At 65.6% G+C, this 55,745-nt stretch carries 55 protein-coding genes (2 of these 55 cut by a window edge); 27 read left to right on the top strand and 28 right to left on the bottom strand.

The genetic code is table 11. The features are described 5' to 3' along the window. From LE197_RS14275 to ccoN (LE197_RS14215), 13 genes are all read right to left on the bottom strand, one after another. Positions 1-71 carry the 5' end (the start) of a sulfite exporter TauE/SafE family protein gene (locus tag LE197_RS14275; RefSeq protein ID WP_226034077.1) on the bottom strand. It extends 613 nt beyond the left edge of the window, so the window shows 71 of its 684 coding nt (coding positions 1-71); the start codon lies at positions 69-71; its stop codon lies beyond the left edge, outside the window. Continuing rightward, positions 64-273, bottom strand: coding sequence for a cbb3-type cytochrome oxidase assembly protein CcoS (gene ccoS / locus LE197_RS14270; protein WP_003087273.1), 210 nt, complete (start codon positions 271-273; stop codon positions 64-66). The genes LE197_RS14275 and ccoS overlap by 8 nt, the downstream gene beginning before the upstream one ends. After that, positions 252-2,687, bottom strand: coding sequence for a heavy metal translocating P-type ATPase (locus tag LE197_RS14265; protein WP_023109000.1), 2,436 nt, complete (start codon positions 2,685-2,687; stop codon positions 252-254). Before LE197_RS14265 ends, ccoS begins: the two co-directional genes overlap by 22 nt. Then, positions 2,684-3,223, bottom strand: coding sequence for a FixH family protein (locus LE197_RS14260; protein WP_003114667.1), 540 nt, complete (start codon positions 3,221-3,223; stop codon positions 2,684-2,686). Before LE197_RS14260 ends, LE197_RS14265 begins: the two co-directional genes overlap by 4 nt. An 11-nt stretch (positions 3,224-3,234) precedes the next feature. Further along, a complete protein-coding gene (ccoG, locus tag LE197_RS14255) occupies positions 3,235-4,650 on the bottom strand; it encodes a cytochrome c oxidase accessory protein CcoG (RefSeq protein ID WP_003087288.1) in 1,416 nt (471 codons plus the stop codon). 217 nt (positions 4,651-4,867) lie between these two features. Then, on the bottom strand, positions 4,868-5,824 hold the full coding sequence (gene ccoP, locus LE197_RS14250; protein WP_003087292.1) for a cytochrome-c oxidase, cbb3-type subunit III: 957 nt from the start codon (positions 5,822-5,824) through the stop codon (positions 4,868-4,870). Beyond that, on the bottom strand, positions 5,821-6,006 hold the full coding sequence (locus tag LE197_RS14245; protein WP_003087298.1) for a CcoQ/FixQ family Cbb3-type cytochrome c oxidase assembly chaperone: 186 nt from the start codon (positions 6,004-6,006) through the stop codon (positions 5,821-5,823). Before LE197_RS14245 ends, ccoP (LE197_RS14250) begins: the two co-directional genes overlap by 4 nt. A gap of 5 nt (positions 6,007-6,011) precedes the next feature. Further along, on the bottom strand, positions 6,012-6,623 hold the full coding sequence (ccoO, locus tag LE197_RS14240; RefSeq protein ID WP_003087303.1) for a cytochrome-c oxidase, cbb3-type subunit II: 612 nt from the start codon (positions 6,621-6,623) through the stop codon (positions 6,012-6,014). Positions 6,624-6,637: 14 nt separating this feature from the next. Then, positions 6,638-8,065: a cytochrome-c oxidase, cbb3-type subunit I gene (ccoN, locus tag LE197_RS14235; RefSeq protein WP_003087306.1), complete on the bottom strand. Its 1,428-nt coding sequence runs from the start codon at positions 8,063-8,065 to the stop codon at positions 6,638-6,640. 364 nt (positions 8,066-8,429) lie between these two features. After that, positions 8,430-9,356 (bottom strand): cytochrome-c oxidase, cbb3-type subunit III, encoded by a 927-nt coding sequence (gene ccoP, locus LE197_RS14230; RefSeq protein WP_003087308.1) that lies wholly within the window; start codon positions 9,354-9,356, stop codon positions 8,430-8,432. Next, a complete protein-coding gene (locus LE197_RS14225) occupies positions 9,353-9,538 on the bottom strand; it encodes a CcoQ/FixQ family Cbb3-type cytochrome c oxidase assembly chaperone (RefSeq protein WP_003087314.1) in 186 nt (61 codons plus the stop codon). Before LE197_RS14225 ends, ccoP (LE197_RS14230) begins: the two co-directional genes overlap by 4 nt. Before the next feature lie 5 nt (positions 9,539-9,543). Next, on the bottom strand, positions 9,544-10,152 hold the full coding sequence (gene ccoO, locus LE197_RS14220) for a cytochrome-c oxidase, cbb3-type subunit II (RefSeq protein WP_003087318.1): 609 nt from the start codon (positions 10,150-10,152) through the stop codon (positions 9,544-9,546). Between the two features lie 10 nt (positions 10,153-10,162). Then, a complete protein-coding gene (ccoN, locus tag LE197_RS14215) occupies positions 10,163-11,590 on the bottom strand; it encodes a cytochrome-c oxidase, cbb3-type subunit I (RefSeq protein ID WP_003087322.1) in 1,428 nt (475 codons plus the stop codon). A 187-nt stretch (positions 11,591-11,777) separates the two neighbouring features. On the opposite strand from ccoN (LE197_RS14215), the gene LE197_RS14210 reads away from it, so the two are divergent. Both LE197_RS14210 and cprA read left to right on the top strand, forming a co-directional pair. Beyond that, positions 11,778-12,410, top strand: coding sequence for an alpha/beta family hydrolase (locus LE197_RS14210; protein ID WP_003105994.1), 633 nt, complete (start codon positions 11,778-11,780; stop codon positions 12,408-12,410). An 88-nt stretch (positions 12,411-12,498) separates the two neighbouring features. Then, complete coding sequence (gene cprA, locus LE197_RS14205) at positions 12,499-13,656, top strand: cationic peptide resistance protein CprA (protein WP_003087328.1); 1,158 nt, start codon at positions 12,499-12,501, stop codon at positions 13,654-13,656. A 37-nt stretch (positions 13,657-13,693) separates the two neighbouring features. On the opposite strand, the gene LE197_RS14200 is transcribed toward cprA, so the two are convergent. Together LE197_RS14200 and acnA are read right to left on the bottom strand one after the other, a co-directional pair. After that, positions 13,694-15,259: a methyl-accepting chemotaxis protein gene (locus tag LE197_RS14200; RefSeq protein ID WP_023108999.1), complete on the bottom strand. Its 1,566-nt coding sequence runs from the start codon at positions 15,257-15,259 to the stop codon at positions 13,694-13,696. Positions 15,260-15,631: 372 nt separating this feature from the next. Then, entirely contained in the window at positions 15,632-18,364 is a 2,733-nt protein-coding gene (acnA, locus tag LE197_RS14195; protein WP_003105996.1) for an aconitate hydratase AcnA, read from the bottom strand. Between the two features lie 325 nt (positions 18,365-18,689). Here acnA and rlmM point away from each other — a divergent pair, with 325 nt between their 5' ends. Then, positions 18,690-19,748, top strand: coding sequence for a 23S rRNA (cytidine(2498)-2'-O)-methyltransferase RlmM (gene rlmM, locus LE197_RS14190; RefSeq protein ID WP_003087345.1), 1,059 nt, complete (start codon positions 18,690-18,692; stop codon positions 19,746-19,748). Between the two features lie 84 nt (positions 19,749-19,832). Then, entirely contained in the window at positions 19,833-20,072 is a 240-nt protein-coding gene (gene tusA, locus LE197_RS14185; protein ID WP_003105999.1) for a sulfurtransferase TusA, read from the top strand. Positions 20,073-20,103: 31 nt separating this feature from the next. On the opposite strand, the gene LE197_RS14180 is transcribed toward tusA, so the two are convergent. From LE197_RS14180 to LE197_RS14155, 6 genes are all read right to left on the bottom strand, one after another. Next, positions 20,104-21,414 carry an NAD(P)/FAD-dependent oxidoreductase gene (locus tag LE197_RS14180; protein WP_003106000.1) on the bottom strand — a complete coding sequence of 437 codons (1,311 nt, stop codon included), beginning with the start codon at positions 21,412-21,414 and terminating at the stop codon, positions 20,104-20,106. Positions 21,415-21,484: 70 nt separating this feature from the next. Beyond that, positions 21,485-22,849 (bottom strand): glutamine synthetase family protein, encoded by a 1,365-nt coding sequence (locus LE197_RS14175; RefSeq protein WP_009314736.1) that lies wholly within the window; start codon positions 22,847-22,849, stop codon positions 21,485-21,487. Between the two features lie 127 nt (positions 22,850-22,976). After that, positions 22,977-23,165 (bottom strand): hypothetical protein, encoded by a 189-nt coding sequence (locus LE197_RS14170; protein ID WP_011666714.1) that lies wholly within the window; start codon positions 23,163-23,165, stop codon positions 22,977-22,979. 151 nt (positions 23,166-23,316) lie between these two features. After that, positions 23,317-24,714: an FAD-dependent oxidoreductase gene (locus LE197_RS14165; protein ID WP_003114272.1), complete on the bottom strand. Its 1,398-nt coding sequence runs from the start codon at positions 24,712-24,714 to the stop codon at positions 23,317-23,319. Positions 24,715-24,724: 10 nt separating this feature from the next. Continuing rightward, positions 24,725-25,078, bottom strand: a complete 354-nt coding sequence (locus tag LE197_RS14160; RefSeq protein WP_003104412.1) for a RidA family protein — start codon at positions 25,076-25,078, stop codon at positions 24,725-24,727. A 55-nt stretch (positions 25,079-25,133) separates the two neighbouring features. Further along, positions 25,134-26,495, bottom strand: a complete 1,362-nt coding sequence (locus tag LE197_RS14155; protein WP_003144858.1) for an MFS transporter — start codon at positions 26,493-26,495, stop codon at positions 25,134-25,136. 377 nt (positions 26,496-26,872) lie between these two features. Between LE197_RS14155 and LE197_RS14150 the strand changes: the two genes are divergently transcribed. Continuing rightward, positions 26,873-27,754 (top strand): LysR substrate-binding domain-containing protein, encoded by an 882-nt coding sequence (locus LE197_RS14150; RefSeq protein ID WP_003104408.1) that lies wholly within the window; start codon positions 26,873-26,875, stop codon positions 27,752-27,754. A 68-nt stretch (positions 27,755-27,822) separates the two neighbouring features. On the opposite strand, the gene LE197_RS14145 is transcribed toward LE197_RS14150, so the two are convergent. Then, entirely contained in the window at positions 27,823-28,002 is a 180-nt protein-coding gene (locus LE197_RS14145) for a PA1571 family protein (protein ID WP_003104406.1), read from the bottom strand. Positions 28,003-28,211: 209 nt separating this feature from the next. Here LE197_RS14145 and LE197_RS14140 point away from each other — a divergent pair, with 209 nt between their 5' ends. Then, positions 28,212-29,357, top strand: a complete 1,146-nt coding sequence (locus LE197_RS14140; RefSeq protein ID WP_003122902.1) for an ATP-NAD kinase family protein — start codon at positions 28,212-28,214, stop codon at positions 29,355-29,357. Between the two features lie 10 nt (positions 29,358-29,367). Next, positions 29,368-29,964, top strand: a complete 597-nt coding sequence (locus LE197_RS14135) for a DUF1287 domain-containing protein (RefSeq protein WP_003104401.1) — start codon at positions 29,368-29,370, stop codon at positions 29,962-29,964. A gap of 117 nt (positions 29,965-30,081) precedes the next feature. On the opposite strand, the gene LE197_RS14130 is transcribed toward LE197_RS14135, so the two are convergent. Both LE197_RS14130 and LE197_RS14125 read right to left on the bottom strand, forming a co-directional pair. Beyond that, on the bottom strand, positions 30,082-30,363 hold the full coding sequence (locus tag LE197_RS14130; protein WP_003087375.1) for a pyrimidine/purine nucleoside phosphorylase: 282 nt from the start codon (positions 30,361-30,363) through the stop codon (positions 30,082-30,084). Positions 30,364-30,457: 94 nt separating this feature from the next. After that, complete coding sequence (locus LE197_RS14125) at positions 30,458-31,009, bottom strand: exonuclease domain-containing protein (protein WP_003087377.1); 552 nt, start codon at positions 31,007-31,009, stop codon at positions 30,458-30,460. Positions 31,010-31,112: 103 nt separating this feature from the next. Here LE197_RS14125 and LE197_RS14120 point away from each other — a divergent pair, with 103 nt between their 5' ends. Beyond that, positions 31,113-31,979: an NAD(P)-dependent oxidoreductase gene (locus LE197_RS14120; protein WP_023108997.1), complete on the top strand. Its 867-nt coding sequence runs from the start codon at positions 31,113-31,115 to the stop codon at positions 31,977-31,979. Between the two features lie 6 nt (positions 31,980-31,985). On the opposite strand, the gene LE197_RS14115 is transcribed toward LE197_RS14120, so the two are convergent. Continuing rightward, complete coding sequence (locus LE197_RS14115) at positions 31,986-32,327, bottom strand: DMT family protein (RefSeq protein ID WP_003104394.1); 342 nt, start codon at positions 32,325-32,327, stop codon at positions 31,986-31,988. Between the two features lie 115 nt (positions 32,328-32,442). On the opposite strand from LE197_RS14115, the gene LE197_RS14110 reads away from it, so the two are divergent. From LE197_RS14110 to LE197_RS14100, 3 genes are all read left to right on the top strand, one after another. Further along, positions 32,443-33,198 (top strand): hypothetical protein, encoded by a 756-nt coding sequence (locus tag LE197_RS14110; RefSeq protein ID WP_023108996.1) that lies wholly within the window; start codon positions 32,443-32,445, stop codon positions 33,196-33,198. Between the two features lie 103 nt (positions 33,199-33,301). Next, positions 33,302-33,556 carry a YkgJ family cysteine cluster protein gene (locus LE197_RS14105; RefSeq protein ID WP_003087397.1) on the top strand — a complete coding sequence of 85 codons (255 nt, stop codon included), beginning with the start codon at positions 33,302-33,304 and terminating at the stop codon, positions 33,554-33,556. Between the two features lie 133 nt (positions 33,557-33,689). Next, positions 33,690-34,298, top strand: a complete 609-nt coding sequence (locus tag LE197_RS14100) for an START domain-containing protein (protein ID WP_003104390.1) — start codon at positions 33,690-33,692, stop codon at positions 34,296-34,298. Between the two features lie 114 nt (positions 34,299-34,412). Here the strand turns inward: LE197_RS14100 and gltA are convergent, their stop codons facing one another. Continuing rightward, a complete protein-coding gene (gene gltA / locus LE197_RS14095) occupies positions 34,413-35,699 on the bottom strand; it encodes a citrate synthase (protein WP_003087400.1) in 1,287 nt (428 codons plus the stop codon). 348 nt (positions 35,700-36,047) lie between these two features. Between gltA and sdhC the strand changes: the two genes are divergently transcribed. From sdhC to LE197_RS14040, 11 genes are all read left to right on the top strand, one after another. Then, the gene (sdhC, locus tag LE197_RS14090) at positions 36,048-36,434 is read left to right on the top strand and encodes a succinate dehydrogenase, cytochrome b556 subunit (RefSeq protein ID WP_003104388.1); all 387 of its coding nucleotides are present in this window, start codon (positions 36,048-36,050) and stop codon (positions 36,432-36,434) included. After that, positions 36,428-36,796 carry a succinate dehydrogenase, hydrophobic membrane anchor protein gene (gene sdhD, locus LE197_RS14085; RefSeq protein WP_003104386.1) on the top strand — a complete coding sequence of 123 codons (369 nt, stop codon included), beginning with the start codon at positions 36,428-36,430 and terminating at the stop codon, positions 36,794-36,796. The genes sdhC and sdhD overlap by 7 nt, the downstream gene beginning before the upstream one ends. A gap of 3 nt (positions 36,797-36,799) precedes the next feature. After that, positions 36,800-38,572, top strand: a complete 1,773-nt coding sequence (gene sdhA, locus LE197_RS14080) for a succinate dehydrogenase flavoprotein subunit (protein ID WP_003087407.1) — start codon at positions 36,800-36,802, stop codon at positions 38,570-38,572. A gap of 11 nt (positions 38,573-38,583) precedes the next feature. After that, a complete protein-coding gene (locus LE197_RS14075) occupies positions 38,584-39,291 on the top strand; it encodes a succinate dehydrogenase iron-sulfur subunit (protein ID WP_003087410.1) in 708 nt (235 codons plus the stop codon). A 256-nt stretch (positions 39,292-39,547) separates the two neighbouring features. Continuing rightward, positions 39,548-42,379 (top strand): 2-oxoglutarate dehydrogenase E1 component, encoded by a 2,832-nt coding sequence (locus LE197_RS14070; RefSeq protein ID WP_003087413.1) that lies wholly within the window; start codon positions 39,548-39,550, stop codon positions 42,377-42,379. Positions 42,380-42,421: 42 nt separating this feature from the next. Then, positions 42,422-43,651: a 2-oxoglutarate dehydrogenase complex dihydrolipoyllysine-residue succinyltransferase gene (gene odhB / locus LE197_RS14065; RefSeq protein ID WP_003114264.1), complete on the top strand. Its 1,230-nt coding sequence runs from the start codon at positions 42,422-42,424 to the stop codon at positions 43,649-43,651. Between the two features lie 68 nt (positions 43,652-43,719). Next, positions 43,720-45,156, top strand: coding sequence for a dihydrolipoyl dehydrogenase (gene lpdA / locus LE197_RS14060; RefSeq protein ID WP_003087422.1), 1,437 nt, complete (start codon positions 43,720-43,722; stop codon positions 45,154-45,156). 328 nt (positions 45,157-45,484) lie between these two features. After that, the gene (sucC, locus tag LE197_RS14055; RefSeq protein ID WP_003087425.1) at positions 45,485-46,651 is read left to right on the top strand and encodes an ADP-forming succinate--CoA ligase subunit beta; all 1,167 of its coding nucleotides are present in this window, start codon (positions 45,485-45,487) and stop codon (positions 46,649-46,651) included. Further along, entirely contained in the window at positions 46,651-47,538 is an 888-nt protein-coding gene (gene sucD / locus LE197_RS14050) for a succinate--CoA ligase subunit alpha (RefSeq protein WP_003087428.1), read from the top strand. The genes sucC and sucD overlap by 1 nt, the downstream gene beginning before the upstream one ends. 310 nt (positions 47,539-47,848) lie before the next feature. After that, entirely contained in the window at positions 47,849-49,162 is a 1,314-nt protein-coding gene (brnQ, locus tag LE197_RS14045; RefSeq protein WP_003087430.1) for a branched-chain amino acid transport system II carrier protein, read from the top strand. Positions 49,163-49,307: 145 nt separating this feature from the next. Next, entirely contained in the window at positions 49,308-50,072 is a 765-nt protein-coding gene (locus LE197_RS14040) for a DUF599 domain-containing protein (RefSeq protein ID WP_003106486.1), read from the top strand. Positions 50,073-50,130: 58 nt separating this feature from the next. Here the strand turns inward: LE197_RS14040 and LE197_RS14035 are convergent, their stop codons facing one another. Next, the gene (locus LE197_RS14035; RefSeq protein ID WP_003087435.1) at positions 50,131-50,367 is read right to left on the bottom strand and encodes a hypothetical protein; all 237 of its coding nucleotides are present in this window, start codon (positions 50,365-50,367) and stop codon (positions 50,131-50,133) included. Between the two features lie 172 nt (positions 50,368-50,539). On the opposite strand from LE197_RS14035, the gene LE197_RS14030 reads away from it, so the two are divergent. The 5 genes from LE197_RS14030 to LE197_RS14010 all read left to right on the top strand — a co-directional run bounded on the left by LE197_RS14030 (position 50,540) and on the right by LE197_RS14010 (position 55,537). After that, positions 50,540-51,013 carry a PaaI family thioesterase gene (locus tag LE197_RS14030; protein ID WP_003106488.1) on the top strand — a complete coding sequence of 158 codons (474 nt, stop codon included), beginning with the start codon at positions 50,540-50,542 and terminating at the stop codon, positions 51,011-51,013. Continuing rightward, positions 51,010-51,456 carry a PaaI family thioesterase gene (locus tag LE197_RS14025; RefSeq protein WP_003087441.1) on the top strand — a complete coding sequence of 149 codons (447 nt, stop codon included), beginning with the start codon at positions 51,010-51,012 and terminating at the stop codon, positions 51,454-51,456. Before LE197_RS14030 ends, LE197_RS14025 begins: the two co-directional genes overlap by 4 nt. 36 nt (positions 51,457-51,492) lie before the next feature. Further along, complete coding sequence (locus tag LE197_RS14020) at positions 51,493-52,722, top strand: hypothetical protein (protein ID WP_023108995.1); 1,230 nt, start codon at positions 51,493-51,495, stop codon at positions 52,720-52,722. A 117-nt stretch (positions 52,723-52,839) separates the two neighbouring features. Continuing rightward, on the top strand, positions 52,840-54,744 hold the full coding sequence (gene htpG, locus LE197_RS14015) for a molecular chaperone HtpG (protein ID WP_023108994.1): 1,905 nt from the start codon (positions 52,840-52,842) through the stop codon (positions 54,742-54,744). 67 nt (positions 54,745-54,811) lie between these two features. Next, positions 54,812-55,537: a dienelactone hydrolase family protein gene (locus LE197_RS14010; RefSeq protein ID WP_226034076.1), complete on the top strand. Its 726-nt coding sequence runs from the start codon at positions 54,812-54,814 to the stop codon at positions 55,535-55,537. A gap of 10 nt (positions 55,538-55,547) precedes the next feature. Here LE197_RS14010 and panB read toward each other — a convergent pair whose 3' ends face one another. Next, positions 55,548-55,745, bottom strand: the 3' end of a protein-coding gene (gene panB, locus LE197_RS14005) for a 3-methyl-2-oxobutanoate hydroxymethyltransferase (RefSeq protein WP_016561746.1). Its footprint extends 624 nt past the window's final position; 198 of the gene's 822 nt are visible here — the last part of the coding sequence; the start codon falls outside the window, past its right edge — the gene reads right to left on this strand; the stop codon is at positions 55,548-55,550.

Here is a 55,745-nt window from a genome sequence, read left to right as displayed (position 1 = left end):
CCCAGGCAGTGGCCTCCCCCGAGCAGGCCGAGGATCAGCGCGGAAACCAGCAGCGGCGCCAGTTCAGCCACGCGGTCGGTCCTCGGGTTTCGACGGCTTCTCCGCTTCGTCGACGCCGGCCTGGTGCTTCGGGTCTTCGTCGTCGAAGAGAATGCTGTGGGCGGGGCCGTCGAGATCGTCGTACTGGCCGCTGTCCACCGCCCAGAAGAACACGTAGATGGCGATGGCGACGATGACGATCGCGACGGGGATCAGGATGTAGAGCGCGGCCATACGGACCTCGGCGAAGGGATTCGGGTCAGCCGCAGGGCGTTGACCACCACCAGCAGCGAACTGACCGACATGCCGATCGCCGCCCAGCCCGGGGTGATCCAGCCGAGCGCGGCGAAGGGCAGGACCAGGCCATTGTACAGGCTGGCCCAGGCCAGGTTCTCGATGATGATATGGCGGGTGCGGCGCGCCAGCCGGAAAGCCTGCACCAGGCTGTCCAGGCGGTTGGACAGGAGCACCGCGTCGGCGCTGGTCTTGGCCAGGTCGGTGGCGCTGCCCATGGCGACGCTGATGTCGGCACCGGCGAGCACCGGTACGTCGTTGACTCCGTCGCCGAGCATCAGCACCCGGCGGCCCTCGCCGTGCAGGCGTTCGAGCATGGCCAGCTTGTCGTCCGGGGTCAGGCCGCCGCGGGCTTCGTCGATGCCCAGTTCGGCAGCGACGCTGGCGACCATCGGCGAGGCGTCACCGGATAGCAGGAGGGTGCGCCAGCCGCGCGCCTTGCAGGCGGCGAGCAGGGCGGGGGCGTCGCTGCGCAGGCGGTCGTCGAGACCGAACCAGGCCAGCGGTCCCTGCTCGTCGCCGAGCAGCAGCCACTGTCCGGAGTTGCCGGGCATCGCGGGCGTGGCGCTGCCGCCCAGGTAGCTGACGAAGGCGGCCTGGCCGATGCGCAGGCGGCGGCCTTCCACCAGGCCTTCGAGGCCCAGTCCCGGATGGCTTGCGACGCTGTCGGCGGCCTCCGGCGCACGGCCGAAGGCGCGGGCGATGGGGTGTTCGGAACGGTTCTCGAGGGCGGCGGCGAGGGCCAGGCAGCGATCCGCGTCGAGATCGCGCAGGGGTAGCACCTGCTTGAGCGTCAGGCGGCCTTCGGTGAGGGTGCCGGTCTTGTCGAAGATTACCGTGTCGATGTGGTTCAGCCCTTCCAGCACGTGCCCGCGCGTGATCAGCAGGCCGAGCTTGTGCAGGCTGCCGGTGGCCGCGGTGAGCGCGGTGGGCGTGGCCAGCGACAGGGCGCAGGGGCAGGTGGCGACCAGCAGCGACAGCACCACCCAGAAGGCGCGCTGGTGGTCGACCTGCCACCACAGCGCGCCGACCGCTGCGGCGACCAGCAGGACGATGAGCAGGAACCACTGCGCCACCTTGTCGGCCAGTTCCGCCAGGCGCGGCTTGTCCGCCTGGGCGCGTTCCAGCAGGCGGACGATGGCCGACAGGCGGCTGTCGTCGCCAAGGGCGCCGACCTCGACGGTCAGCGGCCCCTCGACGTTCAGGGTACCGCCGGTGACGGCGTCGCCGGCCTGGCGTGGATGGGGCAGGTACTCGCCGGTGAGCAGCGACTCGTCGACGCTGGACTGGCCGTCGAGGATCACTCCGTCGGCCGGCAGCACGGCGCCTGGCGGTACCAGTACGCGGTCGCCGACGCGCAGTTCGCTGAGCAGGATGCGCTCGCCCTGGTTGGCGGCGTCCAGGCGCAGGCAGGACGCCGGCAGCAGGTTGACCAGTTGCGCGGTGGAGGCGGCGGTGCGCTCCCGCGCGCGGCGTTCGAGGTAGCGGCCGGCGAGGAGGAACAGGGCGAACATGCCGACCGCGTCGAAATACAGCTCGCCCTGGCCGGTGATCGTCGACCAGATGCCGGCGACGTAGGCGCCGCCGATCGCCAGCGACACCGAGACGTCCATGGTCAGGTGGCGGGTGCGCAGGTCGCGCAGGGCGCCACGGAAGAACTGGCCGCAGCAGTAGAAGACGATCGGCGTGGTGAGGATCAGGCTGACCCAGCGCAGGATGCGGTCCATGCCGGCGGAAAGATCGAGGTTGAATTCCGGCCAGGTCGCCATTACCGCCATCATCACCTGGATCCACAGCAGCCCGGCGACACCGAGCTGGCGCAGGGCGCGGCGGTTCTCCATGGCCAGGCGCTCGGTGGCGCGGTCGGGTTGGAAGGGATGGCCGGCATAGCCGATCTGGCGCAGTTCGCCGAGCAACTGGCTGAGCGGCAGCTGGCTGTCCTGCCAGCGCACGTGCAGGCGATGGTTGGACAGGTTGAGCCGCGCCTCGGCCACGCCAGGCAACTGGCGCAGGTGCTTCTCGATCAGCCAGCCGCAGGCGGCGCAACTGATGCCTTCGATCATCAGGCTGGTTTCCGCCAGCTCGCCCCCATGGCGGACGAAGCCGCCCTGTACGTCCGGGCGGTCGTAGAGCTGCAACTCTTCGCTGAGCGCCTTGGGCAAGGCTTCGGGATTGGCGGCGTTTTCGCTGCGGTGCCGGTAGTAGCTTTCCAGGCCGCCGGCGACGATGGCCTCGGCCACCGCCTGGCAGCCCGGACAGCACATGGCCCGCGTCTCGCCGAGTACGCGGGCCTCGAAGCGGCTGCCGGCGGGGACCGGCAAGCCGCAGTGGTAGCAGGGCAGGGGGGCGCTCATGGGCGCTTCGCTTCTGCTCCCTGGAGCGGTTCGTCACCCAGCTCCATGACCACGGTCGGCGATACCACCTCTTCCTCGAAAAGACGCCACTGGCCGCTGCCTTCCTGGCCGAGCAGTTCGACGAAGCGACGGCCCTCGACGGCGTCGGTCAGTTGCCCGACGTAGCGCTCGCGGTCGGAGTTGCTGCGCAGCAGCTCCACGCGGCGGTCCTTCTCCGGCTGGGTCGGCGAGATCAGGTTGAGGGTGAGCCGATCCGGACGGCTGTTGCCGGTCAGGCGCACTTCGACTTCGCCGGTCAGGTCGTCGACCTTGACCTTGGCGTGCACCTGCAGGCGTACGGCCAGGTTCTCGCGTTCCAGGGAGCGGTTGATGCCCTTGCCGGCCTCGTAGTAGTTGTCGGTGACCAGGGTGTCCTGGTTGCGCACCGCGATGGTGACCAGGCTCAGCCCGAGCACCACCGAGGTCGCCAGGAGGGCCACGATGAACCAGGCCCAGAAGTGTTTGTACCAGGGTTGAGGGTGGGTCTCGGACTGCATGCTCAAGTTACTCAACGGGTGCGTGGGCCAATGAAGCGACTCTTCGCTTCTTTATGGATGCTCGGGTCGTCGGCCGACTCGATGGTGAAGACGATCTCGTTGGTGGTCGAAGGCAGCTTCTCCGGCTCGATGGACAGTTCCATCGGCAGGTTGAGGATGTCGCCCGCCGCCACCTTCAGCTCGCGCCGGCCTTCCAGGGTCAGGCCTTCGAGACCCTTGGCGCCGAGGATGTAGGTGTGGTCCTGCTGATCCTTGTTCATGATCTTCAGGCTGTACACGTTCTCGATGCGGCCGAGTTCGTTCTCGCGGTAGAGCACGCGGTCCTTGCTGACGTCGAAGCCGACCAGCGGACGCAGGACCACCGCGGTGATCAGGGCGGAGATCATCAGCACCAGGGCGATGGCGTAGCCGATCAGGCGCGGCCGGGCCAGGTGGGTCTTCTGGCCGTTGAGGTTGTGCTCGGTGGTGTAGCTGATCAGCCCTTTCGGGTAGTTCATCTTCTCCATGATGCTGTCGCAGGCGTCGATGCACGCCGCGCAGCCGATGCACTCGATCTGCAGGCCGTCGCGGATGTCGATGCCGGTCGGGCAGACCTGCACGCACATCGTGCAGTCGATGCAGTCGCCCAGGCCCTGGGCCTTGTAGTCGAGGGACTTCTTGCGCGGGCCGCGCTTCTCGCCACGACGCGGATCGTAGGAGACGATCAGGGTGTCCTTGTCGAACATCACGCTCTGGAAGCGCGCGTAGGGGCACATGTAGATGCACACCTGCTCGCGCAGCCAGCCGGCGTTGCCGTAGGTGGCCAGGGTGAAGAAGCCGACCCAGAAGTAGGCCCAGCCGTCGGCCTGGCCGGTGAGCAGCTCGGGAATCAGCTCGCGGATCGGCGAGAAGTAGCCGACGAAGGTCAGGCCGGTGACCAGGCCGATCAGCAGCCACAGGCTGTGCTTGGCGGTCTTGCGCAGCAGCTTGTTGCCGCTCATCGGAGCCTTGTCCAGCTTGATGCGCTGGTTGCGGTCGCCTTCGGTGACCTTCTCGCACCACATGTAGATCCAGGTCCACACGCTCTGCGGGCAGGTATAGCCACACCAGACGCGACCGGCGAACACGGTGATGAAGAACAGGCCGAAGGCGCAGACGATCAGCAGCCAGGAAAGCAGCATGAAGTCCTGCGGCCAGAAGGTGGCGCCGAAGATGTAGAACTTGCGCTCGGGCAGGTCCCACCAGACGGCCTGGCGGCCGCTCCAGTTGAGCCAGACGGTACCGAAGTAGAGGAGGAAGAGCGCCGCACCGCCCACCATGCGCAGTCGGCGGAAGATACCGGTGAAGGCCCGGGTGTAGATCTTCTCGCGCTTGGCGTAGAGATCGTTGTTATTGGTGTCGCCCTTGGCAGGCGGGGTGACGTCTTGAACGGGAATCTGTTTGCTCATCAGTGCGTACCACGGCAGTGGGGGGCGCCCGGCCGGTACATGCCGACAGGGTCAGAAAATAGTTGCACGCCTACTGATTATACGCCTGATCTATCAGGCTTTTTGCGGTAACTGTGCGACTTTTGGTCGCGTATTGTCCCATTCGCGCTTTTCTTTTGCACAAAATAAAACGGCGCCGGGGTTGCCGGCGCCGTCTGGGTCGTGGGGGAGGGAGCGCTTATTCGGCGCTCTTCTCGCCGTGCGACAGGCTGTATACGTAGGCGGCCAGCAGGTGCACCTTGTCGTTGCCCAGGTGTTCCTGTTGCGCCGGCATCACACCCTGGCGACCGTAGCGGATGGTCTGCTGCAGTTGCGCGAAGCTGGAGCCGTAGATGAACGCGCCGGGGTGGGTCAGATCGGGAGCGCCCATCGCCGGGGTGCCCTTGCCTTCCGGACCGTGGCAGGCGACGCAGGTGGTAGCGAAGACCTGCTTGCCGGCCTCGATGTCCGCCTTGGCGCCTTCCGGCAGCTTGCGGCCATCCATCTGGGTGAGGACGAAAGCGGCGACGTTCTTCACGCCTTCCTCGCCGATCACTTCACCCCAGGCCGGCATGGCGGCGTGGCGGCCAGCCATGATGGTGGTCTTGATGGTTTCCGGCTCGCCGCCCCAGCGCCAGTCGGCGTCGGTCAGGTTGGGGAAGCCGTAGGCGCCCTTGGCGTCGGAGCCGTGGCAGATCGAGCAGTTGGAGGCGAACAGGCGACCGCCCATTTTCACCGCCTGCGGATCCTTGGCGACTTCCTCGATGGGCATCGCGGCGAACTTGGCGAAGATCGGGCCGTATTTCTCGTCGGCCTTGGCCATTTCCTTTTCCCACTGGTGGACGCCGGTCCAGCCTTTTTCCTTGTCGGCGAATTCGTCGGCGGACTGGTAGCCCGGCATCAGGCCTTTCCAGGTGCCCAGGCCCGGGTACAGGGCCAGGTAGCCCACGGCGAACACCAGGGTGCCGACGAACAGCATGAACCACCACTTCGGCAGCGGGTTGTCGTACTCCTCGATGCCGTCGTAGGAGTGGCCCACGGTCTCGTCGGTGGTGCTGCTGCGCTGGCCCTTGCGGGTGGCGAAGATCAGCCAGGTCAGCGCCAGCAGGGTGCCGAGGGTGAGAGCTGTAATGTACAGACTCCAGAAGGTCGTCATTCTTTGTTACTCCTAGAAGCTTGCTCGACGTGCTTTTTGGCTTCGGGATCGTCTGCGAAGGGCAGCATCGTCGCTTCGTCGAAGCTTTTCTTGCGCTTGCCGCTGTAGGCCCAGATCACCAGGCCGATGAAGGCGACCATGATCACCACGGTGCCCAGTCCACGCAGAGTCCCGATATCCATCACACTCACCGTTTGCTCTTGATAGAGGTTCCCAGGCCTTGAAGGAACGCCACCAGGGCGTCCATCTCGGTCTTGCCCTTCACGGCTTCACGTGCACCGGCGATGTCCTCGTCGGTGTAAGGCACGCCCAGCTTGCGCAGGACTTCCATCTTGGTGGCGGTGTCCTTGCCATCAAGCTTGTTCTCTACCAGCCACGGGTAGGCAGGCATCTTCGACTCGGGCACCACGTTGCGCGGGTTGTACAGGTGCGCGCGGTGCCAGTCGTCGGAGTAACGGCCGCCGACGCGGGCCAGGTCCGGGCCGGTACGCTTGGAACCCCACAGGAACGGGTGGTCCCAGACGCTTTCACCGGCGACCGAGTAATGGCCGTAGCGTTCGGTCTCGGCACGGAACGGACGGACCATCTGCGAGTGGCAGCCGACGCAGCCTTCGCGGATGTAGATGTCGCGACCTTCCAGTTCCAGGGCGGTACGCGGCTTCATGCCTTCGACCGGGGTATTGGTCACGTCCTGGAAGAACAGCGGAACGATCTGGGTCAGGCCGCCGATGCTGACGGCGATCACCATGAAGATGGCCAGCAGGCCGACGTTCTTCTCGAGTATTTCGTGGTTCTTCATTTACGTCGGGCTCCTCAGGCGATCTGCGCGGCGGCTTCGTATTCGGCCGGCTTGGCAGCACGCACGGTGCGCCAGGTGTTGTAGGCCATCAGCAGCATGCCGGTGAGGAAGAAACCACCGCCGATCATGCGCACGATGAAGCCCGGGTGGCTTGCGACCAGTGCTTCAACGAAGGAGTAGGTCAGGGTGCCGTCCTCGTTGACCGCGCGCCACATCAGGCCCTGGGTGATGCCGTTGACCCACATCGAGGCGATGTACAGCACGGTGCCGATGGTGGCCAGCCAGAAGTGCGCGTTGATCAGGCCGATGCTGTGCATCTGCGGGCGACCGAAGACTTTCGGGATCAGGTGGTAGAGCGAGCCGATGGAGATCATCGCCACCCAGCCGAGGGCGCCGGCGTGCACGTGGCCGATGGTCCAGTCGGTGTAGTGGGAGAGGGCGTTGACGGTCTTGATCGCCATCATCGGGCCTTCGAAGGTGGACATGCCGTAGAAGGCCAGGGACACCACCAGGAAGCGCAGGATCGGGTCGGTGCGCAGCTTATGCCAGGCGCCGGAGAGGGTCATCATGCCGTTGATCATGCCGCCCCAGCTCGGTGCCAGGAGGATCAGCGACATCACCATGCCCAGCGACTGCGCCCAGTCCGGCAGCGCGGTGTAGTGCAGGTGGTGCGGGCCGGCCCAGATGTACAGGGAGATCAGCGCCCAGAAGTGGACGATGGACAGGCGATAGGAATAGACCGGACGCTCGGCCTGCTTGGGCACGAAGTAGTACATCATGCCGAGGAAGCCGGTGGTCAGGAAGAAGCCCACGGCGTTGTGCCCGTACCACCACTGGACCATCGCATCGGTGGCGCCGGAGTAGGCGGAGTAGGACTTGAACCAGCTCACCGGCAGCGACATGTGGTTGACGATATGCAGCATCGCCGTCACCAGGATGAAGGCACCGTAGAACCAGTTGCCCACATAGATGTGCTTGACCTTGCGCTTGACGATGGTGCCGAAGAACACGATCGCGTAGGTGATCCAGACGATCGCCAGGAGGATGGCCAGCGGCCATTCCAGTTCGGCGTATTCCTTGGAGGTGGTGAAACCCTGCGGCAGGGTCAGCACGGCGCCCACGATCACGGCCTGCCAACCCCAGAAGGTGAAGGCCGCCAGCGTGTCTGAAATCAGTCGGGCTTGCGAGGTACGTTGCACCACGTAGTACGAGGTGGCGAAGAGGGCGCACCCACCGAAGGCGAAGATCACCGCGTTGGTGTGCAGGGGGCGAAGGCGGCCGAAGCTCGTCCACGGCAGGTCGAAGTTCAATTCGGGCCATACCAGTTGGGCGGCGATCAGGACACCGAGACCCATTCCAATGACCCCCCAGACCACCGTCATAACGGCGAACTGGCGGACCACCTTATAGTTATAAGCAGTCTGACTGATTGCTGTGCTCATGCTAGGGGTTCCACGGTTAATGGACTTTTTTAGGGACAAAAAATCGGCGGCAAGTATGGAGAAAGCGGGTGGGCATTGCAACGCGCCAGGCCAGGGGCGACGCCAGTTTGATGCCTGCTTCAGAGCGCTTTCCAAGGCGGCCGTATGGCTTTCTGGCGCTATCCGGACGAGTGGGTTCGGCCGGTGAAGTTAGGTGTCCCGTCGCTCTGCCGGAGAGGGACGAATGCAGAGCAGCTTAGACGCGATTGAAAAGGAAGGGTAGGAAAGGCGTCCGCTGGTGCGACACTTCGTCGCGCCGCCTGGGACTAAGGTCTGAGACCGGGGGAAGGACCCGCGCCCGGGAGGGCGCGGGTGGGGGGAGGGGTCAGTTGCTGCCCTGGTTGTGCGACAGGTTGTAGATGTAGGCGGCCAGGATGTGCACCTTTTCCTTGCCCAGGTATGGCTCCTGGGCCGGCATCTGGCCCTGGCGGCCATGGCGGATGGTTTGTTGGAGCTGGGCGTAGCTGGAGCCGTAGATGAACGCGCCGGGGTTGGTCAGGTTCGGCGCGCCGACCAGGGCGGTACCCTTGCCTTCCGGGCCGTGGCAGGCGACGCAGTTGACCGAGAAGATCTGCTTGCCGGCCTCGACGTCGGCCTTGGTGCCTTCCGGCAGCTTCAGCCCGGCGAGTTCGGTGCGGACGTAGGCGGCGACGTTCTTCACCCCGTCTTCGCCGAGGATGTCGCCCCAGGCCGCCATGATCGCGTGGCGACCGCCGAGGATGGTGGTCTCGATGCTCTGCGGGTCACCGCCCCAGCGCCACTCGTTGTCGGCCAGGTTGGGGAAGCCGAGGGCGCCCTTGGCGTCGGAACCGTGGCAGATCGAGCAGTAGGTGGCGAACATGCGGCTGCCCATCTTCATGGCGTGCTCGTCCTTGGCCACTTCCTCGATGGGCATGGCGGCGTACTTGGCGAAGATCGGCCCGTACTTCTCCTGGGCGATGTTCATCTCGCGTTCCCACTGCTTGTCCTGGGTCCAGCCGCCCTCGTAGCCCGGCAGCACGCCTTTCCAGTTACCCAGGCCCGGGTACAGGACCAGGTAGCCGACGGAGAAGACGATGGTGCCGATGTACAGCATGAACCACCACTTCGGCAGCGGGTTGTCGTACTCCTCGATGCCGTCGTAGGAGTGGCCCATGGTCTTTTCGGTAGTACCCTTGGCCTCGCCCTTGCGGGTGGCGAAGACCAGCCAGAGCAGGGCGATCAAGGTACCGACGGTAAGAGCTGTGATGTACAGACTCCAGAAGGTGGTCATTCTTTGTTACTCCTAGAAGCTTGCTCGACGTGCTTTTTGGCTTCGGGATCGTCTGCGAAGGGCAGCATCGTCGCTTCGTCGAAGCTCTTCTTGCGTTTGCCGCTGTAGGCCCAGATCACCAGACCGATGAAGGCGACCATGATCAGCAGCGTGCCGAGTCCTCGCAGCGTCCCGATATCCATTGCCGTCACCGTTTGTTCTTGATCGAGGTGCCGAGCACCTGCAGGTAGGCGACCACGGCGTCCATCTCGGTCTTGCCTTTCAGCGAGTCCTTGGCGCCCTTGATGTCTTCGTCGGTATAGGGCACGCCGAGGGTGCGCATCACTTCGAGCTTCTTCTCGATGTCCTTGCCGTCGAGCTTGTTCTCCACCAGCCATGGGTAGGCCGGCATCTTCGACTCGGGCACCACGTTGCGCGGGTTGAACAGGTGTGCGCGGTGCCAGTCGTCGGAGTAGCGGCTACCGACGCGGGCCAGGTCCGGACCGGTACGCTTGGAACCCCACAGGAAGGGGTGGTCCCAGACGCTCTCGCCGGCCACCGAGTAGTGGCCGTAGCGTTCGGTTTCGGCGCGGAACGGACGGATCATCTGCGAGTGGCAGCCGACGCAGCCTTCGCGGATATAGATGTCGCGGCCTTCCAGTTGCAGCGCGGTATAGGGCTTCATGCCTTCGACCGGGGTGTTGGTCACGTCCTGGAAGAACAGCGGCACGATCTGGGTCAGGCCGCCGATGCTCACGGCCACGGCCATGCATAGCGCCAGCAGGCCGACGTTCTTCTCGAGTATTTCGTGTTTCATGCTCGGCTCCTCAGGCGATCTGTGCGGCGGCTTCGTATTCGGCCGGCTTGGCGGCACTGACGGTGCGCCAGGTGTTGTAGGCCATCAGGAACATGCCGAGCAGGAAGATGAAACCGCCGAGCATGCGCACGATGAAGCCGGGGTGGCCGGCGGCCAGCGCTTCGACGAAGGAGTAGGTCAGGGTGCCGTCCTCGTTGACCGCGCGCCACATCAGGCCCTGGGTGATGCCGTTGACCCACATCGAGGCGATGTAAAGCACGGTACCGATGGTGGCCAGCCAGAAGTGCGCGTTGATCAGGCCCAGGCTGTACATCTTCTCGCGGCCGAAGACCTTCGGGATCAGGTGGTAGAGCGAGCCGATGGAAACCATCGCGACCCAGCCGAGGGCGCCGGCGTGGACGTGGCCGATGGTCCAGTCGGTGTAGTGGGAGAGGGCGTTGACGGTCTTGATCGCCATCATCGGGCCTTCGAAGGTGGACATGCCGTAGAACGCCAGGGACACCACCAGGAAGCGCAGGATCGGGTCGCTGCGCAGCTTATGCCAGGCGCCCGAGAGGGTCATCATGCCGTTGATCATGCCGCCCCAGCTCGGCGCCAGGAGGATCAGCGACATCACCATGCCCAGCGACTGCGCCCAGTCCGGCAGCGCGGTGTAGTGCAGGTGGTGCGGGCCGGCCCAGATGTACACCGCGATCAGCGCCCAGAAGTGGACGATGGACAGGCGGTAGGAGTAGACCGGACGCTCCGCCTGCTTGGGCACGAAGTAGTACATCATGCCGAGGAAGCCGGCGGTGAGGAAGAAGCCCACGGCGTTATGCCCGTACCACCACTGGACCATGGCGTCGGTGGCGCCGGCGTACAGCGAGTAGGACTTGGTGAAGGTCACCGGCAGCTCGAGGTTGTTCACCACGTGGAGCATGGCGACGGTGAGGATGAACCCGCCGAAGAACCAGTTGCCCACATAGATGTGCTTGACCTTGCGCTTGACCAGGGTGCCGAAGAACACCACCGCGTAGGCGACCCAGACCACTGTGATCAGGATGTCGATCGGCCATTCCAGCTCGGCGTACTCCTTGGACGAGGTGTAGCCCAGCGGCAGGCTGATGGCGGCCAGCAGGATCACCAGTTGCCAGCCCCAGAAGGTGAAGGAGGCGAGGGTGTCGGAGAACAGTCGCACCTGGCAGGTGCGCTGCACCGCGTAGTAGCTGGTGGCGAACAGTGCGCAACCGCCGAAGGCGAAGATCACCGCGTTGGTGTGCAGCGGGCGCAGGCGGCCGAAGCTCGTCCACGGCAAGCCGAAGTTCAGGTCGGGCCATACCAGCTGGGCGGCGATCAGGACACCGACGGTCATGCCGACGATGCCCCAGACCACGGTCATGATGGCGAATTGGCGGACCACCTTGTAGTTATAGGCGGACTCTGGGTTAGTGGTGCTCATGCTATGGGCTTCCATCCACGGTTATACGCTATGGCTTTTTCCGGCAGTTGGGATGCCGGGCGTCCCCCCATTGGGGCTGGTCTAATTGGCGTAATTAGCGAGAGGAAGCATGGATAATGGGGCGTTATGAAATATTGATCGGGATCAATTGGCTTCCCGACCCCCACTGCATACGAGGTGTGGCAAGTTGTCGCTGAAATGGAACCGCCCGGCCGGCTCGCTGTCGGCCACCCTGATTCTCGCCCATGGCGCCGGGGCGCCGATGGACAGCCCGTTCATGGAGCGCATCGCCGAACTGCTCGCCGCCCAGGGCATCGCCGTCGCGCGCTTCGAGTTTCCCTACATGGCCCAGCGCCGCGAGGACGGCCGCAAGCGTCCGCCGAATCCGCAGGCGCAGTTGCTCGACTGCTGGCGGCGAGTCCATGCGCAGGTCCGCGAGACCCTGGACGGGCCCTTGGCCCTGGGCGGCAAGTCGATGGGCGGGCGCATGGCCAGCCTGCTGGCCGACGAGCTGGGCGCGGATGCCCTGGTCTGCCTCGGCTACCCGTTCTACGCCGCCGGCAAGCCGGAGAAGCCGCGGGTCGCGCACCTCGCCGGGCTGCGCACGCCGACCCTGATCGTCCAGGGCGAGCGCGACGCCCTGGGCAACCGCGAGGCGGTGGCGGGCTATGCGCTGGCGCCGACGATCCGCCTGCACTGGCTGGCCGCGGCGGACCACGACCTCAAGCCGCTGAAGGCCTCCGGCCTGACCCACGAGCAGCACCTGGCGGCAACGGCGCGGGAGGTGGCCGGCTTCCTTCGCGGGCTCCAGGGCCATTAACGGTTCCTTAAGGCATCCCCTCATAAGCTGCGGCGCAACCACCCTCGCATCGAGGCGTGGGCGACTGACTTCTCTGAGGGGGGAAGACATGAACATGCATGCCGACGGTGAGCAGATCACCGCTATCGATACCCGCGAACGCATCCTGCTGACGGGGGCCACCGGCTTTCTCGGCGGTTCGGTCGCCGCCCAGCTGATCGCCGCCGGGCACGGCGCCAACCTGTCCTTCCTGGTCCGCGCCGAATCCCGCCAGCAGGGGCTCGAACGCCTGCGCGGCAACCTGCTGATGCATGGCGTCGACGAAGCCGACTGCCTGGCACTGCGGGCGGAGCAGATCCTCTGCGGCGATTTCCTCGACACCTCCTGGCTGGCCCGCGAGACGCCGCGCCTGATGCAGGTGGAGCGGGTGATCAATTGCGCCGCCGTGGCGTCGTTCTCGAAGAACCCGACCATCTGGCCGGTCAACGTCGACGGCACTTTCGCCTTCGCCGACGTGCTGAGCCGTTCGAAGCGACTGAAGCGTTTCCTCCACGTCGGTACCGCGATGTGCTGCGGACCGCAGCGAGAGTCGCCGATCAGCGAGTCCTGGGAATTCCCGGCGGCGGAGCAGCAACTGGTGGACTACACCGCGTCCAAGGCGGAAATCGAGCGGCGCATGCGCGAGGAACTGCCGGGCCTGCCCCTGGTGGTGGCGCGGCCATCCATCGTGGTGGGCCACCGTACCCTTGGCTGCCAGGCCTCCGGCAGCATCTTCTGGGTCTTCCGCATGGGCTTCGCCCTGGAAAGCTTCACCTGCGGCCTGGACGAGCAGATCGACGTGATTCCGGTCGACTACTGCGCCGAGGCGCTGATCGGCCTGGCGCTGAAGCCGTGCCTGGGGCACAGCCTCTATCATATCTCCGCCGGCCATCGCGCGGCCTGCACCTTCGGCGAGATCGACGAGGCCTTCGCCCGCGCCAACGGGGCGGCGCCGGTAGGCGAGCGCTACCGCAAGGTGGAGGTGGACGACCTCAAGGAACTGGCGAAGAGCTTCGAGTCGCGCATCGGCCCGGCCAATCCGCGTCTGGTCCTGCGCGCGTTGCGCTTGTACAGCGGCTTTGCCGACCTCAACTACCTGTTCGACAACAGCCGTCTGCTTGAGGAGGGGATCTCCGCGCCGCCGCGCTTCACCGACTACCTCGACGTCTGCGTGCAGTCGTCAAGCGCGGTGAGCATCCCGGCGCAGATGCAATGGGACTTCAAGTGACGGCAGGCGCGGGGAGCTTCCTCCCCGCGGCCTGATCTCAGCGGTTGAAGCGCTCGACCAGGGAATACTGGCTCTGCGCGGTGGTGGTCAGTTCCTCGCTCAGTTTCGCCGTGCGCAGCGCCTCGTCGGAGGTCTGCTCGGCCAGGGCGGCGATGGTGCTGATGTTGCGGTTGATTTCCTCGGCCACCGCGCTCTGTTCCTCCGCGGCGGCGGCGATCTGGGTGGTCATCTCGGTGATGTTGCTGACCGCCTCGCTGATGCCGACCAGCGCGCTGTCGGCTTCCAGCACCCGCTGGACCCCGGCTTCGGCCTGCTGCAGGCCGCTCTCCATGGTATGTACCGCATCGTTGGCGGTGTTCTGCAACTTGGCGATCAGATGGTGGATCTGCTCGGTGGAGGCCGCGGTGCGTTGCGCCAGCGAGCGCACTTCGTCGGCCACCACGGCGAAGCCGCGTCCCTGGTCGCCGGCCCGCGCCGCCTCGATGGCGGCGTTGAGAGCGAGCAGGTTGGTCTGGTCGGCGATGCCCTTGATCACATCGACCACGCCGCCGATCTCGTTGCTGTCCTGGGCCAGGCGACTCACCGCGGCCCCGGTCTCGCCCACCGACTCCGACAGGCGCTGGATGGCGTTGCGCGTCTCCGCGGCGATGTCGCGGCCGCGCGAGGTCAGTTCGTTGGCCTTCTGTGTGGCGTCGGCGGTCAACTGGACATTGTTCGCCACTTCCTGGGTGGTGGCGGCCATCTCGTTGACCGCGGTGGCCACCTGTTCGGTCTCTGCGCGCTGCTGTTCCAGACCGGCGGAGCTGTGGTGGGCCAGGGTGTCGGCCTGGCGCGCCTGTTCGGTGAGGTATTCGGCGGTGTCCTGCAGGCGCGTCAGGCAGGTCTTCAGGCGCGCGTCCTGGCTGAGGATGGCCATTTCCAGGCGCGCCTGGTCGCCGCGGCTGTCGGTGTACATCTGCGCGATCAGCGGGTCGGAGGTGGTCTGTTCGGCGAGCCGCATCAGGCGCTTCAGCCCGCGCTTCTGCCAGCACAGTCCGGCCAGGCCGAGCGGAACGGCGAGCAGGCCGGCGAGGATGAAGCCCCACCAGGAGTTCAGCCAGATACCGATGAGGAAGCCGATCTGGCTGATCAGGATGAACGGCAGCCAGTCGAGCAGTACCGGCAGCCAGCGGTCGCGCCGGGGGATCGCCGGCTTGCCGGCGCCGAGGCGACGGTAGAGGGCCTCGGCGCGCTGGATCTGTTCGGCGGTCGGCTTGACCCGCACCGACTCGTAGCCGACCACCGCGCCCTGGTCGTAGATCGGCGTGACATAGGCGCTGACCCAGTAGTGGTCGCCGTTCTTGCAGCGGTTCTTGACGATCCCCATCCACGGGCGGCCGGCTTTGAGGGTGGTCCACATGTGGGCGAACACCGCCGGCGGGACGTCGGGGTGACGGATCAGGTTGTGCGGCGCGGACATCAGCTCCTCGCGACTGAAGCCGCTGATGTCGATGAAGGCTTCGTTGCAGTAGGTGATGATGCCTTTGAGATTGGTGGTGGTGATCAGGCGTTGTTCCGCCGGATAGACGCGCTCGTGCTGGGTGATGGGCTGATTGTTGCGCATGGGCCTTCCAAAACAAGTGAAGCATTTACCTCTGCATCGGCGAAAACGCCTTTCACATGAGGGATTTGTGAATGCTTTCACGAGGAAAAACAGATAGCTATTGACCCAAAGCATGAGAACCGACCACGTGGTCGGATAGATGGCGGATTCGCTGATGGAGGTCAATGCGTTACGGTTTCGTGTCGTTCCCGGCGGCGCGCATGGGCTGGGGAGGGGCCTGGCGGATAAGCGCGAGGCGGCCATCCGCCGGTCCTGCGGGGTATCGGCGGATGACGCCGGGGCGTCGTTCGCCCTGCGAAGCGCCCGCGGCCCCGGGCGCCGGAATGAAAAAGGGGTGGCCGAAGCCACCCCTCCGCGCGTACCGCCGCTGCCTCAGAGCATGCTGCGCAGCACGTAGTGGAGGATGCCGCCGGCCTTGAAATACTCGACCTCGTTGAGGGTGTCGATGCGGCAGAGGACCTTGAAGCTGTCCTGGCTGCCGTCCTCGCGGGTCACTTCCACGCTGAGCGGCATGTGCGGCTTGAGTTCGCCGCCGAGGCCGCGGATGTTCAGCACCTCCTTGCCGGTCAGCTTCAGGCTCTTGCGGTCCTGGCCGTTCTCGAACTGCAACGGCAGCACGCCCATGCCGACCAGGTTGGAGCGGTGGATGCGCTCGAAGCTCTCCGCGATCACCGCCTTCACGCCCAGCAGGTTGGTACCCTTGGCCGCCCAGTCGCGCGACGAGCCGGTGCCGTATTCCTTGCCGGCGACGATCACCAGCGGGGTGCCGTCCTCCTGGTAACGCATGGCCGCGTCGTAGATCGCCAGTTTCTCGCCGCTGGGCACGTACAGGGTATTGCCGCCTTCCTCGCCGCCGAGCATCTCGTTCTTGATGCGGATGTTGGCGAAGGTGCCGCGCATCATCACCTCATGGTTGCCGCGACGGGAGCCGTAGGAGTTGAAGTCCTTCGGTTCCACGCCGTGCTCGCGCAGGTAGCGGCCGGCCGGGCTGTCGGCCTTGATGTTGCCGGCAGGGGAGATGTGGTCGGTGGTCACCGAGTCGCCCAGCACCGCCAGCACCCGCGCCTGCTCGACGTCGGCGATGGCCGGCGGCGCCTCGGCGATGTGTTCGAAGAAGGGTGGATGCTGGATGTAGGTGGAGTCGGCCTGCCACTCGTAGGTGTCCGACTGCGGCACCTGGATCGCCTGCCATTTCTCGTCGCCGGCGAAGACCTCGGCGTACTCCTTGTGGAACATCTCGGTGTCGACCTTCTGGATCGCCTCGGCGATTTCCTTCTGGCTCGGCCAGATGTCCTTCAGGTAGACCGGCTGGCCGTCCTTGCCGGTGCCCAGCGGTTCCTCGCTGAGGTTGATCCGCACGCTGCCGGCCAGGGCGTAGGCCACCACCAGCGGCGGCGAGGCCAGCCAGTTGGTCTTCACCAACGGGTGCACGCGGCCTTCGAAGTTGCGGTTGCCGGAGAGTACCGAGGCGACGGTCAGGTCGGCCTGCTGGATGGCTTTCTCGATCGGCTCCAGCAGCGGGCCGGAGTTGCCGATGCAGGTGGTGCAGCCGTAGCCGACCAGGTCGAAGCCGAGTTCGTCGAGGTAGCGGGTCAGGCCGGCAGCCTTGAAGTAGTCGGTGACCACCTTGGAGCCCGGCGCCAGCGAACTCTTCACCCAGGGCTTGCGTTGCAGGCCTTTTTCCACCGCCTTCTTCGCCAGCAGGCCGGCGGCCATCATCACGCTGGGGTTGGAGGTGTTGGTGCAGGAGGTGATGGCGGCGATCACCACCGCGCCGTTCTTCAGGCGGTGGGTCTGGCCGTCGTGCTGGTAGTCGATCTCGCCGAAGGCGGCGTTGGCGCCGACCGCGGTGCCGCCGCCGCCCTCGCTGAGCAGGCGGCCTTCTTCGGTGCTGGAGGGATGCAGTTGCAGGCCGAGGAACTCGTTGAAGGCGCTGGCGACGTTCTGCAGGGCCACGCGGTCCTGCGGGCGCTTCGGTCCGGCCAGGCTGGCCTCGACTTCGCCCATGTCCAGGTGCAGGGTGTCGGTGAACACCGGCTCGTGGCCCTTCTCGCGCCACAGGCCCTGTTCCTTGCTGTAGGCCTCGACCAGCTTGACCGTGCTTTCCGGACGTCCGGACAGGCGCAGGTAGCCGAGGGTGATCTCGTCCACCGGGAAGAAGCCGCAGGTGGCGCCGTATTCCGGGGCCATGTTGGCGATGGTGGCGCGGTCCGCCAGGGGCAGGTCGGCCAGGCCGTCGCCGTAGAACTCGACGAATTTCCCCACCACGCCCTTCTTGCGCAGCATCTGCGTGACGGTCAGCACCAGGTCGGTGGCGGTGATGCCCTCGCGCAGCTTGCCGGTGAGCTTGAAGCCGATGACCTCGGGGATCAGCATCGATACCGGCTGGCCGAGCATGGCGGCTTCCGCCTCGATGCCGCCGACGCCCCAGCCGAGCACGCCGAGGCCGTTGATCATGGTGGTGTGGGAGTCGGTGCCGACCAGGGTGTCGGGGAAGGCGTAGGTCCTGCCATCCTCGTCCTTGGTCCAGACCGTGCGGCCCAGGTACTCCAGGTTGACCTGGTGGCAGATGCCGGTGCCCGGCGGTACCACGCTGAAGTTGTCGAAGGCGTTCTGGCCCCAGCGCAGGAAGGCGTAGCGTTCGCCGTTGCGCTGCATCTCGATCTCGACGTTCTGTTCGAAGGCCGATTCGCTGGCGAACTTGTCGACCATCACCGAGTGGTCGATGACCAGGTCCACCGGCGACAGTGGGTTGATCTTCTGCGGGTCGCCGCCGGCCTTGGCCATGGCCGCGCGCATGGCGGCCAGGTCGACCACCGCGGGAACCCCGGTGAAGTCCTGCATCAGGACCCGCGCCGGGCGGTACTGGATCTCGCGGTCGGAACGGCGCTCCCTGAGCCAGCCGGCGAGGGCCTTGAGGTCGTCGCCGGTGACGGTGCTGCCGTCCTCCCAGCGCAGGAGGTTTTCCAGCAGGACCTTCAGCGACATCGGCAGCTTGCCGAGATCGCCCAGGGTCCGGGCGGCTTCCGGGAGGCTGTAGTAGTGGTAGGTCTTGCCGTCCACAGCGAGACTGCGAAGGGTTTTCAGGCTGTCCAAAGCAGGCATTTCTGATTTCCTCACGGCGGGCCCGGGGGCGGCGGGCCTGGCCTCGTCCTGACGCCAGGCCCGTCGTCGAGCCGATAGTGCCTGGCTTCGCCCGGGACCCGCGGCGTCCGCGGACGCCAGGGTGCCGTTACCTCGGTAATGCGCGGTGGCCCGATCCCATCGGTACCGGCCGCTGGCGAGAGTCAGACTTTGGGATAGCGTTGTTCGAAACCTTCAAGCTAGACCGGCTCGAGGGCTCCTGCCATATACACTGGACCGACGAACGGTCGCTGCAGTTCCTTGAGGCATGCCCGGCACTATAGTGCGCGGCCAAGGAGACAACCCCATGAATACCCTGTTGATGCACTGCCGGCCAGGCTTCGAAGGTGAAGTCTGCGCCGAAATCGCCGAGCATGCAGCCACTCTCGAGATTCCCGGCTATGCCAAGAGCAAGCCGGCCAGCGCCCACGTCGAGTTCGTCTGCCAGGACGCCGACGGCGCCGAGCGCCTGATGCGCCGCCTGCGTTTCGCCGACTTGATCTTCCCGCGCCAGTGGGCGCGCGGGCCCGGCTTCATCGAATTGCCGGAAAGCCAGCGCATCGAGGTACTGCTGGCGGAACTGGCGAGTTATCCGGTTTGCGGCAGCCTCTGGCTGGAGGTGCTGGACACCAATGCCGGCAAGGAGGTGTCGACCTTCTGCCGCAAGTTCGAGAAACCGCTGCGCGCGGCGCTGGTGAAGGCCGGGCGCTTGCAGGAGGACCCGGCGCTGCCGCGCCTGCTGCTGACCTTCCGCTCCGGCCGGGAAGTCTTCGTCGGCCTCGCCGAGCCGCGCAACAGCGCGCTCTGGCCGATGGGCATCCCGCGCCTGAAGTTTCCCCGCGAGGCGCCGAGCCGTTCGACGCTGAAGCTGGAGGAAGCCTGGCACCAGTTCATCCCGCGCAGCGAATGGGACAAGCGCCTGGCGCCGGACATGCTCGCCGTGGACCTCGGTGCGGCGCCGGGCGGCTGGACCTGGCAACTGGTTAACCGGGAGATGCGGGTGACCGCCGTGGACAACGGGCCGATGGCGGAGAACCTGATGTATTCCGGGCTGGTCGACCACCAGAAGGTCGACGGCTACCAGTACCGCCCGCGCCAGCGGGTCGACTGGATGGTCTGCGACATCGTCGAGAAGCCGGCACGCACCGGTGCGTTGATCGAGACCTGGATCGGCGAAGGGCTTTGCCGCGAGGCGGTGGTCAACCTCAAGCTGCCGATGAAGCAGCGCTACGCCGAGGTGCGCAAGATCCTCCAGCGCCTGCGTGAGAGCTTCGACGCGCGCGGCCTGAAGGTAGCGATCGGCTGCAAGCAGCTGTATCACGACCGCGAGGAAGTGACCTGCCATCTACGCCGCCTCGAACGCTGAGGGGCGGCGGCATTCCGGCCGGGGACAGGTGACCGGCCGCGCCGCATGCGCGACAATGCGCGGATTCTGTTGCGGAGTTTCCCGATGACCCATTCTGTCGACGCCATTCTCGACGCCACCGGCCTGAACTGTCCCGAGCCGGTGATGATGCTGCACAACAAGGTCCGCGACCTGGCGCCCGGCGGCCTGCTCAAGGTGATCGCCACCGATCCCTCGACCCGCCGCGACATCCCCAAGTTCTGCGTGTTCCTCGGCCACGAGCTGGTCGAGCAGCAGGAAGAGGCGGGCACCTATCTCTACTGGATCCGCAAGAAGGCCGACTAGGCCTTCCGCGGACCCCGCCATCCCTCGCGCTTCAGCGCAGCTTCTCCATGAGCTGGTAGTACCACATCCCGGCGGCCAGCATCGGATTGCCGAAGAGGTCGCCCAGCGGCACCCTGAGGTGCTTGCAACGGGCGAAGGTGTCGAACTGCTCCAGGCTCCCGCTCATCGCCTTGGCCATGATCTCGCCCATGATGTGGCTGGTGGCCACGCCATGCCCCGAGTAGCCCTGGCAGTACCAGACGTTGTCGGAGAGCTTGCCGAGCTGGGGGATCCGGTTCATCACGATGCCCATGGCGCAACTCCACTGGAACTCGATCTCCACGCCCTTCAGGCGCGGGAAGGTGCGCTCGATGCATGGCCGCAGCTCGGCGGCGATGTCCCGCGAGTCGCGGCCCGAGTAATTGGCGCCGCCACCGAACAGCAGGCGGCCGTCGGCGGTGGGGCGGTAGTAATCGAGGACGAAGCGGCAATCGTAGACCGCCAGCCCCTGCGGGTTGATCTCCCGTGCCAGCTCGCCCAGCGGCCGGGTGGTAACGATTCCGCCCATGGCCGGGAAGATCATCCCCTTGAGCTGCCTGCGTTCGAGCTTGTGGTAGACATCGCCGGCAAGCAGGATCTGCTGCGCCTCGATCCTTCCCTCGCGGGTAATCACCGCCGGCCGCGGGCCGTGGACGATATCCAGCACCTCGGAATGTTCGAAGATCAGCGCGCCGAGGCCGGCCGCCGCCCTGGCCTCGCCGATGCACAGGTTGAGCGGGTGCAGGTGCATGTTGCGGGTGTTCTTCAGCGCGCCGCAGTACAGCTCGGTCTCCAGGTGGGCCTGGACGCCGGCCTTGTCCAACAGGACCACCTGGTCGCCCATGCCGCGGCGCACCGCCTCCTCGTAGGAGGCCTGCAGCTCGCCCATGTGGCTGGCCTTCATCGCCGCGTGCAGGTGGCCATGGCGAAGGTCGCAGGCGATGCCGTACTTCTCCACCCGCTGGCGGATGATCTCGTGGCCGCGCCAGCGCAGGTGCCAGATGAAGTCCTCGACCTCGGCGCCCAGCCATTGGCGCATCTGCTTGTGCATCGCCGCGTCGCCGGACAGGCTGCCGGTGACCTGGCCGCCGTTGCGCCCGCTGGCGCCCCAGCCGATGCGATGGGTCTCGACCAGGGCTACCTTGTAGCCACGCTCGGCCAGTTCGACCGCCGTGGCGACGCCGGTGAAGCCGCCGCCGATGATGGCGATGTCGACCGTCACCGCGCCCAGCAGGGTCGGATAGTCGGTTTCCTCGTTGAGCGTGGCGGCGTAGTAGGACGGCGCGCGTTCCGCGGCCGGACGGGGATGGATTGCTGCGTTCATCGGGTATTCCTTGTTCCAGTGCGGCGCGTCCTGCCGGCGCGCCGCCGTATGCGGGCGGGTCCGGGGTGGCTCAGGCCTGGGTCAGGTACCAGCGCCAGTCCTGCTCGCCGACCTCGCCCATGAATTGCCGGTATTCCGCGCGCTTCACCGCCAGGTAGACGCCGAGGAACGGCTCGCCGAAGGCTTCCCGCGCCCACTCGGAGCCTTGCAGGGCGTCGAGGGCGGTCAGCCAGTCGGTGGGCAGGCGCTTGCCGGCCTGGGCGTAGCCATTGCCCTCCACCGGCGCGCCCGGATCGATGCCTTCGCGGATGCCGCGGTGGACCCCGGCGAGAAGCGCCGCGGCGGCCAGGTAGGGGTTGGCGTCGGCGCCGCAGATGCGGTGCTCGATATGCCGACTGGAGGCCGGGCCGCCCGGCACGCGCAGGCTCACGGTGCGGTTGTCGACGCCCCAGGTCTGCGCCAGCGGCGCGTAGCTGTTGGCCTGGAAGCGCCGGTAGGAGTTGGCGTTGGGACAGAACAGCAGGAGCGAGTCGAGCAGGCTGGCGAGCATGCCGCCGACCGCCTGGCGCAGCAACGGCGTGCCGGCGGGGTCGTCGCTGGCGAACAGGTTGTGGCCTTGTTCGTCGGCCAGGCTGACGTGCAGGTGCATGCCGGTGCCGGCCAGGTCGTCGAACGGCTTGGCCATGAAGCAGGCGAGCATTCCGTGCTTGTGCGCGACGCCCTTGACCAGGCGCTTGTAGCGGATCGCCTGGTCCATGGCGACTAGGGCGTCGCCGTGGTCGAGGGTGATTTCCACCTGGCCCGGGGCGTATTCCGAGATCGCCGTGCGTGCCGGCAGGCCCTGCGCCTTGCAGGCGGCATAGAGGTCGGCGAGGAACGGCTCGATCTGCTCCAGTTCGCGCAGGCCGTAGACCTGGGTCGCCCGCGGGCGGCCGCCATCGGCGTCGCGAGCCGGTTGCGGGCGGCCGTTGGCGTCGCGCTCACGGTCGAGCAGGTAGAACTCCAGCTCGGCGGCCATCACCGGGTGATAGCCCTCGCTCTTCAGCGCGTCGATGGTTCGCACCAGGAGGTGCCGCGGATCGGCGACGCTGGCGGGCAGGCCCTCGCTCGGGTGCATGCTGACCTGCACCGCCGCCGTCGGGATCTGTCGCCAGGGCAGGCGCACCAGGCTGCCGGACAGGGGGTAGGCGCGGCAGTCGATGTCGCCGACGTCCCAGACCAGGCCAGAGTCCTCGACGTCCTCGCCGTTCATCGTCAGCCCGAGGATGGTGCTCGGCAGCGGCCGGCCGCTGCGGTAGACGGCCAGCAGCTCGTCGCGGTGCAGCAGCTTGCCGCGCGGCACGCCGTTGGCGTCGAGAATGAACAGTTCGAAGAGTTCGATGTCGGGGTTGGCGGCCAGGAAATCCTGGGCTTCTTGTTCGCAGGCGAAGTTCATGGGGCTCTCTTGTCGGTCTTGTCCGGTAGCGTCGCGACGCTCGCAGCGGCGCTCCGGCGACGGCAGCGTCGCGGAACGGCATGCAAGCGGCAGGCCGGCCCCGCCGTTGCGCGGGGCCGGAGGGATATCAGGCGTGACGAGCGTCCGGCGGACGCGCGTGGCGGCAATGCCAGAGCGCCCAGAAGGCCAGTTCGAGAGGGAGGGCGAGCGGCTCCAGTTCCAGCCAGCGGCTGTGCTTGCGGGGTAGACGCGCGGGCGTTCCGGCCGGGTTGGCGGAAGGCTGGTAGGGCAGGGTGCGCGTCGTCGGTAGGTGCATGAAGGAAAACTGGGCCAGGGGTTGGAACAGCCTCGCACAGGCTGACGGGTGAATTAAATGCGCTTTTTACGACCTTTGCTTGAGCGAAATCGAAACCGAAGGAAAAAGAAGGGCGCCCCCGAATGGGCTGAAGAGACGCCCGGAAAGCGGCTCAACCCTTGTCGGCCTTGCCCGCGGCGGCGGCGAACCTGGCCAGGCGTACGTCGAGATGACGCGGGCGCCGGCCGGCGTCTTCGGCGTGCTCCTTGCGACGGATCGCGTTGCGCACCATCAGCGAACCGACATAGCGGATCGGCTCCGGCGGGAAGCGGCCGAGCGGCCCCTGGGTCAGCGGCGAACGGGTCCAGGGATTGTCCAGGCCGAGCGCCAGCGAAGAAAGGATCTGCCCGCCCATGTGGCATGGACCGACGCCGCTGCCGGAGTAGCCGAAGCCGTAGAACACATTGTCGCGGCCGTCGAGCCGGCCGAAGAACGGCAGGCCGGTCACCGAGCGATCCGACGGACCGTTCCAGCTGGCCTCGATGGCGACCTCGGCGAACTCGGGGAAGAACTCCCGCAAGCTGCCACGCAGTTGTCCGAGATACGGCGAGGGGCGGTCGAACACCGGCAGCATGCGTCCGCCGTAGGCGAAGGTGTTGCCGCCCTTGCCGAGCATCAGCCGGCCGTCCGGGGTGTTGTGGTAGTAATGCACGAAGATCCGTGAGTCGAGCACGCTGACCCCGCTGGTCAGGCCGATCTCCTGCAACAGGTCCGGTCGTGGCTCGGTGATGAGCATGTCGCTGGAGACGATCGCCACGCTGCGTTCGAACTGCGGGAAGGCCCTCGCCATCCAGGCGTTCAGCGCCAGCACCACGCGGCCGGCGACGACCCGCCCGTGGGGGGTGACCACTTCCGCCGGGCGGCCGTGCTCCAGTCCTCGCATCGGCGTGCCTTCGTACAGGCGTACCCCCAGTTGCAGGGCGACCCGGCGCAGGCCGCGAACCAGCTTGCCTGGTTGCACCGTCGCGGCAGCCGGTGAGAACCAGCCCTCCAGGTGCCTGCGCGAGCCGGCCAGGCGCTGCACGTCGGCCAGCGGGCGCTTGGCGAAGGAGTTGATGCCGTGGCGCTCCAGAGCGGCGATCACGCTGTCGGTGCTGCCGACCTGGGCCGGGTTGGTGGCGGTATAGAGGGTGCCGTCCAGCCGGTAGTCGGCCTCGACGTCGTAGCGCTGGCAGAAGGCGCCGATGGCCCGGATGCTGTCCTCGGAGGCCTTGACCAGGCGGATCGCCTCGGTTAGTCCGAACAGCCGTTCCAGGGTGAAGAACTTGGCCGACCAGGACAGCGCGCAGCCGCCGTTGCGGCCGCTGGCGCCGGCGCCGCAGAGGTCGGCCTCGACCAGCACCACATCGAGCCCGGGATCGTGCTCCTTGAGCATGATGGCGGTCCACAGGCCGGTGTAGCCGCCGCCGACGATGCACACGTCGGCGCGGGTATCCCCGGCCAGCGGCGGGCAGGGTGCCGCATGTTCGGAGCGTAGGGCCTGGTCCAGCCAGAAGGGTCGGAAGGTCATGGCTGTGCTCTCACTGCGGGCGGGCGGCGACGACGATCATTTCCACCCGCCAGCGCGGGTCGATCAACTCGGCCAGGCTACAGGCGCGGGTCGGCGCCCGGCCTTCGGGAAACCACTGGTCCCAGACCTGGTTGAGACCGGCGTAGTCCTCCCGGTGGGCTAGCAGTATGCGTACCGAGAGCACCTGGCCGCGGTCGCTGCCAACGCTCTGGAGCAGCCGGTCGATGTTCTCCAGGATCTGGCGGGTCTGGTCCTGGATGTCACCGCTGGGGTCGTCTGCGACCTGGCCGCCGATGTAGACCGTGTTGCCGTGCAGGGCCATCTCGGCCCGACGCTTGACGACTTCGAAACGTTCGATATGCATGAGGGGGTTCCCGGTTCGTGGAGAAGGACGCGGCGGAGGTTCCCGCCGCGGACGGTCAGGAGCGGATGGGACGGAAGTCCGCCAGGCTGGGGATATTCCGCAGGCTTTCCCGTGCGCCGCCGGGCCGGCTGTTCCAGTGCGGGAGGAGCACCGCGGTGGCGATCAGGGCTGCGATGGTGAAGCCGATGAACACCGTGTAGGTGTCGAAATAGCCGGGCAACAGACCGCCGAGGATCGCGCCCACCGAACCGCAGCCATTGACGAAGCCGGAGGCGGTGCCGGCGGCCTCGCTGGTGCCGAAGTCGATGGCGGCGGAGCCGCAGATCATCGAGTCCGGGCCGTACAGGGTCAGTCCCATCATGAACAGCAGGCCGACCACTATCGGAATGCTGCCGGTGGTCATCGCCGGGACGAACAGCGCCAGGCAGACGGTCAGCGCCAGCAGGCTGATCACGCAGGCCGGCATGCGCCGTGCGCCGAACAGCTTGTCCGAGGCGAAGCCGATCAGGATCGGGCCGAGCAGGCCGGCTACCTCGAAGGCGGTGGGAACGATCGCCGCGCCGACCTTGCCGAGCGCCGGCATGCGTTCGTAGACGATCACCGGTCCCCACAGGAGGATCGCGTAGCGCGCCGGCTTGAGCAGGAAGTAGGCCAGGCCGAGGCAGAGCACCGTGCGGTTGCGCACCACCTTGGCGAGCACCTGCAGGCTGCCGCCGTTGCCGCCTTCCGGCCTGAAGCCGGCATAGCGCACGGCTTCGCTCGCGGCCTGCGGTTCGACGGGAGGATGGCCGACGTCTTCCGGGCGGTTGCGCTGCAACAGCAGGAACAGCAGGGCCACGCCGCCGACCACCGCGGCGCTGGAGTAGAACGCCGCGTGCCAGGTACCGAACACGCTGTACGCCCACCAGCCGGCGAACGGCGAGGCGACCAGGCCGCCGAAGGCGTAGCAGGTGCTCCACAGGCCGAGCACCCGACCGCGTTCGTGGGTGGCGAAGAAACTACCGATGTTCTTGCACAGCCCCGACCAGCCGGTGGACTGCGCCAGTCCCTGGACCACCATGCAGGTGGCGAAGATCGGCAGGGTGGCGAAGGTGCCCATGACCAGCGCGGCCAGTGCGGAGATCAGCAGGCCGCCGAACACCACGATGCGCGGGCCGAAGCGGTCGGCCAGCACGCCCCAGGTGAACTGGCCGACGGCATAGGCGGCGAGATAGATAGCGTCGAGATCGGCCATCGCCATCTTGTCCAACTGGAAGTCCGGATCTTCGGCGATGCCGAGCTTGGCGACGGAAAAGGCCTTGCGGGTGAAATAGAAGGCGGCGTAGGCCAGCCAGGTGATCGCGAATATCTGCAGGCGCCAGCGCTGGAAGCTGGACACGGGAGAGGACGGCAGCGCCGTCCCGGGACGTTGATTCATGGATCTGACCTCGATCTTGTTATCGGTGCCGGCAGGTGTGAGGGGAACACGCCTTGTTGTTGTTCTGATGAGCACTTCCGCACCGCCATGTCGCGGTGCCTGGTCAGAGGTATCTGGAGTCGGCTTCACCTCCTGGGTAAGGGTTGCGGCTGCCCTGGCAGGGGCTGGCTGCCGAGGCGCTGGCGCGCTGTGGTGAAGCGATGGAAACAATTCCGGATAAATAAGTGAAATCGATTTATCAAATTTTAAATATAAGTTTTACTTGTTTGTCCGTAAGCCTGGCGCGGCGTGGGTCGAGGAAGTTGACCGAACGGTCATTCCCGTGTGCGCCGCCCATGGCGCGGAACCCCTTGTCCTGCCTGGAATGGTGAAGGTCCATGTCGGTATCCCATGCACAGTTGAAGGCTTTCCATGCGGTCGCCGTGTACGGCAGCTTCACGCGCGCCGCCGAGCGCCTGTTTCTCACCCAGCCGGCGGTTTCCGACCAGGTGCGCAAGCTGGAGGAGCGTTACGGCGTGCTGCTGTTCCACCGTAACAAGCGCTCGGTGCGCCTGAGCGAACTGGGCGAGCGCCTGCTCGCGGTGACCCAGCGGCTGTTCGCGATCGAGGCCGAGGCGGAGGAGCTGTTGTCCGCCTCCAGCGCCCTGCAGACCGGCACCCTGACCCTGGCGGTGGATGCGCCGGTGCACGTATTGCCGCAGATCGCGCGTTTCTGCGAGCGCTATCCGGGCATCGCGGTGCGGGTGGAGACCGGCAATACCGACGAGTCTCTGCAGCGACTGTTCAGCTACCAGGCCGACCTGGCCCTGTTGGGCCGGGACGTCAGCGACGAGCGGTTGCTTTCGCTGACCCTGCGCAACGACCCGATCGTCGCCTTCGTTTCGCTCAGCCATCCGTGGGCCGGGCGCGAGTCGATCCGGCTCGCCGATCTCGACGACATGCCGCTGGTGCTGCGCGAGCAGGGCTCGGTGACCCGCCAGACCCTGGAGGAGGAGATGAGCCGCGCCGGCCTGCGGATCCGTCCGGCGATCCAGGTCGAGGGCCGCGAGGCCTCGCGCGAGGCGGTGGTGGCGGGGATCGGCGTGGGGGTGGTGTCGGCCGCGGAGTTCGGCGCCGACACGCGGGTCCATGCGCTACCCATCGTCGATTGCCAGCGACGCCTGACCGAGACCCTGGTGTGCCTGCGCGAACAGCGTTCGCGGCGGATCGTCGAGACCTTCCTCGACCTGGTCGGCGAGGACCTGCCGGCGCCGAGCTAGGGCGCGGCTTCGCGCAAGCGAAAAAAAGCCCGGCGGATGCCGGGCTTCGAAGTCGTGCTGGCGGGCGCTCAGGCCTGCTTCTGTTCCTGCTCCAGGGACCTGTCCAGTTCGCGGCAGGCGCGCTGGATCATCACCTCGGTGATCGGGATCTCCCGGCCCTGGGCGTCGATGATGGCGCCACCGGTGTGCTGCTGCGTATTGAAGGGGATCACGCGGCGCTTGGCGGTATCGGTGTGTTGCGAATTCATTGCCCGTCTCCTCATCAGGTTTATCGGCAGTCTAGGGAGCGCAGATGAAACCGCCGTGACAAACGGCGGATGTCGTGCCGCTCCAACGCGAAAGCCATGGACCATAGCAATCTTGCAGTCGGCGTGCCAGCTTGCCGGCTACCGCTGGGTTTTTCTGGTTATAGTGGTCCGACCGGTGTGGGCGTCCTGGAGTTCGCCCGAGGATGAGTATGGACATGTTTCGCCTGGGGTTGGTGGTCAATCCCCTGGCCGGGCTTGGTGGCCCGGTCGCCTTGAAGGGTAGCGACGGGGTGGCCGCCGAGGCCCTGGCCAGAGGCGCCGAACCACGTGCGCTGGAGCGCACCCGGGTAGCCCTGGAGTGCCTGTTGCCGCTGGTCGAGAAGATCGAGTTCCTGACCTTTCCCGGGGCCATGGGTGGCGAGTTGCTCGAGCGCATGGGCTTCCGCCATCGCCTGCTCGGCGAGTGGCAGGGAGCGGTCAGCAGCGCGGCGGATACCCGGTTGGCGATCGAGCGCCTGCAGGAGGCCGGTGTCGCCCTGATCCTGTTCGCCGGTGGTGATGGCACAGCACGGGATGTTGCCGGGGTGGTGCGCGAGCAACAGCCGGTGCTCGGCATTCCGGCCGGGGTGAAGATCCACTCCGGGGTCTATGCCATCAGTCCGCGCGCGGCCGGCGAATTGGCCAGGCGCCTGGTCGAGGGCGGCTTGGTGCGCCTGGCCAGCGGCGAGGTGCGCGACCTCGACGAAGAGGCGCTGCGCGCCGGCCGCGTCGCCGCGCGTTGGTACGGCGAGATGACAGTGCCGGAGGAGGGCCACTTCATGCAGCACGTGAAGCAGGCAGGGATGGAGTCCGAGGAGCTGGTGCTGGTGGACCTCGCCGACTGGCTGGCGGAAAACTGGGAAGACGGCGTGCGCTATGTGCTCGGACCGGGCTCGACCTTGCATGGCCTGGCGCGCAATCTCGGCCTGGAAACCACCCTGCTGGGCGTCGACGTGCTGGAGAATGGCGCGGTGATCGCCCGCGACGTCGACGAGGCGCGGCTGTTCGAACTGGTGGACGGTCATCCGGCGTACCTGCTGGTCACCGCCATCGGCGGCCAGGGCCACGTGATCGGTCGCGGCAACCAGCAGATCAGTCCCCGGGTGTTGCGCGCCATCGGCCTGGAGCGCATGCGGGTGGTCGCCACCAAGCGCAAGCTGGGGACCCTCGGGGGCCGCCCGTTGCTGGTCGACAGCGGCGACCCGGTGCTGGACGACAGCTTCCCGGACGCCATCCGGGTCTGGGCCGGCTACAAGGAAGAACTGCTGTATCCGCTGGGATACGCGAAGGACCAGGACGCGCCCGCGGGCGCTTAGGAGGAAAAGGATGGACAAGGACGTATCCGGCGCGCTGCGCCGCCTGTTGCTGCTCGCCATGCTCGGACTGCCGCTGGTGGCGGCCGCTGCGGTCGAACCGCAGCGACTGGTGGATGCGGCGCGTGCCCAGGTGGGCGTTACCCTGGGCTACGACCCGGCCTACCGGCAACTGGACTATCCGGGCGGCGACGTGCCGCTGCAGACCGGGGTCTGCACCGACGTGGTGGTCCGTGCGCTGCGCGGACAGGGGCTGGATCTACAGAAGGCGGTGCACGAGGACATGCGTCGCCACTTCGCGGCCTACCCGCAGCAATGGGGAATGAAAGGCACCGACCGCAACATCGATCACCGCCGCGTACCGAACCTGATGACCTGGTTCAGCCGCCAGGGCCTGGCCCTGGCGCCTAGCCGCGACGCTTCCGCCTACCGGGCCGGAGACATAGTCGCCTGGCGCCTGGACAACGGCCTGCTGCATATCGGCGTGCTTTCCGATCGCAGGCTGGAGGGCAGGCCGCTGGTGTTGCACAACATCGGTGCCGGCGTGCGGGAAGAGGACCTGCTGTTCCGCTACCAGGTCATCGGCCACTACCGCTTCCCGCAGGGCTGAATGGGCTGGGCAAGCCGCTCCAGCGGCGGATGAGCGCAGCTCGATTCCTCCGCCGCCGCCGCTGGACGGCGGGCAAGAAAAAACCGGCCTGTGGCCGGTTTTCCTGTCTGCCCGGGCTCAGCGGTATTCGCAGAGGTAGGCGGTGTCCTGGGCGACCTTGAGCTGGAACTTGCTGTTCGCCGGGACGGTGAACTGGCTGCCGCTGGCGTATTCCTGCCACTCGTCACTGCCCGGCAGCTTGACCGTCAGCGCGCCGGCGACCACATGCATGATCTCCAGCTGGCTGGTGCCGAACTCGTATTCGCCTGCCGCCATCACGCCGATGGTGGCCGGGCCGGCGGTCATGTCGAAGGCGATGGATTTGACGGTGCCGTCGAAGTATTCGTTGACCTTGAACATGGGCTTCTCCTGAAGGGGTGAACAGGCGGGTTTGAAAAGGCCCGCCAGTATGCCCAAGCCTCGGAAAGGCGTCACTAGGCGGCGCGGGCCTCGTTCAATGCTCCACCGGCAATACCAGCGGCAGCAGCCGTGCGGTATTGCGGGCATCCTCCAGGGCGCGGTGCTGCTGGCCCTGGAAACTCATCCCGGCCAGTTGCAGGGCCGCGTTCAGGCCGACCGGGCGGGGCAACTGGCGGACTTCGCCGAAGCGTTGCTTGAGATTGACGTGCGGCACTTCGCTGAGCTGGCTGGTCAGCCCGTGCTGGCGCCATTCCTGCTCCAGCTGGCGGCGGTCGTAGTCGCCCCAGCTGGCCCAGCCGGCCAGTCGCGGACGATGCTGGGCGAGCCAGCGCTCGAAGGCTTCCCAGACCGTGTCGAGATGGGCGGCGCCATCGACGTTGGCCTGGCTGATATGCGTGAGGTCGCGGCAGAAGTGGGTCAGCAGCGGCCGCCTGACCGGTCGTACGAAACGCTGGAAGTGGTCCAGTTCGCGGGCGTCCGCGGCGGCGACCAGGGTGGCGCCGATCTCGATGATTTCCATTTCCTCCAGGGGCCAGCCGCCTTCCGCGGTAGTGGCCTCCAGATCGATTACCAGCCAGTGAGGCATCGGAGCTATCCATACCAGGGTCCGCGCTGAGTATGGCGGGGCTTCCGGACCTCGGCAAACCGCTGTGCTAGGCTGCGGGATCGGATTTCGAGGAGATGACGGAATGACTGCGGTCGCATTTCTCGGCCTGGGCACGATGGGCTACCCGATGGCCGGGCACCTGCAGCGCGAGGGCTATCACGTCTGCGTCTATAATCGCTCGTCGGCCAAGGCGCTGCGCTGGGTCGAGGAGTACGCCGGACGATACGCCGATACGCCGCGCGAGGCCTGTGCCGGCGCCGAACTGGTGTTCTGCTGCGTCGGTAACGACGACGACCTGCGTGCCGTGGCGCTGGGCGAGCAGGGCGCCTTCGCCGGAATGGCGCCGGGCAGCCTGTTCGTCGACCACACCACCGCTTCGGCGGAAGTCGCCCGCGAGCTGTCGCTGCTGGCTGCCGAGCGTGAGCTGGGCTTTCTCGACGCGCCGGTCTCCGGCGGCCAGGCAGGCGCGGTCAACGGCGCCCTGACGGTGATGGTCGGTGGCGAGGAGGCCTTCTATCGACGCGCCGAACCGCTGTTGCGCAGCTATGCGCGGATGGTCCGGCGAATGGGCGACGTGGGTAGCGGGCAGTTGACCAAGATGGTCAACCAGATCTGCGTCGCGGGGCTGCTCCAGGGCCTGGCCGAGGCGCTGCACTTCGCCCGGTGCGCCGGTCTCGATGGCGAGGCGGCGATGCAGGTGATCGGCAAGGGCGCGGCCCAGTCCTGGCAACTGGAAAACCGCCACCAGAGCATGCTGGCCGGAGAGTTCGACTTCGGCTTCGCCGTGGACTGGATGCGCAAGGACCTGTCGATCCTGCTCGCCGAGGCGCGGCGCAACGGCGCGCAGTTGCCGGTCACGGCGCTGGTCGACCAGTTCTACGCCGAAGTGCAGGCGATGGGCGGCGGTCGTTGGGATACCTCCAGCCTGATCGCCCGGCTGCGTTCGTGACGCGGCTCAGGCGCGGAAGATGAAGTACACCGCGCCGAGCAGGCACAGGCCGGCCCAGAGGTAGTCCAGTTTCAGCGGCTGTTGCATGAAGTAGACGCTGAACGGGACGAAGATCGCCAAGGTGATGACTTCCTGCATGATCTTCAGTTGGCCGACCGAGAGTTCGGTGTAGCCGATGCGATTGGCCGGTACCTGCAGCAGGTATTCGAACAGCGCGATACCCCAACTGATCAGGGCGGCGATGATCCAGGGCTTGCTGTTGAGAGTCTTCAGATGACCATACCAGGCGAAGGTCATGAACAGGTTGGAACAGGCTAGCAACAAGGCGGTTTGCAGCCAGACGGGCATGATGGGTGGGCTCCGGGGGATTGGGACGGCGCCGCAGCCTAATTGGCTGCGGCGATAAATCCAAGTGGGCAGGCATCGACCGGTAGGGGCTGGTGCTCGGAAAAGGATGAAAGGTATGCGGTTGCACAAACGCTCGCTGGTCTGGGGGCTCGCCTTGAGCGGGCTGGCCGTCGTGCTGGCAGCCGCCTGGTGGGCGAGCCAGGCGTCGCGGGAGCCGGCTCTGTGGAGCGAGCTGCGGGTGCCGCCGGCGTTTGCCATCCCGCGCGATTTCGACCTGGGCGAATACCGCTTGAGCTGGGGCGGCAAGAGCCTCGCCCTGTCAGTGGCGGGTAGCGCTCGGCCGCCGTTGTGGGAGAGCGAGGGCGGTTTTCTCGGGGCCGGGCGGGAAAGCGCCGGTCGCCTGCAGTTGCGCTGCCAGGAGCAGAGCCTGGAGAGCTTCGAACTGGTCGGTCGACGCTTGTCCCTGAAGGGGCACCTGCGCTGCGCCGATGGCCGGCTCAGCGCCTACGAGCTGTCGTTCGAGCCGCGCCAGGGCGGCATGGAGGTGCGCGTCGCGCTGGCGGACAGCGAGCTGAACCGGGTCGCCCTGTCCTGGCGGCGTGGAGCGGGGGAGCGCTTGTCCGGTATCGTCGATGACGAGGCGGAAGGTCGCTCCTGGGTCTTGCCGGCCGGGGTCGCCGGCTACTGGAGTTCCGCTGGCAACGCCTTCCTCGGCCACTCGACGGCGGCGCAATCCCTCGACCTGCGCGAGCCGGGCCGCGTGCAATGGCGGGCAGCGACGGAGTCGGCCAGGGCCTGGCTGTTCGCTGCCGGCAACCGCGAGCAGTGGCAGCTTCGCAGCGCGCGTCTCGAGGCGGAAACGCGCCGCTGATCCGCCGGGCTTGGCGGCGGCCTGGCCGGTCCGTATTCTTTGCGCCCGTTTCGGACGGCTGTCCTGGCCGCTCCTCTGCCAACTTTCGGGCGAGATCCTTCCCATGCAATGTAGAGCCGGCTGCGGCGCCTGCTGCATAGCACCGTCGATTTCCTCTCCGCTGCCGGGCATGCCGGCCGGCAAGCCCGCGGGCGTACGCTGCCTGCACCTGGACGAAAACCATCTCTGCGGGCTGTTCGGCCGACCGGAGCGACCGGCCGTATGCGGCCAGTTCGGCGCCGATCCGGAAATCTGCGGCGACAGCCGTGAGCAGGCGCTGGCCCTGATCGCGGAGTGGGAAGTCATCACTGCCGCGTGAACGGGTTGGAAGTCTGGCTGTCTCACGCCATACTGCTGCGCATCCTGCGCCGAAGGCTCAGGATCGCGGCTTGCAGGGCGTCGACCGCCCGGCCGGCGAACCGAAAATAACCATAAAGAGAGGAACAGGAACGATGCGTGGCATTTTGCGTATGACCGTGCTGGCTGCCGCAGTGTTCGGGGTGGCCGGCAATGCGCTGGCCGAAGACTGGAAGCTGGCCAAGGACGAGGATGGCGTGAAGGTCTACCTCAGCAGTGTCCAGGGCTCCAAGTACAAGGCTTATCGCGGCGTTACCGACATCAAGGCCGACGTGGCGACCATCGAGGCGCTGCAGGAGGACGTCAAGGGTTCCTGCAAGTGGATCCATGCCTGCGCCGAGATGAAACTCCTGAAGCAGGAAGGCGCCGACGCCTGGACCTACTCGAAGATCGACATGCCCTGGCCAGTTACCGGTCGCGACGTGGTCATCCATGTCACCACCGAGAAGACTGCGGATGGCACCGTGATCCGTCACCTTAAGGCCGATCCGACCTATATCCCCGAGGAAAAGGGCCAGATCCGCGTGCCCAAGCTGGTCGGCGAGTGGAAGTTGCAGCCGAAGGGGCAGGGCGTGACGGAAGTGACCTACCAGGTGGAAACCGAGCCGGGTGGCAGCATTCCTTCCTGGTTGGCCAACAGCTTCGTGGTCGACGCGCCGCTGAACACCCTCAAGGGCCTGCGTAGCGCCGCCGAGAAGCGCTGAGCGCGCCTTCCTTGCAAAAAGACCGCCTCCGGGGCGGTTTTTTTGTGTCCGGCGGAAAGGGGCGGGCACAAAAAAGGCTGCCGAAGCAGCCTTCCTCGCCGGGCGTGACGGGTTTCAGCCGCGATCCTTGAGGGCGGTGAAGTCGCGCTGGGTGTGGCCGGTATAGAGCTGGCGCGGGCGGCCGATCTTGTAGGGGCCGGAGAGCATTTCCTGCCAGTGCGAGATCCAGCCGACGGTACGCGCCAGGGCGAAGATCACGGTGAACATGCTGGTCGGAATGCCGATCGCCTTGAGGATGATCCCCGAGTAGAAGTCGACGTTCGGGTACAGGTTGCGTTCCACGAAGTAGGGGTCGTGGCGGGCGATTTCTTCCAGCTTCATCGCCAGTTCCAGTTGCGGGTCGTTGATGCCCAGCTCCTGGAGGACCTCGTCGCAGGTCTGCTTCATGACCTTGGCGCGCGGGTCGAAGTTCTTGTAGACACGATGGCCGAAGCCCATCAGCTTGAACGGATCGTTCTTGTCCTTGGCCTTCTCGACGAACTTGTCGATGTTGGACACGTCGCCGATCTCGTCGAGCATACGCAGCACCGCTTCGTTCGCGCCGCCATGGGCCGGTCCCCACAGGGCGGCGATGCCGGAGGCGATGCAGGCGAACGGATTGGCGCCGGAGGAGCCGGCCAGACGCACCGTGGAGGTGGAGGCGTTCTGCTCGTGGTCGGCGTGGAGAATGAAGATGCGGTCCATGGCCTTGGCCAGCACGGGGCTGATCGGCTTGGTCTCGCAGGGGGTGTTGAACATCATGTGGAGGAAGTTTTCCGCGTAGTTCAGGTCGTTACGCGGATACATCATCGGCTCGCCCTTGGAGTACTTGTACACCATGGCGGCGATGGTCGGCATCTTGGCGATCAGGCGATGCGCGGAGACTTCGCGATGCTTCGGGTTATTGATGTCCAGGGAGTCGTGGTAGAAGGCCGAGAGGGCGCCGATCACGCCGCACATCACGGCCATCGGATGGGCGTCGCGGCGGAAGCCGTTGAAGAAGGTCTTCAACTGCTCGTGAACCATGGTGTGGTTCTTGATGGTGCCGACGAACTGTTCCTTCTGCGCGGCGGTGGGCAGCTCGCCGTTCAGCAGCAGGTAGCAGGTTTCCAGGTAGTCGGATTTCTCTGCCAGTTGCTCGATGGGGTAGCCGCGATGAAGGAGGACGCCTTTGTCGCCGTCGATATAGGTGATCTTCGACTCGCAGGAGGCGGTCGACATGAAGCCAGGATCGAAGGTGAAGTGGCCCGTGGCGGTGAGGCCCCGTACATCCACTACATCGGGACCCATGGTACCGGATAGGACGGGCAGTTCGACGGGGGCTGAGCCCTCGATGATCAACTGCGCTTTTTTGTCAGCCATGATGGCCTCCTATTTATGCTTGAAATCATCAGTACCCCCCACGCAGGGCCCGCACCACTATAGAGGGATAAATTCGAAAGTCAATTTGCGCGAATCCATGCCGTAGAGCCTTCCGTGGCGGGGTTTTCGCAGAAAAAGGGGGCTATTTACGCCTTTTATAAAAGGCCCGCAATCAACCATTTGGCGATGGGTGTTTTCGTTGTCATTAGTAGCCTAACTGTCTATACTCGGCGTCCGACCGCAAGGGGTATTCCTGGCCCGCTTTCATAGACGGTCGCCACTCCCTGGTGATGGGTACCTGACAAGTGCACTTCCCGACAACTAGCCCTGTTCGTTAGGGCTCTCAGTGTGAAAAAAGCCGTGAATAGCAAACGACCTGTAAACCTAGACCTAAGGACCATCAAACTCCCTGTCACCGCTTACACGTCCATTCTCCACCGTATCTCTGGCGTCATCCTGTTCCTCGGTATTGCCGTGCTGCTGTTCGCGCTCGACAAGTCGCTGAGTTCGGAAGAAGGCTTCGAGCAGGTGAAGGCGTGCCTGACCAGTCCCCTGGCCAAGCTGGTGATCTGGGGCCTGCTGTCTGCGCTGCTGTACCACCTGGTGGCCGGTGTTCGCCACCTGGTCATGGACGCTGGCGTCGGCGAGACGCTGGAAGGCGGTAAACGTGGCTCCAAAATCGTCATCGCCATCGCGGTGGTGCTGATCGTTCTGGCGGGGGTATGGGTATGGTAACTAACGTCACAAACTTCTCGCGCTCCGGCCTCTACGACTGGATGGCCCAGCGCGTTTCCGCGGTCGTTCTCGCGGCTTATGTCATTTTCCTGCTGGGCTACCTCATTGCTCACCCCAACATTTCCTACGCGGACTGGCACGGCCTGTTCTCGCAGGGTTGGATGCGCATCTTCAGCCTGTTGACCCTGGTTGCCCTGAGCGTCCATGCGTGGGTCGGTATGTGGACCATCTCCACCGACTACCTGACTTCGATGGCTCTCGGCAAGGCGGCGACAGTCGTGCGTTTCCTCTTCCAGGCGGTTTGCGGCATGGCGATGTTCGCATTCTTCGTCTGGGGTGTGCAGATTCTTTGGGGTATGTGATCCATGGCTAGCATTCGTACACTTTCCTTTGACGCCATCATCGTCGGTGGCGGTGGCGCCGGCATGCGTGCCGCGCTGCAACTGGCCCAGGGCGGCCACAAGACCGCCGTGGTGACCAAGGTCTTCCCGACCCGTTCCCACACCGTATCCGCACAGGGTGGCATCACCTGCGCGATCGCTTCGGCCGACCCGAACGACGATTGGCGTTGGCACATGTACGACACCGTCAAGGGCTCCGACTACATCGGTGACCAGGACGCGATCGAATACATGTGTTCCGTCGGCCCCGAGGCCGTGTTCGAGCTCGAGCACATGGGCCTGCCGTTCTCCCGTACCGAAACCGGCCGCATCTACCAGCGTCCGTTCGGCGGCCAGTCCAAGGACTTCGGCAAGGGTGGCCAGGCCGCCCGTACCTGCGCCGCCGCCGACCGTACCGGCCACGCGCTGCTGCACACCCTGTACCAGGCCAACCTGAAGAATGGCACCTCGTTCCTCAACGAGTGGTACGCGGTCGACCTGGTGAAGAACCAGGACGGCGCGGTGGTCGGCATCATCGCCATCTGCATCGAGACCGGCGAGACCGTCTACATCCGTTCCAAGGCCGTGGTCCTGGCCACTGGCGGTGCCGGCCGTATCTACGCCTCCACCACCAATGCGCTGATCAATACCGGTGACGGCGTGGGCATGGCCCTGCGTGCCGGCGTGCCGGTGCAGGACATCGAGATGTGGCAGTTCCACCCGACCGGCATCGCCGGCGCCGGTGTACTGGTCACCGAAGGTTGCCGCGGCGAAGGCGGTTACCTGATCAACGCCCACGGCGAGCGCTTCATGGAGCGTTATGCGCCGAACGCGAAGGACCTTGCCGGCCGCGACGTGGTCGCCCGTTCCATGGTCAAGGAAGTCCTGGCCGGCAACGGCGTGGGCCCGAACAAGGACCACGTGCTGCTGAAGCTCGACCACCTCGGCGAGGAAGTCCTGCACAGCCGCCTGCCCGGCATCTGCGAACTGTCCAAGACCTTCGCCCACGTCGACCCGGTCGTTGCGCCGATCCCGGTGATCCCGACCTGCCACTACATGATGGGTGGCGTTGCCACCAACATCCATGGCCAGGCCATCACCCAGGACGCCAACGGCAACGACCAGATCGTCGAAGGCCTGTTCGCCGTGGGCGAAGTGGCCTGCGTATCGGTACACGGCGCCAACCGCCTGGGCGGCAACTCGCTGCTCGACCTGGTGGTATTCGGCCGTGCCGCCGGTCTGCACCTGGAAAAAGCGCTGAAAGAGGGCATCGACGCCCGCGGCGCTTCCGAGAGCGACCTGGAAGCCTCCTTCAAGCGCCTGAACGGCGTGAACGAGCGCACCAGCGGCGAAGAAGTCGCTCCGCTCAAGCGCGAGCTGCAAAGCTGCATGCAGAACTACTTCGGTGTGTTCCGCACCGGCGAGTACATGCAGAAGGGCATCGCCCAGCTGGCCGACCTGCGCGAGCGTATCGCCAACGTCAAGATCAACGACAAGAGCCAGGCATTCAACACCGCGCGCATCGAAGCGCTGGAACTGCAAAACCTCCTCGAGGTGGCCGAGGCCACCGCGATCGCGGCCGAGCACCGCAAGGAGTCCCGTGGCGCCCACGCCCGTGAAGACTTCGAGGAGCGCGACGACGAGAACTGGCTGTGCCACACCCTGTACTTCCCGGGTGAGAAGCGCGTATCCAAGCGTTCCGTCAACTTCGCGCCGAAGACCGTTCCGGCATTCGAACCCAAGGTTCGGACTTACTAAGGGTGCCCGCCATGTTGCAAGTGAGTGTTTATCGTTACAACCCCGACAAAGATGCTGCGCCGTACATGCAGGATTTCCAGGTCGACACCAACGGCAAGGACGTGATGGTCCTCGACGTGCTGGCGCTGATCAAGGAACAGGACGAGGGCTTCTCCTACCGTCGTTCCTGCCGTGAAGGCGTCTGCGGCTCCGATGGCATGAACATCAACGGCAAGAACGGCCTGGCCTGCATCACCCCGCTGTCGGCCGCCGGCCTGAAGGGCGGCAAGCTGGTGATCCGTCCGCTGCCGGGCCTGCCGGTCATTCGTGACCTGGTCGTGGACATGAGCATCTTCTACAAGCAATACGAGAAGGTGAAGCCGTTCCTGCAGAACGATACGCCGGCCCCGGCCATCGAGCGTCTGCAGACCCCGGAAGAGCGCGAGAAGCTGGACGGTCTGTACGAGTGCATCCTGTGCGCCTGCTGCTCGACCTCCTGCCCGTCCTTCTGGTGGAACCCCGACAAGTTCCTCGGTCCGGCCGCACTGCTGCAAGCCTATCGTTTCCTGGCCGACAGCCGTGACACCAAGACCGAAGAGCGCCTGGCTTCGCTGGACGACCCGTTCAGTGTGTTCCGCTGCCGCGGAATCATGAACTGCGTGAACGTTTGCCCGAAGGGTCTGAACCCGACCAAGGCGATCGGCCACGTGCGTAATATGCTGCTGCAGAGCGGAACCTGATCCTCTCGCAGTTGTTATATGAGTTGTACCTAGCAACACCTGTGGCGCCGGAGTTCTTCCGGCGTCGCAGCAACTAAGCGGGCCAAGCTCACAAAGCCATGGCCCAGATTTGAAAAATATGACCAGCAGGGGCATCCGGGCTGGTACCCGGACTATCTGCGGGATCTGTAGTGGCCATACCGATGTCGCTGCCTGAGGACTTCGGAGCCTTCAAGGTTTCGCCAGGTGGTTGTCCCCTTACCGAGGGTGACCTAGCATGCACGAAAGCGTAATGCAGCGGATGTGGAACAGTGCCCATCTATCCGGTGGTAACGCTGCCTACGTCGAAGAGCTCTACGAGCTCTACCTGCACGACCCTAACGCTGTGCCAGAAGAGTGGCGCACGTATTTCCAGAAGCTTCCCGCCGATGGCAATCCCGCCCCCGACGTCTCGCACTCCACTGTGCGCGATCATTTCGTCCTGCTGGCCAAGAACCAGCGCCGTGCCCAGCCGGTTTCCGCCGGTAGCGTGAGCAGCGAGCACGAGAAGAAGCAGGTCGAAGTCCTTCGTCTCATTCACGCTTACCGTCTCCGCGGCCACCAGGCTTCCACCCTCGACCCGCTCGGCCTGTGGCAGCGTCCCGCGCCTGCCGACCTGTCGATCGACCACTACGGTCTGACGGGTGCCGACCTGGACACCACTTTCCGCACCGGTGAGCTTTACATCGGCAAGGAAGAGGCGACCCTGCGTGAAATCGTCGACAGCCTGAAGAGCACCTACTGCGGTACCTTCGGCGCCGAGTTCATGCACATCGTCGATTCCGAGCAGCGCAAGTGGTTCCTCCAGCGTCTGGAAAGCGTGCGTGGCCGTCCCGGCTTCTCCGCCGAGGCGCGTGCGCACCTGCTCGAGCGCCTGACCGCGGCCGAAGGCCTGGAGAAGTACCTGGGCACCAAGTACCCGGGCACCAAGCGTTTCGGCCTGGAAGGCGGCGAAAGCCTGATCCCGATGGTCGACGAGATCATCCAGCGCTGCGGTTCCTACGGCGCCAAGGAAATCGTCATCGGCATGGCTCACCGCGGTCGCCTGAACGTCCTGGTCAACACCCTGGGCAAGAACCCGCGCGACCTGTTCGACGAGTTCGAAGGCAAGAAGATCGTCGAGCTGGGCTCCGGTGACGTGAAGTACCACCAGGGCTTCTCCTCGAACGTGATGACCAGCGGTGGCGAAGTCCACCTGGCGCTGGCGTTCAACCCGTCGCACCTGGAAATCGTTTCCCCGGTGGTCGAGGGTTCCGTTCGTGCTCGCCAGGACCGTCGCAAGGACAGCTCCGGTGACAAGGTGGTACCGATTTCCATCCACGGCGATGCCGCCTTCGCGGGGCAGGGCGTGGTCATGGAAACCTTCCAGATGTCGCAGACCCGCGCCTACAAGACCGGTGGCACCATCCACCTGGTGATCAACAACCAGGTCGGTTTCACCACCAGCCGCCAGGACGATGCGCGTTCCACCGAGTACGCCACCGACGTGGCGAAGATGATTCAGGCGCCGATCTTCCACGTCAACGGCGACGATCCCGAAGCCGTGCTGTTCGTCACCCAGCTGGCCGTCGACTATCGCATGCAGTTCAAGCGTGACGTGGTCATCGACCTGGTCTGCTACCGTCGCCGCGGCCACAACGAGGCGGACGAGCCGAGCGGCACCCAGCCGCTGATGTACCAGCAGATCGCCAAGCAGCGTACTACCCGCGAGCTGTACGCCGATGCGCTGGTGAACGCCGGCGTGCTCAGCGCCGAGCAGGTTCAGTCGAAGATCGACGACTACCGCGATGCCCTGGACAACGGCCTGCACGTGGTGAAGAGCCTGGTCAAGGAGCCCAACAAGGAACTGTTCGTCGACTGGCGTCCGTACCTGGGCCATGCCTGGACCGCGCGTCACGACACCCGCTTCGACCTGAAGACCCTGCAGGAACTGTCCAGCAAGATGCTGGAAGTGCCGGAAGGCTTCGTGGTTCAGCGCCAGGTTTCGAAGATCTACGAAGATCGCCAGAAGATGGCGGCCGGTGGCCTGCCGATCAACTGGGGCTTCGCCGAGACCCTGGCCTACGCGACCCTGCTGTTCGAAGGCCATCCGGTACGGATGACCGGCCAGGACGTCGGCCGTGGCACCTTCTCGCACCGTCACGCGGTGCTGCACAACCAGAAGGACGACTCGGTCTACGTACCGCTGGCCAATCTGTTCGACGGCCAGCCGCGGCTGGATATCTACGATTCCTTCCTTTCGGAAGAGGCCGTGCTGGCGTTCGAATACGGTTTCGCCACCACCACGCCGAATTCGCTGGTGATCTGGGAAGCCCAGTTCGGCGACTTCGCCAACGGCGCCCAGGTGGTCATCGACCAGTTCATCACCAGTGGCGAAAGCAAATGGGGCCGACTCTGCGGCCTGACCATGCTGCTGCCGCACGGCTATGAGGGGCAGGGTCCGGAGCACTCCTCCGCGCGCCTGGAGCGCTACCTGCAGCTCTGCGCCGAGCAGAACATCCAGGTCTGCGTGCCGACCACCCCGGCTCAGGTCTACCACATGCTCCGCCGTCAGGTGATCCGCCCACTGCGCAAGCCGCTGGTGGTGATGACGCCGAAGTCCCTGCTGCGTCACAAGCTCGCCATCTCGACCCTGGAAGATCTGGCCAACGGTTCCTTCCAGACCGTGATCCCGGAAATCGACAGCCTGGATCCGAAGAAGGTCGACCGCGTCGTGCTGTGCAGCGGCAAGGTGTACTACGACCTGCTGGAGAAGCGTCGCGCGGAAGGCCGCGAAGATACCGCGATCGTCCGTATCGAGCAGCTGTATCCGTTCCCGGAAGACGACCTGGCGGAAGTTCTGGCTCCCTACAAGAACCTCAAGCACATCGTCTGGTGCCAGGAAGAGCCGATGAACCAGGGCGCCTGGTTCTGCAGCCAGCATCACATGCGTCGTGTCATCGCCGCGCACAAGAAGGGCCTCAATCTCGAGTACGCCGGCCGCGAAGGCTCCGCTGCTCCGGCTTGCGGCTACGCCTCGATGCACGCCGAGCAGCAGGAAAAACTGCTGCAAGACGCCTTTACTGTTTAACGCCTACGCGCTGAAGAAACCGAATTTAAGGAAATGCACACAATGGCTATCGAAATCAAAGCCCCAACCTTCCCGGAATCGGTCGCCGACGGCACCGTCGCCACCTGGCACAAGAAGCCGGGCGAAGCGGTCAAGCGCGACGAACTGATCGTCGACATCGAGACCGACAAGGTGGTCATCGAGGTTCTCGCCGAGGCTGACGGCGTGCTGGCCGAGATCATCAAGAACGAAGGCGACACCGTTCTGAGCAACGAGCTGCTCGGCAAGCTGAACGAAGGCGGCGCCGCCGCTCCGGCCGCTCCGGCTGCCGCTGCGCCCGCCGCCGCTCCGGCTGCCCAGGCCGCCGCTCCGGCCGCCGCTGGCGGCGACGACGCCATCCTGTCCCCGGCCGCGCGCAAGCTGGCCGAGGAGGCCGGTATCGATCCGAACAGCATCGCCGGCACCGGCAAGGGCGGTCGCGTGACCAAGGAAGACGTGGTCGCTGCGGTCGAAGCGAAGAAGAACGCCCCGGCCGCCCCGGCCAAGCCTGCCGCCCCGGCTGCCGAGGCGCCGATCTTCGCCGCCGGCGACCGTGTCGAGAAGCGTGTGCCGATGACCCGCCTGCGGGCCAAGGTCGCCGAGCGCCTGGTCGAGGCGCAGTCCGCCATGGCCATGCTGACCACCTTCAACGAGGTCAACATGAAGCCGATCATGGACCTGCGTTCGAAGTACAAGGACCTGTTCGAGAAGAAGCACAACGGCGTGCGCCTGGGCTTCATGTCCTTCTTCGTCAAGGCCGCCACCGAGGCGCTGAAGCGCTTCCCGGGGGTCAACGCTTCCATCGACGGCAACGACATCGTCTACCACGGCTACCAGGACATCGGTGTTGCCGTTTCCAGCGACCGCGGCCTGGTGGTTCCGGTACTGCGTAACGCCGAGTTCATGAGCCTGGCCGAGATCGAGGGCGGCATCGCCAACTTCGGCAAGAAGGCGAAGGAAGGCAAGCTGACTATCGAAGACATGACCGGCGGCACCTTCACCATCTCCAACGGTGGCGTGTTCGGTTCCCTGCTGTCGACCCCGATCGTCAACCCGCCGCAGACCGCCATCCTCGGCATGCACAAGATCCAGGAGCGCCCGATGGCCGTGAACGGCCAAGTGGTGATCCTGCCGATGATGTACCTGGCGCTGTCCTACGACCACCGTCTGATCGACGGCAAGGAAGCGGTGAGCTTCCTGGTGGCGATCAAGGACCTGCTGGAAGATCCGGCTCGCCTGCTGCTGGACGTCTGATTTAGCGTTTCTCTTCACGGCGGCCCCCTCGTGGGGCCGTCCGGTTTCACCCGAATAAGGATTGAGATATGAGCCAGAAATTCGACGTGGTAGTGATTGGTGCCGGCCCCGGCGGTTACGTTGCCGCCATCCGCGCTGCCCAGCTGGGCCTGAAGACCGCCTGCATCGAGAAGTACATCGGCAAGGAAGGCAAGGTGGCGCTCGGCGGTACCTGCCTGAACGTTGGCTGCATCCCGTCCAAGGCGCTGCTGGACAGCTCCTACAAGTACCATGAGGCCAAAGAGGCCTTCAAAGTCCATGGTATCGAAGCCAAGGGCGTCACCATCGACGTTCCGGCGATGGTTGCGCGCAAGGCCAACATCGTCAAGAACCTGACCGGCGGCATCGCTACCCTGTTCAAGGCCAACGGCGTGACCTCCTTCGAAGGCCACGGCAAGCTGCTGGCCAACAAGCAGGTGGAAGTGACCGGTCTGGACGGCAAGACCCAGGTCCTGGAAGCCGAGAACGTGATCATCGCTTCCGGCTCCCGCCCGGTGGAGATCCCGCCGGCCCCGCTGACCGACGACATCATCGTCGACTCCACCGGCGCCCTGGAATTCCAGGCCGTGCCGAAGAAGCTGGGTGTGATCGGCGCCGGCGTCATCGGTCTGGAGCTGGGTTCGGTATGGGCCCGCCTGGGTGCCGAGGTGACCGTGCTGGAAGCCCTGGACAAGTTCCTCCCGGCTGCCGACGAGCAGATCGCCAAGGAAGCCCTGAAGGTCCTGACCAAGCAAGGCCTGAACATTCGCCTGGGTGCCCGCGTGACCGCTTCGGAAGTGAAGAAGAAGCAGGTCACCGTGACCTTCACCGACGCCAACGGCGAGCAGAAGGAAACCTTCGACAAGCTGATCGTCGCGGTCGGCCGTCGCCCGGTGACCACCGACCTGCTGGCCGCCGACAGCGGCGTGACCCTGGACGAGCGTGGCTTCATCTACGTCGACGACCACTGCAAGACCAGCGTTCCGGGCGTCTTCGCCATCGGTGACGTGGTTCGCGGCGCGATGCTCGCGCACAAAGCCTCGGAAGAGGGCGTGATGGTCGCCGAGCGCATCGCCGGCCACAAGGCGCAGATGAACTACGACCTGATTCCGTCGGTCATCTACACCCACCCGGAAATCGCCTGGGTCGGCAAGACCGAGCAGACCCTCAAGGCCGAGGGCGTCGAAGTCAACGTCGGCACCTTCCCTTTCGCCGCCAGCGGTCGCGCGATGGCTGCCAACGACACCACCGGCCTGGTCAAGGTCATCGCCGATGCGAAGACCGACCGCGTCCTGGGCGTCCACGTGATCGGCCCGAGCGCCGCCGAGCTGGTACAGCAAGGCGCGATCGGCATGGAATTCGGCACCAGCGCCGAAGACCTGGGCATGATGGTCTTCTCTCACCCGACGCTGTCCGAAGCCCTGCACGAAGCTGCCCTGGCAGTGAATGGCCATGCCATCCACATCGCCAACCGCAAGAAGCGCTGAGTGATCCGACGCCCCGGTTCACGCCAGGGGCGTCACAGCGACGCGGGACGCGTCGTCCGTCAGGCCAGGACAGGTTCCTGGCCTTGTCGGGTCCGGGTTCTGTAGAATCCACGGTTTGCCGCCTGCGTCGGGATGCCGCAGGCGGCAGACTTTCAGAAGAACCACGGCGGGTGAGCGCCGGCGACCGTTGCGAGGTGGCCGCGGGCGTATGCCGCCGGACTGTTTTTTCGCGAGCCGGGTGGTTCGCGAAACGACGGTCACAGGTGGTGGGGCGCCACGAGCGCTCCGCCGAAATGCGCAATACCTAGACGAATAACGGTAGACAAGCATGAATCTCCACGAATATCAGGGTAAGCAGCTGTTCGCTGAATACGGCCTGCCTGTATCCAAGGGCTTTGCCGTAGACACCCCCGAAGAGGCCGCAGAAGCCTGCGACAAGATCGGCGGCAGCGAGTGGGTCGTCAAAGCTCAGGTGCACGCCGGCGGCCGCGGTAAAGCGGGCGGTGTGAAGCTGGTGAAGAGCAAAGAGGACGCCAAGGCGTTCGCCCAGCAGTGGCTGGGCAAGAACCTGGTGACCTACCAGACCGACGCCAACGGCCAGCCGGTCAGCAAGATCCTGGTGGAGTCCTGCACCGACATCGACAAGGAGCTGTACCTCGGCGCCGTCGTCGATCGTTCCAGCCGCCGCATCGTGTTCATGGCTTCCACCGAAGGTGGCGTGGACATCGAGAAGGTCGCCCACGACACTCCCGAGAAGATCCTCAAGGCTACCATCGACCCGCTGGTCGGCGCGCAGCCGTACCAGGGCCGCGAGCTGGCCTTCCAGCTGGGCCTGAAGGGCGACCAGATCAAGCAGTTCACCCATATCTTCGTCGGCCTGGCGAAGTTGTTCCAGGACTACGACCTGGCCCTGCTGGAAGTGAACCCGCTGGTGATCAAGAAAGACGGCAACCTGCACTGCCTGGATGCCAAGATCAACATCGACAGCAACGCCCTGTACCGTCAGCCGAAGCTGCGCGCCATGCACGACCCGTCCCAGGACGACGCCCGTGAAGCCCATGCGCAGAAGTGGGAGCTGAACTACGTCGCGCTGGAAGGCAACATCGGCTGCATGGTCAACGGCGCCGGCCTGGCCATGGGTACCATGGACATCGTCAACCTGCACGGCGGCAAGCCGGCCAACTTCCTCGACGTTGGCGGCGGTGCGACCAAGGAGCGCGTGACCGAAGCGTTCAAGATCATCCTGTCCGACAGCAACGTGAAGGCTGTCCTGGTGAACATCTTCGGCGGCATCGTGCGTTGCGACATGATCGCCGAAGGCATCATCGGCGCCGTCAAAGAAGTCGGCGTGAAGGTTCCGGTTGTCGTCCGCCTGGAAGGCAACAACGCTGAACTGGGTGCCAAGGTCCTGGCCGAAAGCGGCCTGAACATCATCGCGGCAACCAGCCTGACCGACGCTGCCCAGCAAGTCGTCAAGGCCGCGGAGGGTAAGTAATGAGCGTCCTGATCAACAAAGACACCAAAGTCATCTGCCAAGGCTTCACCGGTAGCCAGGGCACCTTCCACTCCGAACAGGCCATCGCCTATGGCACCAAGATGGTCGGCGGCGTGACCCCCGGCAAGGGCGGCACCACCCACCTCGGCCTGCCGGTGTTCAACACCGTCAAGGAAGCCGTGGAAGCCACCGGCGCCGAAGCCTCGGTCATCTACGTTCCGGCTCCGTTCTGCAAGGACTCGATCCTGGAAGCGGCATTCGGCGGCATCAAGCTGATCGTCTGCATCACCGAAGGCATCCCGACCCTCGACATGCTGGACGCCAAGGTCAAGTGCGACGAGCTGGGCGTACGCCTGATCGGCCCGAACTGCCCGGGCGTGATCACTCCCGGCGAGTGCAAGATCGGCATCATGCCGGGTCACATCCACCTGCCGGGCAAGGTAGGCATCGTGTCGCGTTCCGGCACCCTGACCTACGAAGCCGTGAAGCAGACCACCGACGCCGGCTTCGGCCAGTCCACCTGCGTGGGCATCGGCGGCGACCCGATCCCGGGCTCCAACTTCATCGACATCCTGAAGCTGTTCCAGGAAGATCCGCAGACCGAAGCCATCGTCATGATCGGCGAGATCGGTGGTTCCGCCGAAGAAGAAGCCGCGGCCTTCATCAAGGCCAACGTGACCAAGCCGGTGGTGTCCTACATCGCTGGCGTGACTGCCCCTCCGGGCAAGCGCATGGGCCACGCCGGCGCCATCATCTCCGGCGGCAAGGGCACCGCGGACGAGAAGTTCGCCGCCCTGCAGGACGCCGGTGTGAAGACCGTGCGTTCCCTGGCCGACATCGGCAAGGCCCTGGCCGAGCTGACCGGTTGGGAAGTGAAGAAGGCCTGATTTCCCGGGTTTTCTGAGTTCCAGGACGAAGGCCACCGCCTCACAGCGGTGGCCTTCGTCGTTCTATCGCATCCGTCAAACGAATGTTGCCGCGATGCGCTATCATTGCCAACGGTTCGTGTCCGACAAAACCCCGGGCGCACCACGCATCATCCCGCAGGCCAGCGCGCCTGCAGCTATAGCGCCACATGGCCCTCAAAAGGGGTCGGGCGGCTTGACCGGTCCTCCTCATCCGGAAGGACGATGTTTCCTAACACCCCCAAAGGGAAACCCCGAACAACCGAGACTTCTGCCAGTGGTACATCCTCCTATGACTCATTTGAAAGGGTTCGACCTGCTCGCCCTTGGCTTCATGACGTTCGCGCTTTTTCTCGGCGCGGGTAACATCATCTTTCCTCCCAGTGCCGGCATGGCGGCGGGCGAACACGTATGGAGCGCGGCTTTCGGCTTCCTCCTTACCGGTGTCGGCCTGCCGTTGCTGACGGTGGTCGCCCTGGCCCGGGTCGGAGGCGGTATTGGCCGCCTGACCCAGCCGATCGGGCGGCGCGCGGGAGTGGCGTTCGCCATCGCCGTCTATCTTGCCATCGGCCCGCTGTTCGCCACCCCGCGTACAGCCGTGGTGTCCTTCGAGATGGGCGTCGCGCCTTTCACCGGGGACGGCGGCGCGCCGTTGCTCGTCTATACCGTCGCTTACTTCTCCGTGGTTCTGTTCCTGGTGCTGAACCCGGGTCGCCTTGTCGACCGGGTCGGAAAGGTCATCACGCCGGTGCTGCTGTCGGCCCTGCTGGTCCTTGGCGGCGCGGCGATCTTCGCGCCGGCGGGAGAGATCGGCAGCAGTTCCGGCGAGTACCAGAGCGCGCCCCTGGTGCAGGGCTTCCTGCAGGGCTACCTGACCATGGATACCCTCGGTGCGCTGGTCTTCGGTATCGTCATCGCCACCGCCATTCGCGACCGCGGCATCAGCGACAGCCGGCTGGTCACGCGCTATTCCATGATCGCCGGGGTCATCGCCGCCACCGGCCTGTCCCTGGTCTACCTGGCGCTGTTCTATCTTGGCGCCACCAGCCAGGGCATCGCCGGCGACGCCCAGAATGGCGTACAGATCCTCACCGCCTATGTGCAGCAGACCTTTGGCGTTTCCGGCAGCCTGTTGCTGGCGGTGGTCATCACCCTGGCCTGCCTGACCACGGCGGTAGGGCTGATCACGGCGTGCGGCGAGTTCTTCAGCGACCTGCTGCCGGTTTCGTACAAGACGGTGGTGATCGTGTTCTCGCTGTTCAGCCTGCTGGTCGCCAACCAGGGACTGACCCAGTTGATCAGCCTTTCGGTACCGGTTCTGGTGGGACTCTATCCGCTCGCCATCGTGCTGATCGCCCTGAGCCTGTTCGACCGGCTCTGGGTGTCGGCCCCGCGGGTGTTCGTGCCGGTGATGATCGTCGCGCTGCTCTTCGGCATCGTCGACGGGCTGGGGGCGGCCAAGCTGAACGGGTGGGTGCCGGACGTCTTCGCCAAGCTTCCGCTCGCCGATCAGAGCCTTGGCTGGCTGCTGCCGGTATCCATTGCGCTGGTCCTGGCAGTCGTTTGCGATCGGCTGCTGGGCAAGCCGCGCGAAGCGGTCGCCTGAGACGTCAGGCGAACCCCAGGAAGGCCGCCTCCGGGCGGCCTTTTTCATGAGCCGACGAAAGTCGTGTCCTGGCCGCGGCGAGCGGCGTCCCAACGGCGCGAAACAACGGCGGGGCGATTCCCGGCCGGCTCAAGAGGGAGTTTTCATGACCGCCGAACTCGGCATTTTCAACGGGCACCTGCTGCAACACCTGCTGGCGGCGCTCTGGTTCCTGTTCTGCTGGGTGGGCTACACCCGCTACGCCACCTGGAAGGGTCGCGACACCGCCTGCCTGGCCAGCGTCCTGCACCTCTACCGGGAGGACTGGATGCGCCGGTTGCTGCTGCGCGACAACCGTATCGCCGACGCCAGCGTGATCGGTAACCTGGAGCGTAATGCGTCGTTCTTCGCCTCCAGCACGCTGATCATCCTCGCCGGCATCCTCACCCTGCTGGGCTCCACCGATCGCGCCGTCTCGGTACTGGCCGACCTGCCGTTCGTGGAGGAGGCCAGCCGGGGACTGTCGGAACTGAAGCTGCTGTGCCTGGCAGTGGTCTTCGTCTATGCCTTCTTCACCTTCAGCTGGTGCATGCGCCAATACAACTTCGCGGCGATCCTGGTCGGCTCGGCACCGATGATCGGCGAGCGCAACGTCGGCGAGCTGGAGCGCAAATCCTTTGCCGAGCGTGCCGCCCGGGTCATCTCGCTGGCGGCCAACCAGTTCAACTTCGGCTTGCGCTCGTACTATTTCGGCCTGGCCATGCTCGCCTGGTTCATCAATTCCTGGTTCTTCATGCTGGTGACGGCCGGCGTGGTGCTGGTCCTGTATCGCCGCGAATTCCATTCGGACGTGCTGGAGGTGATGGTCTACACCGAGACCGCAATCGCCGAAAGCCCGCGGGAAGGCGAGGGCGAGGTGCCCAGGGGCTGAATCCCGGGCATGAAAAAGCCCGCTTGCGCGGGCTCTTTCAGGGTACGTCAACGAGAACTTATTGCTGGTTCTGTTGCGGTTGCTCCGGAGTCGGTGCCGGAGTCTGCGGGGTTGCCGGAGTGTCGCTCGACGGCGCCGGGGCGCTGGGCTCGGCAGGGGGAGTAGCCGGAGCGCTCGGCTGGGTCTCGGTAGCCGGAGCTGCCGGGGCCGCTGCCTTGTCTTCCTCTTTCTTGTCGCAAGCGGCCAGGCCAAGGCTGGCAGCGAGCAGCAGGGCAAGAGTTACGGTCTTTTTCATCGTTTAGCCTCCATGTGCGGCTTTCCTCGTTGTAGCCCTTTGAACATTTGCGCTGGCGTGAAGTTCCACACACTTCGACTATTTCGATCGTTATGTCCAAAACCCCGGCTGCCGGGGCTTTGGCGGCAGGGTATGATTCGCCCTCCAGAAAACTCCCAGCAAGGTCGCCGTCATGTCGGAAAATCCTCTCCTCGAGCGCGCCCGGCGCTTTCTCTCGGCCTTGCGTCATTGCCAGGTGCTGGGGTTGACGGTCGAGGCCGCCGACGAGAAAGGACTGACCCTGCGCCTGCCCTACAGCCAGGCGATCATCGGCAACCCGGAAAGCGGGGTCGTCCACGGCGGCGCGATCACCACCCTGATGGACACCACCTGTGGTATTTCCACGGTCTGCGTGCTGCCGGACTTCGAGATCTGCCCGACGCTCGACCTGCGCATCGACTACATGCATCCCGCCGAACCGCACAAGGATGTCTATGGCTTCGCCGAGTGCTACCGGGTCACGCCGAACGTGATCTTCACCCGCGGCTTCGCCTACCAGGACGATCCGGGCCAGCCCATCGCCCATGTCGTCGGCGCTTTCATGCGCATGGGCGGTTCGGCCCGCGCCGGGGCGGCCAGGCCGGCCGCGCAGGGAGGTGCGGCATGAGCCCGACCAGCCTCGAGCAACTGGTCCGCGACGCGCGTCGGAACAACGACTACAGCCCGCTGGTGGAGCTGATCCCGTACGCCAAGCTGCTCGGCATCGAATGCCTGCGCCTGGGCGACGACATGGTCTTCCGCCTGCCGGCGAACAAGGACAACATCGGCAACCCGACCCTGCCGGCCATCCATGGCGGCGTGATCGCCGGCTTCATGGAGCATGCGGCGATGTTGCACCTGCTGACCTTCATGAGCATTCCGCACCTGCCGAAGATCATCGATTTCTCCATCGACTACCTGCGTGCCGGGCACTTCCGCGATACCTACGCGCAATGCCAGGTCTGGCGCCAGGGGCGACGGGTGGCGAACGTCGCGATCAACGCCTGGCAGACCACCCAGGGCGAGCCCATCGCCACTGCGCGGGCGCATTTCAAGGTGGACGAGCCGTGAGCCGTACGCTGCGGAAAGTGGGCTGAGGATATCGCGATGGATGCCTTGCTGATTCTGGGCGGCCTGCTGCTGATGGTCGCCGGCTATATCTGGGTCATCGTCCTGGCCTTCGGTACCGGTCTGCTGTGGGGTTACGGCAGCCTTTTCCCGCCGGTGGCGCTGGCCTACATCGGCGTGCACTGGCGTACGGCGCGCAAGGGCGTCGGGCTGGCCGCGCTGGGTTGCATCCCGCTGGTGGTCGGCCTGGCGCTGCTGGCCAGTCACGACGCTGCGCGGCTGGAGGCGATCCTCAGCCTGCGCTGGCTGAAACCGGAGGCCAGGCCGCCGGCGGAACTGTCCATCGCGCTCAGCGGGGAGTTCAACGGCAAGCCTTTCGCGCCGCAGAGCGGCGAGTTGATCGGCGGCGTGCTGAGCCTGCGCCAGGGGCACGATTTCTACGCCCAGCGCGAGCTGCAGATCCGCCTTCCGGCACAGCCGCTCGGGGCGCTGCGCCTGGATGTGCTGCCCGAGGACGGCGGCGCGTTGCCAGAAGTCGAGCTGAGCTGGCTGCAACCGGATCAGGACCTGCCCGAGGCACGTCGTCTCCTGCGTGGCTATACCTTGCACCTGGACCTGCGGCCCAAGGCGCCGAACCGCCTGGAGGGCGAGTTCCACCTGAGCCTGCCGAGCGACTACCGGACCACCCTCAGCGGCCACGTCGAGCTGTATACCGACCGGCTGCGCTATCGGCACGGCAAGGTCGACCTGGGCTACGACTCCGACGATACCCTGGCCCTGGTCTTGCGCGATTATCTGCAGCGACGTTTCGCCAGCCGCGACGTCAGCCTCGTGCGGGCGCCGTCCTGGCGCGCGGCCAGCCATGCGCGGCCGCTGCGTATCGAGGCCCTGGTGGCCGGCCAGGCTCAGGTGCTGGAGCTGACGCTGGAGAAGAACGCCCGGCGGGAGTGGACGGTGCGCGGCGACGCGTTCCCCGCCTTGCCGGCGGAGCCTGCGACCGTGGCCGCGGCGGCGCCGCCCGAGCCGCAGGCGCTGCCGGCGCCGGGCAACGCCACCCTCGACCTGGAGCTGGTCCAGGTCGAACCGCAGCGCTACAGCCAGCGCCTGGTCAAGGCCACGACGGTACGCGGGCGTATCGCCGAGGGCCGTTTCACCGGCCTCGACAGCGAGGGGCGCCTGGTGATCCGCCGGGAAATGCCCGGTGCGGGGGAGGTGAGCTACCTGTTGCGCCCGGCGGAGATCGCCCGTCTCGAACTGCTCGAACGCTAGTCGTCGCACGACGGTGCGCGGTTTTTTCGCATAAGCGCTTGAAAAGCCGGAAGAAGGCCCCACCTAGGGGACATCCGCCGTGGTACGCGGCTTATGTCATTGATGGAGCTTGGAGCGATGAGCGTGGAAACCCAAAAAGAGACACTGGGCTTTCAGACTGAAGTGAAGCAACTGCTTCACCTGATGATTCATTCTCTCTATTCGAACAAGGAAATCTTCCTCCGCGAACTGATTTCCAACGCCTCGGACGCCGCCGACAAGCTGCGTTTCGAAGCCCTGGCCAATCCCGAGCTGCTCGAGGGCGGCGCCGAGCTGAAGATCCGCGTCAGCTTCGACAAGGAAGCCAACACCGTCACCCTGGAAGACAACGGCATCGGCATGAGCCGCGAGGATGTGGTGACTCACCTGGGCACCATCGCCAAGTCCGGGACCGCCGACTTCCTGAAGAACTTGTCTGGCGACCAGAAGAAGGATTCGCACCTGATCGGCCAGTTCGGCGTCGGTTTCTACAGCGCCTTCATCGTCGCCGACAAGGTCGATGTCTACTCCCGTCGCGCCGACCAGCCGGCCAGCGAAGGGGTGCACTGGTCGTCGAAGGGCGAGGGCGAGTTCGACGTCGCTACCATCGACAAGCCCGAGCGCGGTACCCGCATCGTCCTCCACCTGAAAAAGGGCGAGGAGGAGTTCGCCGATGGCTGGCGCCTGCGCAACGTGATCAAGAAATACTCCGATCACATCGCTTTGCCGATCGAGCTGCCCAAGGAATTCCACGGCGAAGAGGCCGACAAGCCGGCCGAGCCGGAATGGGAAACGGTCAACCGCGCCAGCGCGCTGTGGACCCGTCCGCGCGCCGAGGTGAAGGACGAGGAATACCAGGAGTTCTACAAGCACGTCGCCCATGACTTCGAGAACCCGCTGAGCTGGAGCCACAACAAGGTCGAAGGCAAGCTGGAATACACCTCGCTGCTCTACGTGCCGGGCCGCGCGCCGTTCGACCTGTACCATCGCGAGGCGCCACGAGGCCTGAAGCTGTACGTACAGCGCGTGTTCATCATGGACCAGGCCGACGAGTTCCTGCCGCTGTACCTGCGCTTCATCAAGGGTGTGGTCGACTCCAACGACCTGTCGCTGAACGTCTCCCGGGAAATCCTGCAGAAGGATCCGGTGATCGACTCGATGAAGTCGGCGTTGACCAAGCGCGTGCTGGACATGCTGGAGAAGCTGGCGAAGAACGAGCCGGAGCAGTACAAGACCTTCTGGAAGAACTTCGGCCAGGTCCTCAAGGAAGGCCCGGCGGAAGACTTCGGCAACAAGGAGAAGATCGCCGGCCTGCTGCGCTTCGCCTCCACCGGCGACGATTCGGGCGAGCAGAGCGTAGCGCTGGCCGACTACATCGGTCGGATGAAGGAAGGCCAGGACAAGATCTACTACCTCACCGGCGAGAGCTACTCGCAGGTGAAGAACAGCCCGCACCTGGAAGTCTTCCGCAAGAAGGGCATCGAGGTGCTGCTGCTCACCGATCGCATCGACGAGTGGCTGATGAGCTACCTGCCGGAGTTCGACGGCAAGCAGTTCGTCGATGTCGCCCGCGGCGACCTGGACCTGGGCAGCCTGGACTCGGAAGAGGACAAGAAGGCCCAGGAAGAAGTCGCCAAGAGCAAGGAAGGCCTGATCGAGCGCCTGAAGAAGGTGCTCGACGAGCAGGTCAGCGAAGTCCGCGTCTCCCACCGTCTGACCGACTCGCCGGCGATCCTCGCCATCGGCGAACAGGACCTTGGCCTGCAGATGCGCCAGATCCTCGAGGCCAGCGGGCAGAAAGTGCCGGACTCGAAGCCGATCTTCGAGATCAACCCGCAGCATCCGCTGATCGAGAAGCTGGATGCGGAGCCGGACGAGGACCGCTTCGGCGAGCTGTCGCATATTCTCTTCGACCAGGCCGCCCTGGCCGCGGGGGACAGCCTCAAGGATCCGGGCGCCTACGTACGCCGACTGAACAAGCTGCTGGTGGAGCTGTCCGCTTAAGCAGTAGCCCCGACAAAGCCCGCTTCGGCGGGCTTTGTCTTTTCCAACTCTCGCAGGAGCAGTACCCATGAGTGAGATTCGTGTAGAGCCGGTCGCCTACGACATCGATGGGCAGCCGTACGAAGGTCAACTGGTGTACGACGCCAGCCACGCGGGACCGCGCCCGGGCCTGCTGATGGCGCCGAACTGGATGGGCGTGAGCGCCGCCGCGCTGGACATCGCCCGGCAGGTCGCCGGTCGTGGGCACGTGGTGCTGGTGGCGGACCTCTACGGCAGGGGCGTGCGTCCGCAGAACGGCGACGAGGCGGGCGCGGCGATGATGCCGCTGAAGAACGACCGGGCCCTGCTGCGCAAGCGCATGCAGGCAGCGCTGGCGGCCTTGCGCGGACAGGCGCTCGCGGCTGTCGATACGACCCGCCAGGCCGCCTTCGGTTTCTGCTTCGGCGGTTGCTGCGCGCTGGAGCTGGCTCGCGACGGCGCCGAGCTGAAGGCCTTCGTGTCCTTCCATGGCACCCTGGATACGCCGGACCCGGCGCATGCCAGGAATATCAAGGGCGCGGTACTGGTCCTCGACGGCGCCTCCGATCCGCTGGTGCCGCGCGAGCAGTTGCCGGCCTTCGCCAGGGAGATGACCGATGCCGGCGTCGACTGGCAGCTCACCAGCTACGGCGGCGCGGTGCATTCCTTCACCGATCCGAACGCCAAGGTGCCGGGCAAGATGCACTATGACGCCAGGACCTCCCGGCGTGCCTTCCAGGCGATGGATGACCTGCTGGCGGAAGTCTTCGCCTGAGACCGCCGGCTCACTCGCGCATGGCGAAGCAATGCCTGGCCTCGGGGAAGCGCCTTTCGCGCACGTCCTCGGCGAAGCGCCGGGCCGCCTCGTCGATTTCCCGGTCGAGGCGCGCGTAGCGTTCGACGAAGCGCGGTACCTGTTCGCCGCTTAGCCCGAGCAGGTCCTCGCTGACCAGTACCTGGCCGTCGCAGGCCGGCGAGGCGCC

It is taken from the genome of Pseudomonas sp. PS1(2021) (assembly GCF_020405165.1).
Lineage (GTDB): Bacteria > Pseudomonadota > Gammaproteobacteria > Pseudomonadales > Pseudomonadaceae > Pseudomonas > Pseudomonas aeruginosa.
This window is presented reverse-complemented; position numbering and strand designations above follow the sequence as displayed.

Coding starts and splice junctions, on each gene's coding strand:
- LE197_RS14260 (WP_003114667.1), bottom strand. CDS start 3,223: ATGCAGTCCGAGACCCACCCTCAACCCTGGTACAAACACTTCTGGGCC.
- LE197_RS14135 (WP_003104401.1), top strand. CDS start 29,368: ATGGACAAGGACGTATCCGGCGCGCTGCGCCGCCTGTTGCTGCTCGCC.
- LE197_RS14140 (WP_003122902.1), top strand. CDS start 28,212: ATGGACATGTTTCGCCTGGGGTTGGTGGTCAATCCCCTGGCCGGGCTT.
- LE197_RS14040 (WP_003106486.1), top strand. CDS start 49,308: ATGACCGCCGAACTCGGCATTTTCAACGGGCACCTGCTGCAACACCTG.
- LE197_RS14020 (WP_023108995.1), top strand. CDS start 51,493: ATGGATGCCTTGCTGATTCTGGGCGGCCTGCTGCTGATGGTCGCCGGC.
- sdhA (WP_003087407.1), top strand. CDS start 36,800: ATGGCTAGCATTCGTACACTTTCCTTTGACGCCATCATCGTCGGTGGC.
- LE197_RS14155 (WP_003144858.1), bottom strand. CDS start 26,495: ATGAATCAACGTCCCGGGACGGCGCTGCCGTCCTCTCCCGTGTCCAGC.
- lpdA (WP_003087422.1), top strand. CDS start 43,720: ATGAGCCAGAAATTCGACGTGGTAGTGATTGGTGCCGGCCCCGGCGGT.
- ccoO (WP_003087303.1), bottom strand. CDS start 6,623: ATGAAGAACCACGAAATACTCGAGAAGAACGTCGGCCTGCTGGCCATC.
- LE197_RS14070 (WP_003087413.1), top strand. CDS start 39,548: ATGCACGAAAGCGTAATGCAGCGGATGTGGAACAGTGCCCATCTATCC.
- LE197_RS14225 (WP_003087314.1), bottom strand. CDS start 9,538: ATGGATATCGGGACGCTGCGAGGACTCGGCACGCTGCTGATCATGGTC.
- acnA (WP_003105996.1), bottom strand. CDS start 18,364: ATGCCTGCTTTGGACAGCCTGAAAACCCTTCGCAGTCTCGCTGTGGAC.
- sucC (WP_003087425.1), top strand. CDS start 45,485: ATGAATCTCCACGAATATCAGGGTAAGCAGCTGTTCGCTGAATACGGC.
- ccoN (WP_003087306.1), bottom strand. CDS start 8,065: ATGAGCACAGCAATCAGTCAGACTGCTTATAACTATAAGGTGGTCCGC.
- LE197_RS14115 (WP_003104394.1), bottom strand. CDS start 32,327: ATGCCCGTCTGGCTGCAAACCGCCTTGTTGCTAGCCTGTTCCAACCTG.
- sucD (WP_003087428.1), top strand. CDS start 46,651: ATGAGCGTCCTGATCAACAAAGACACCAAAGTCATCTGCCAAGGCTTC.
- LE197_RS14105 (WP_003087397.1), top strand. CDS start 33,302: ATGCAATGTAGAGCCGGCTGCGGCGCCTGCTGCATAGCACCGTCGATT.
- LE197_RS14150 (WP_003104408.1), top strand. CDS start 26,873: ATGTCGGTATCCCATGCACAGTTGAAGGCTTTCCATGCGGTCGCCGTG.
- LE197_RS14075 (WP_003087410.1), top strand. CDS start 38,584: ATGTTGCAAGTGAGTGTTTATCGTTACAACCCCGACAAAGATGCTGCG.
- LE197_RS14265 (WP_023109000.1), bottom strand. CDS start 2,687: ATGAGCGCCCCCCTGCCCTGCTACCACTGCGGCTTGCCGGTCCCCGCC.
- LE197_RS14145 (WP_003104406.1), bottom strand. CDS start 28,002: ATGAATTCGCAACACACCGATACCGCCAAGCGCCGCGTGATCCCCTTC.
- ccoO (WP_003087318.1), bottom strand. CDS start 10,152: ATGAAACACGAAATACTCGAGAAGAACGTCGGCCTGCTGGCGCTATGC.
- LE197_RS14120 (WP_023108997.1), top strand. CDS start 31,113: ATGACTGCGGTCGCATTTCTCGGCCTGGGCACGATGGGCTACCCGATG.
- LE197_RS14180 (WP_003106000.1), bottom strand. CDS start 21,414: ATGAACGCAGCAATCCATCCCCGTCCGGCCGCGGAACGCGCGCCGTCC.
- htpG (WP_023108994.1), top strand. CDS start 52,840: ATGAGCGTGGAAACCCAAAAAGAGACACTGGGCTTTCAGACTGAAGTG.
- LE197_RS14175 (WP_009314736.1), bottom strand. CDS start 22,849: ATGAACTTCGCCTGCGAACAAGAAGCCCAGGATTTCCTGGCCGCCAAC.
- LE197_RS14025 (WP_003087441.1), top strand. CDS start 51,010: ATGAGCCCGACCAGCCTCGAGCAACTGGTCCGCGACGCGCGTCGGAAC.
- LE197_RS14170 (WP_011666714.1), bottom strand. CDS start 23,165: ATGCACCTACCGACGACGCGCACCCTGCCCTACCAGCCTTCCGCCAAC.
- ccoS (WP_003087273.1), bottom strand. CDS start 273: ATGGCCGCGCTCTACATCCTGATCCCCGTCGCGATCGTCATCGTCGCC.
- LE197_RS14035 (WP_003087435.1), bottom strand. CDS start 50,367: ATGAAAAAGACCGTAACTCTTGCCCTGCTGCTCGCTGCCAGCCTTGGC.
- gltA (WP_003087400.1), bottom strand. CDS start 35,699: ATGGCTGACAAAAAAGCGCAGTTGATCATCGAGGGCTCAGCCCCCGTC.
- ccoN (WP_003087322.1), bottom strand. CDS start 11,590: ATGAGCACCACTAACCCAGAGTCCGCCTATAACTACAAGGTGGTCCGC.
- LE197_RS14160 (WP_003104412.1), bottom strand. CDS start 25,078: ATGCATATCGAACGTTTCGAAGTCGTCAAGCGTCGGGCCGAGATGGCC.
- LE197_RS14245 (WP_003087298.1), bottom strand. CDS start 6,006: ATGGATATCGGGACTCTGCGTGGACTGGGCACCGTGGTGATCATGGTC.
- LE197_RS14200 (WP_023108999.1), bottom strand. CDS start 15,259: ATGCGCAACAATCAGCCCATCACCCAGCACGAGCGCGTCTATCCGGCG.
- LE197_RS14130 (WP_003087375.1), bottom strand. CDS start 30,363: ATGTTCAAGGTCAACGAATACTTCGACGGCACCGTCAAATCCATCGCC.
- cprA (WP_003087328.1), top strand. CDS start 12,499: ATGAACATGCATGCCGACGGTGAGCAGATCACCGCTATCGATACCCGC.
- rlmM (WP_003087345.1), top strand. CDS start 18,690: ATGAATACCCTGTTGATGCACTGCCGGCCAGGCTTCGAAGGTGAAGTC.
- sdhD (WP_003104386.1), top strand. CDS start 36,428: ATGGTAACTAACGTCACAAACTTCTCGCGCTCCGGCCTCTACGACTGG.
- LE197_RS14110 (WP_023108996.1), top strand. CDS start 32,443: ATGCGGTTGCACAAACGCTCGCTGGTCTGGGGGCTCGCCTTGAGCGGG.
- LE197_RS14100 (WP_003104390.1), top strand. CDS start 33,690: ATGCGTGGCATTTTGCGTATGACCGTGCTGGCTGCCGCAGTGTTCGGG.
- LE197_RS14125 (WP_003087377.1), bottom strand. CDS start 31,009: ATGCCTCACTGGCTGGTAATCGATCTGGAGGCCACTACCGCGGAAGGC.
- LE197_RS14030 (WP_003106488.1), top strand. CDS start 50,540: ATGTCGGAAAATCCTCTCCTCGAGCGCGCCCGGCGCTTTCTCTCGGCC.
- odhB (WP_003114264.1), top strand. CDS start 42,422: ATGGCTATCGAAATCAAAGCCCCAACCTTCCCGGAATCGGTCGCCGAC.
- tusA (WP_003105999.1), top strand. CDS start 19,833: ATGACCCATTCTGTCGACGCCATTCTCGACGCCACCGGCCTGAACTGT.
- ccoP (WP_003087308.1), bottom strand. CDS start 9,356: ATGACCACCTTCTGGAGTCTGTACATCACAGCTCTTACCGTCGGTACC.
- ccoG (WP_003087288.1), bottom strand. CDS start 4,650: ATGAGCAAACAGATTCCCGTTCAAGACGTCACCCCGCCTGCCAAGGGC.
- brnQ (WP_003087430.1), top strand. CDS start 47,849: ATGACTCATTTGAAAGGGTTCGACCTGCTCGCCCTTGGCTTCATGACG.
- LE197_RS14165 (WP_003114272.1), bottom strand. CDS start 24,714: ATGACCTTCCGACCCTTCTGGCTGGACCAGGCCCTACGCTCCGAACAT.
- LE197_RS14010 (WP_226034076.1), top strand. CDS start 54,812: ATGAGTGAGATTCGTGTAGAGCCGGTCGCCTACGACATCGATGGGCAG.
- ccoP (WP_003087292.1), bottom strand. CDS start 5,824: ATGACGACCTTCTGGAGTCTGTACATTACAGCTCTCACCCTCGGCACC.